General features: G+C 65.3%; 55 protein-coding genes, 1 pseudogene and 1 riboswitch. Of the genes and pseudogenes, 15 read left to right on the forward strand and 41 right to left on the reverse strand.

The window, feature by feature from the left end:
• Positions 1 to 172: 172 nt before the first annotated feature.
• The gene (locus WBQ44_RS02070; protein ID WP_495565077.1) at positions 173 to 796 is read right to left on the reverse strand and encodes a carbonic anhydrase; all 624 of its coding nucleotides are present in this window, start codon (positions 794 to 796) and stop codon (positions 173 to 175) included.
• A gap of 69 nt (positions 797 to 865) precedes the next feature.
• Between WBQ44_RS02070 and WBQ44_RS02075 the strand changes: the two genes are divergently transcribed.
• Positions 866 to 1762: an HhH-GPD family protein gene (locus WBQ44_RS02075; RefSeq protein WP_495565078.1), complete on the forward strand. Its 897-nt coding sequence runs from the start codon at positions 866 to 868 to the stop codon at positions 1760 to 1762.
• Between the two features lie 128 nt (positions 1763 to 1890).
• Here the strand turns inward: WBQ44_RS02075 and WBQ44_RS02080 are convergent, their stop codons facing one another.
• Together WBQ44_RS02080 and WBQ44_RS02085 are read right to left on the reverse strand one after the other, a co-directional pair.
• Positions 1891 to 2697 carry an alpha/beta fold hydrolase gene (locus WBQ44_RS02080; protein WP_495565079.1) on the reverse strand — a complete coding sequence of 269 codons (807 nt, stop codon included), beginning with the start codon at positions 2695 to 2697 and terminating at the stop codon, positions 1891 to 1893.
• A 5-nt stretch (positions 2698 to 2702) separates the two neighbouring features.
• Positions 2703 to 3440 (reverse strand): alpha/beta fold hydrolase, encoded by a 738-nt coding sequence (locus tag WBQ44_RS02085; protein ID WP_495565080.1) that lies wholly within the window; start codon positions 3438 to 3440, stop codon positions 2703 to 2705.
• A 36-nt stretch (positions 3441 to 3476) separates the two neighbouring features.
• On the opposite strand from WBQ44_RS02085, the gene mhuD reads away from it, so the two are divergent.
• Complete coding sequence (gene mhuD / locus WBQ44_RS02090) at positions 3477 to 3785, forward strand: mycobilin-forming heme oxygenase MhuD (RefSeq protein ID WP_495565081.1); 309 nt, start codon at positions 3477 to 3479, stop codon at positions 3783 to 3785.
• Here the strand turns inward: mhuD and WBQ44_RS02095 are convergent.
• The 23 genes from WBQ44_RS02095 to dacB form a co-directional block, all read right to left on the reverse strand.
• Entirely contained in the window at positions 3738 to 4328 is a 591-nt protein-coding gene (locus tag WBQ44_RS02095) for a diguanylate cyclase domain-containing protein (RefSeq protein WP_495565082.1), read from the reverse strand. The genes mhuD and WBQ44_RS02095 overlap by 48 nt on opposite strands.
• A 215-nt stretch (positions 4329 to 4543) precedes the next feature.
• Positions 4544 to 6874, reverse strand: coding sequence for a putative bifunctional diguanylate cyclase/phosphodiesterase (locus tag WBQ44_RS02100; RefSeq protein ID WP_495565083.1), 2331 nt, complete (start codon positions 6872 to 6874; stop codon positions 4544 to 4546).
• A 247-nt stretch (positions 6875 to 7121) separates the two neighbouring features.
• Positions 7122 to 7559, reverse strand: a complete 438-nt coding sequence (locus WBQ44_RS02105) for an OsmC family protein (protein ID WP_495565084.1) — start codon at positions 7557 to 7559, stop codon at positions 7122 to 7124.
• 58 nt (positions 7560 to 7617) lie between these two features.
• The gene (locus WBQ44_RS02110; RefSeq protein ID WP_495565085.1) at positions 7618 to 9213 is read right to left on the reverse strand and encodes an MFS transporter; all 1596 of its coding nucleotides are present in this window, start codon (positions 9211 to 9213) and stop codon (positions 7618 to 7620) included.
• A 302-nt stretch (positions 9214 to 9515) separates the two neighbouring features.
• Positions 9516 to 12053 (reverse strand): ATP-dependent Clp protease ATP-binding subunit, encoded by a 2538-nt coding sequence (locus WBQ44_RS02115; protein ID WP_495565086.1) that lies wholly within the window; start codon positions 12051 to 12053, stop codon positions 9516 to 9518.
• A 313-nt stretch (positions 12054 to 12366) separates the two neighbouring features.
• Positions 12367 to 13839, reverse strand: a complete 1473-nt coding sequence (lysS, locus tag WBQ44_RS02120) for a lysine--tRNA ligase (protein ID WP_495565125.1) — start codon at positions 13837 to 13839, stop codon at positions 12367 to 12369.
• 117 nt (positions 13840 to 13956) lie between these two features.
• The gene (locus WBQ44_RS02125) at positions 13957 to 14379 is read right to left on the reverse strand and encodes a rhodanese-like domain-containing protein (protein WP_495565087.1); all 423 of its coding nucleotides are present in this window, start codon (positions 14377 to 14379) and stop codon (positions 13957 to 13959) included.
• On the reverse strand, positions 14376 to 14936 hold the full coding sequence (locus WBQ44_RS02130) for a cupin domain-containing protein (RefSeq protein WP_495565088.1): 561 nt from the start codon (positions 14934 to 14936) through the stop codon (positions 14376 to 14378). Before WBQ44_RS02130 ends, WBQ44_RS02125 begins: the two co-directional genes overlap by 4 nt.
• A 209-nt stretch (positions 14937 to 15145) precedes the next feature.
• Positions 15146 to 15949, reverse strand: a complete 804-nt coding sequence (locus WBQ44_RS02135; RefSeq protein WP_495565089.1) for a type III pantothenate kinase — start codon at positions 15947 to 15949, stop codon at positions 15146 to 15148.
• A 2-nt stretch (positions 15950 to 15951) separates the two neighbouring features.
• Positions 15952 to 16383 (reverse strand): aspartate 1-decarboxylase, encoded by a 432-nt coding sequence (gene panD, locus WBQ44_RS02140; protein WP_495565090.1) that lies wholly within the window; start codon positions 16381 to 16383, stop codon positions 15952 to 15954.
• Positions 16384 to 16432: 49 nt separating this feature from the next.
• Positions 16433 to 17335 carry a pantoate--beta-alanine ligase gene (panC, locus tag WBQ44_RS02145; protein ID WP_495565091.1) on the reverse strand — a complete coding sequence of 301 codons (903 nt, stop codon included), beginning with the start codon at positions 17333 to 17335 and terminating at the stop codon, positions 16433 to 16435.
• On the reverse strand, positions 17332 to 18267 hold the full coding sequence (locus WBQ44_RS02150) for a Rossmann-like and DUF2520 domain-containing protein (protein WP_495565092.1): 936 nt from the start codon (positions 18265 to 18267) through the stop codon (positions 17332 to 17334). Before WBQ44_RS02150 ends, panC begins: the two co-directional genes overlap by 4 nt.
• Positions 18268 to 18451: 184 nt before the next feature.
• Positions 18452 to 19786 carry a DUF6779 domain-containing protein gene (locus tag WBQ44_RS02155; RefSeq protein ID WP_495565093.1) on the reverse strand — a complete coding sequence of 445 codons (1335 nt, stop codon included), beginning with the start codon at positions 19784 to 19786 and terminating at the stop codon, positions 18452 to 18454.
• Between the two features lie 86 nt (positions 19787 to 19872).
• Positions 19873 to 20331: a DUF3180 domain-containing protein gene (locus tag WBQ44_RS02160; RefSeq protein ID WP_495565126.1), complete on the reverse strand. Its 459-nt coding sequence runs from the start codon at positions 20329 to 20331 to the stop codon at positions 19873 to 19875.
• Positions 20332 to 20336: 5 nt separating this feature from the next.
• Entirely contained in the window at positions 20337 to 20867 is a 531-nt protein-coding gene (gene folK / locus WBQ44_RS02165) for a 2-amino-4-hydroxy-6-hydroxymethyldihydropteridine diphosphokinase (RefSeq protein WP_495565094.1), read from the reverse strand.
• Complete coding sequence (gene folB, locus WBQ44_RS02170; RefSeq protein ID WP_495565095.1) at positions 20864 to 21232, reverse strand: dihydroneopterin aldolase; 369 nt, start codon at positions 21230 to 21232, stop codon at positions 20864 to 20866. The genes folK and folB overlap by 4 nt, the downstream gene beginning before the upstream one ends.
• A complete protein-coding gene (gene folP, locus WBQ44_RS02175; RefSeq protein ID WP_495565096.1) occupies positions 21225 to 22085 on the reverse strand; it encodes a dihydropteroate synthase in 861 nt (286 codons plus the stop codon). The genes folB and folP overlap by 8 nt, the downstream gene beginning before the upstream one ends.
• Positions 22082 to 22714, reverse strand: a complete 633-nt coding sequence (gene folE, locus WBQ44_RS02180; RefSeq protein WP_495565127.1) for a GTP cyclohydrolase I FolE — start codon at positions 22712 to 22714, stop codon at positions 22082 to 22084. Before folE ends, folP begins: the two co-directional genes overlap by 4 nt.
• A gap of 91 nt (positions 22715 to 22805) precedes the next feature.
• Positions 22806 to 25673, reverse strand: a complete 2868-nt coding sequence (gene ftsH, locus WBQ44_RS02185; protein WP_495565097.1) for an ATP-dependent zinc metalloprotease FtsH — start codon at positions 25671 to 25673, stop codon at positions 22806 to 22808.
• A 294-nt stretch (positions 25674 to 25967) separates the two neighbouring features.
• Positions 25968 to 26522, reverse strand: coding sequence for a hypoxanthine phosphoribosyltransferase (hpt, locus tag WBQ44_RS02190; RefSeq protein ID WP_495565098.1), 555 nt, complete (start codon positions 26520 to 26522; stop codon positions 25968 to 25970).
• A gap of 92 nt (positions 26523 to 26614) precedes the next feature.
• Positions 26615 to 27589 (reverse strand): tRNA lysidine(34) synthetase TilS, encoded by a 975-nt coding sequence (gene tilS / locus WBQ44_RS02195; RefSeq protein WP_495565099.1) that lies wholly within the window; start codon positions 27587 to 27589, stop codon positions 26615 to 26617.
• Entirely contained in the window at positions 27589 to 28659 is a 1071-nt protein-coding gene (locus tag WBQ44_RS02200; RefSeq protein ID WP_495565100.1) for a zinc-dependent metalloprotease, read from the reverse strand. The genes tilS and WBQ44_RS02200 overlap by 1 nt, the downstream gene beginning before the upstream one ends.
• Positions 28656 to 30062, reverse strand: a complete 1407-nt coding sequence (gene dacB, locus WBQ44_RS02205; protein WP_495565101.1) for a D-alanyl-D-alanine carboxypeptidase/D-alanyl-D-alanine endopeptidase — start codon at positions 30060 to 30062, stop codon at positions 28656 to 28658. The genes WBQ44_RS02200 and dacB overlap by 4 nt, the downstream gene beginning before the upstream one ends.
• A gap of 133 nt (positions 30063 to 30195) precedes the next feature.
• On the opposite strand from dacB, the gene WBQ44_RS02210 reads away from it, so the two are divergent.
• Together WBQ44_RS02210 and WBQ44_RS02215 are read left to right on the forward strand one after the other, a co-directional pair.
• Complete coding sequence (locus tag WBQ44_RS02210) at positions 30196 to 30687, forward strand: inorganic diphosphatase (RefSeq protein ID WP_495565102.1); 492 nt, start codon at positions 30196 to 30198, stop codon at positions 30685 to 30687.
• Positions 30688 to 30797: 110 nt separating this feature from the next.
• Complete coding sequence (locus WBQ44_RS02215) at positions 30798 to 31247, forward strand: PAS domain-containing protein (protein WP_495565103.1); 450 nt, start codon at positions 30798 to 30800, stop codon at positions 31245 to 31247.
• A gap of 69 nt (positions 31248 to 31316) precedes the next feature.
• On the opposite strand, the gene WBQ44_RS02220 is transcribed toward WBQ44_RS02215, so the two are convergent.
• The 5 genes from WBQ44_RS02220 to WBQ44_RS02240 form a co-directional block, all read right to left on the reverse strand.
• A complete protein-coding gene (locus tag WBQ44_RS02220; protein WP_495565104.1) occupies positions 31317 to 32402 on the reverse strand; it encodes a GGDEF domain-containing protein in 1086 nt (361 codons plus the stop codon).
• 44 nt (positions 32403 to 32446) lie between these two features.
• Positions 32447 to 32947, reverse strand: coding sequence for a MarR family winged helix-turn-helix transcriptional regulator (locus WBQ44_RS02225; RefSeq protein WP_495565105.1), 501 nt, complete (start codon positions 32945 to 32947; stop codon positions 32447 to 32449).
• A gap of 1 nt (position 32948) precedes the next feature.
• Positions 32949 to 33776 (reverse strand): crotonase/enoyl-CoA hydratase family protein, encoded by an 828-nt coding sequence (locus WBQ44_RS02230; protein WP_495565106.1) that lies wholly within the window; start codon positions 33774 to 33776, stop codon positions 32949 to 32951.
• Between the two features lie 99 nt (positions 33777 to 33875).
• Positions 33876 to 34097: a DUF6480 family protein gene (locus tag WBQ44_RS02235; protein ID WP_495565107.1), complete on the reverse strand. Its 222-nt coding sequence runs from the start codon at positions 34095 to 34097 to the stop codon at positions 33876 to 33878.
• 28 nt (positions 34098 to 34125) lie between these two features.
• Positions 34126 to 34707 (reverse strand): TetR/AcrR family transcriptional regulator, encoded by a 582-nt coding sequence (locus WBQ44_RS02240; RefSeq protein WP_495565128.1) that lies wholly within the window; start codon positions 34705 to 34707, stop codon positions 34126 to 34128.
• Between the two features lie 148 nt (positions 34708 to 34855).
• Here WBQ44_RS02240 and WBQ44_RS02245 point away from each other — a divergent pair, with 148 nt between their 5' ends.
• From WBQ44_RS02245 to WBQ44_RS02255, 3 genes are all read left to right on the forward strand, one after another.
• Complete coding sequence (locus tag WBQ44_RS02245; RefSeq protein WP_495565108.1) at positions 34856 to 35854, forward strand: hypothetical protein; 999 nt, start codon at positions 34856 to 34858, stop codon at positions 35852 to 35854.
• A gap of 9 nt (positions 35855 to 35863) precedes the next feature.
• A complete protein-coding gene (alc, locus tag WBQ44_RS02250; RefSeq protein ID WP_495565109.1) occupies positions 35864 to 36841 on the forward strand; it encodes an allantoicase in 978 nt (325 codons plus the stop codon).
• Between the two features lie 99 nt (positions 36842 to 36940).
• Positions 36941 to 37414: a YbaK/EbsC family protein gene (locus tag WBQ44_RS02255; protein WP_495565110.1), complete on the forward strand. Its 474-nt coding sequence runs from the start codon at positions 36941 to 36943 to the stop codon at positions 37412 to 37414.
• A gap of 134 nt (positions 37415 to 37548) precedes the next feature.
• Here WBQ44_RS02255 and WBQ44_RS02260 read toward each other — a convergent pair whose 3' ends face one another.
• Positions 37549 to 38889, reverse strand: a complete 1341-nt coding sequence (locus WBQ44_RS02260; RefSeq protein ID WP_495565111.1) for an aminotransferase class V-fold PLP-dependent enzyme — start codon at positions 38887 to 38889, stop codon at positions 37549 to 37551.
• A gap of 62 nt (positions 38890 to 38951) precedes the next feature.
• Positions 38952 to 39067: riboswitch (SAM riboswitch) on the reverse strand.
• 228 nt (positions 39068 to 39295) lie between these two features.
• Here WBQ44_RS02260 and WBQ44_RS02265 point away from each other — a divergent pair.
• Entirely contained in the window at positions 39296 to 43231 is a 3936-nt protein-coding gene (locus WBQ44_RS02265; RefSeq protein WP_495565112.1) for a Pls/PosA family non-ribosomal peptide synthetase, read from the forward strand.
• Complete coding sequence (locus WBQ44_RS02270) at positions 43228 to 44574, forward strand: M1 family metallopeptidase (protein WP_495565113.1); 1347 nt, start codon at positions 43228 to 43230, stop codon at positions 44572 to 44574. The genes WBQ44_RS02265 and WBQ44_RS02270 overlap by 4 nt, the downstream gene beginning before the upstream one ends.
• A 63-nt stretch (positions 44575 to 44637) precedes the next feature.
• Here the strand turns inward: WBQ44_RS02270 and WBQ44_RS02275 are convergent, their stop codons facing one another.
• From WBQ44_RS02275 to WBQ44_RS02295, 5 genes are all read right to left on the reverse strand, one after another.
• Entirely contained in the window at positions 44638 to 45879 is a 1242-nt protein-coding gene (locus tag WBQ44_RS02275; RefSeq protein WP_495565114.1) for an MFS transporter, read from the reverse strand.
• On the reverse strand, positions 45876 to 46517 hold the full coding sequence (locus WBQ44_RS02280) for a GntR family transcriptional regulator (protein WP_495565129.1): 642 nt from the start codon (positions 46515 to 46517) through the stop codon (positions 45876 to 45878). Before WBQ44_RS02280 ends, WBQ44_RS02275 begins: the two co-directional genes overlap by 4 nt.
• A 214-nt stretch (positions 46518 to 46731) precedes the next feature.
• The gene (locus tag WBQ44_RS02285) at positions 46732 to 47130 is read right to left on the reverse strand and encodes a DUF2752 domain-containing protein (protein ID WP_495565115.1); all 399 of its coding nucleotides are present in this window, start codon (positions 47128 to 47130) and stop codon (positions 46732 to 46734) included.
• 9 nt (positions 47131 to 47139) lie between these two features.
• Positions 47140 to 48396: an MFS transporter gene (locus WBQ44_RS02290; protein WP_495565116.1), complete on the reverse strand. Its 1257-nt coding sequence runs from the start codon at positions 48394 to 48396 to the stop codon at positions 47140 to 47142.
• A 51-nt stretch (positions 48397 to 48447) separates the two neighbouring features.
• On the reverse strand, positions 48448 to 48786 hold the full coding sequence (locus WBQ44_RS02295; RefSeq protein WP_495565130.1) for a cupredoxin domain-containing protein: 339 nt from the start codon (positions 48784 to 48786) through the stop codon (positions 48448 to 48450).
• Positions 48787 to 48892: 106 nt separating this feature from the next.
• Here WBQ44_RS02295 and WBQ44_RS02300 point away from each other — a divergent pair, with 106 nt between their 5' ends.
• Positions 48893 to 49345 carry a carboxymuconolactone decarboxylase family protein gene (locus tag WBQ44_RS02300; RefSeq protein ID WP_495565117.1) on the forward strand — a complete coding sequence of 151 codons (453 nt, stop codon included), beginning with the start codon at positions 48893 to 48895 and terminating at the stop codon, positions 49343 to 49345.
• A 77-nt stretch (positions 49346 to 49422) separates the two neighbouring features.
• Positions 49423 to 49866 (forward strand): hypothetical protein, encoded by a 444-nt coding sequence (locus WBQ44_RS02305; RefSeq protein WP_495565118.1) that lies wholly within the window; start codon positions 49423 to 49425, stop codon positions 49864 to 49866.
• Between the two features lie 459 nt (positions 49867 to 50325).
• Here WBQ44_RS02305 and WBQ44_RS02310 read toward each other — a convergent pair whose 3' ends face one another.
• The 3 genes and pseudogenes from WBQ44_RS02310 to WBQ44_RS02320 form a co-directional block, all read right to left on the reverse strand.
• Positions 50326 to 50982, reverse strand: a complete 657-nt coding sequence (locus WBQ44_RS02310; protein ID WP_495565119.1) for a pyridoxamine 5'-phosphate oxidase family protein — start codon at positions 50980 to 50982, stop codon at positions 50326 to 50328.
• A 42-nt stretch (positions 50983 to 51024) separates the two neighbouring features.
• Positions 51025 to 51240: pseudogene (locus WBQ44_RS02315) on the reverse strand (ABC transporter permease); the annotation flags it as partial.
• Between the two features lie 235 nt (positions 51241 to 51475).
• Positions 51476 to 52099: a hypothetical protein gene (locus WBQ44_RS02320; RefSeq protein WP_495565120.1), complete on the reverse strand. Its 624-nt coding sequence runs from the start codon at positions 52097 to 52099 to the stop codon at positions 51476 to 51478.
• Positions 52100 to 52383: 284 nt separating this feature from the next.
• Here WBQ44_RS02320 and WBQ44_RS02325 point away from each other — a divergent pair, with 284 nt between their 5' ends.
• Positions 52384 to 53019 carry a hypothetical protein gene (locus tag WBQ44_RS02325; protein ID WP_495565121.1) on the forward strand — a complete coding sequence of 212 codons (636 nt, stop codon included), beginning with the start codon at positions 52384 to 52386 and terminating at the stop codon, positions 53017 to 53019.
• 43 nt (positions 53020 to 53062) lie between these two features.
• Here the strand turns inward: WBQ44_RS02325 and WBQ44_RS02330 are convergent, their stop codons facing one another.
• Entirely contained in the window at positions 53063 to 53929 is an 867-nt protein-coding gene (locus tag WBQ44_RS02330; RefSeq protein ID WP_495565122.1) for an alpha/beta fold hydrolase, read from the reverse strand.
• 165 nt (positions 53930 to 54094) lie between these two features.
• Here WBQ44_RS02330 and WBQ44_RS02335 point away from each other — a divergent pair, with 165 nt between their 5' ends.
• The 3 genes from WBQ44_RS02335 (at position 54095) to WBQ44_RS02345 (ending at position 56936) form a co-directional block, all read left to right on the forward strand.
• Positions 54095 to 54235, forward strand: coding sequence for an aldo/keto reductase (locus tag WBQ44_RS02335; RefSeq protein ID WP_495565123.1), 141 nt, complete (start codon positions 54095 to 54097; stop codon positions 54233 to 54235).
• Positions 54236 to 54333: 98 nt separating this feature from the next.
• The gene (locus tag WBQ44_RS02340) at positions 54334 to 55065 is read left to right on the forward strand and encodes an aldo/keto reductase (protein WP_495565124.1); all 732 of its coding nucleotides are present in this window, start codon (positions 54334 to 54336) and stop codon (positions 55063 to 55065) included.
• On the forward strand, positions 55044 to 56936 hold the full coding sequence (locus WBQ44_RS02345; RefSeq protein WP_495565131.1) for an HNH endonuclease signature motif containing protein: 1893 nt from the start codon (positions 55044 to 55046) through the stop codon (positions 56934 to 56936). Before WBQ44_RS02340 ends, WBQ44_RS02345 begins: the two co-directional genes overlap by 22 nt.
• The last annotated feature ends 266 nt before the right edge of the window (positions 56937 to 57202 follow it).

Here is a 57202-nt window from a genome sequence, read left to right on the forward strand (position 1 = left end):
CGATCAGACCGAGCACGACGACGGCCGCACCGATGGCGAGCGCACGACGACGCCAATAGATTTCGGGAGGCAAGGGCCCGGATGGTTGCAACACAGAACAACCGTATGCGTCACCAGCTCAGGCGCCGGGCAAGCGCATGCGGCGTGTCGCGGAACGCGTTGGCCTTTCGCGTCAGGGCAGCTCGCCGATATTGCCGATGACCTCGCGCAACCGCGCCGTTCCCTCGGCCAGTGCGTAGGTCAAACCCACGATTGCGACGTCGCCGGATTCGACCTTGTCGGCGATGATCCGCGAACGCTGCATCAACAGGTTGCCCGTCTCCTCGACGTGACGCGCCTCGAAATCGTCGACCGCGGTGAACCCATCGCGTCGCGCGCCCAGGACCGACGGGGTGACCCGCTCGACCACGTCGCGGATGTATCCGCCCGGAGTGTTTCCGGAGTCGAGCGCGTCGATGGTCGCTTGCACGGCACCGCACTTGTCATGTCCGAGAACGACGATCAGCGGCGCGCCGAGGATCGCGACTCCGTACTCGATCGAGCCGAGCACCGACGAGTCGATGGTGTGGCCGGCCGTGCGGACGACGAACATGTCCCCGAGACCCTGGTCGAAGATGATCTCGGCGGCGACGCGGGAGTCCGCGCACCCGAAGAGGATGGCCCCGGGGTTCTGACCCTCGGCCAGTCGCGTTCGGTCCTCGATGCCCTGGCTGGGGTGCAGGGGCTCGCCGGCGACGAAGCGCTGATTACCCTCCTTGAGAGACTTCCATGCTGAGACTGGGTTCGTAGCTGGCATGGATGTCATTGTGCACCGACCGCGGACTACCGGCGAGTCGGGTGTGTTCGAAGAAAGGCTGCAGTTCACGTGCCGATAGACACGACCGCTCTCCTCGGATGGTTCGATGCAGAGGAACGCGACCTCCCCTGGCGGCGACCGGGCGTCAGCGCGTGGCAGATCCTGATGAGCGAGATCATGCTGCAGCAGACGCCGGTGTCCCGGGTCGCGCCGATCTGGTTGGACTGGGTCGAACGGTGGCCGGTCCCGTCGAAGATGGCGGCGTCGTCGCAGGCGGAAGTTCTACGAGCCTGGGGCAAGCTCGGCTATCCGCGACGGGCGCTGCGGCTCCACGAGTGCGCGCGGGTTCTCGCCGCCGAACACGGCGATGTCGTTCCCGCGGACGTCGACACGCTGCTCGGGTTACCCGGCATCGGGGCATACACCGCGCGGGCGGTCGCGTGCTTCGCCTACGGCCGACGTGTACCCGTCGTCGACACCAATGTTCGCCGAGTCGTCGCCCGGGCCGTGCACGGACTCGCAGAGCCCGGCAACCCGTCGACGACCCGCGATCTCGCCGACGTCGAAGCCCTGCTCCCCGCCGACGAACCCCGCGCTGCCCGCTACTCGGCAGCCCTGATGGAGCTCGGCGCCCTCATCTGTACGGCCAGGAACCCGGCGTGTCTGCTGTGCCCGCTGCCGGAATGCTCGTGGATCGAGGCGGGCCGGCCACCGCACACCGGGCCGGCGAAGAAGGTACAAAAATTCGCCGGCACCGACCGTCAGGTCCGGGGCAAACTGATGGCCGTACTGCGAGACAGTCACGGCCCGGTCGAACGCGCAAGCCTCGACATCGTCTGGCTCACCGACCCGGGCCAACGCGACCGCGCACTGGACTCCCTGCTGACCGACGGTCTCGTCGAACAAACCGAGTCCGGCCTGTTCGCCCTGGCCGGCGAAGGGGATACGGCTGCGCCGCCCGTGTGAAGGCGGCTCCGCCGCCCGTGTGCAAAAGGCGGCTCCGCCGCCCGTGTGCCAAAAGTGCTGCTGGAACAGCACTTTTCGCACACCGGTGCGTCAGCGCCTTCCGGCTGCGTCAGCGCCTTCCGGGTGCGTCAGCGCAAGAAGTCCACAAGAATCTTGTTGACGACCGCGGGGCGCTCGAGGTAGCCGAAGTGCCCCGTGTCCGGAATTTCTTCGTAGCGTGCACCGGGGATGGCCTGTGCCACCTCGCGACTGAGATGTACCGGGATGAGCCGGTCGTCGGCGAATCCGACCACGAGGCACTTAGCGGCGATACCGCGGTACGCCGCCAACCGTTCCGAGCCGACGCGCATTTCGAGTCCGATCTGCGCTCGCTTTCCGGGACTCCGTCCGCTTGCGGAGAATTCGAGGACAGCAAGCCAATCGCCGATGGCCTGCTCGTCGCGAAGCGTCGCCGGGGAGAAGTTGTTCATCGCGGTGATCGCTGCGCGGTACGACGCCGGGAGCGTGACGCCCGCGTCATAGAGGTCTCGTTCACCCTGCGCCATTGCTTTCTGCATTGCCGACGACCGACCGTAGGTGGCCATCATCACCGCGTGCGAGACGAGGTCGGGCCGCGCCAACGCGAGCTCCTGTGTGACGCGGGCGCCCATCGAGGTTCCGACCACACGCGCACGCATGCCGCCGAGATGCTCGATGAGGGCCGCGGTGTCCGCGACTAGATCGTCGAGCACCATTCCGTCGGCGCATTCCGACGAGGGAGCGATACCGCGGTTGTCGAACGTCGCGACCGTGAACCCGGCTCCGACGAGCGCCGGGACCTGATGTGCCTTCCACACCCGCCCACCGCTACCGGTGCCCATGACCAGCACGACGAGTGGGCCGCTGCCGGTGACCTCGTAGTTGATTTCGATTCCGTTGATCTTTGCCGACGACATTCGCGTCATGGTAGCCGCGTCAGGAACTCCGATACTGCCGCCCGATATGCCTTGGGCTGCTCGTCGTGGACCAGGTGTGCGGCATCCGGCACGACGACATGCGTCGAGTGCGGGTTCCGGGCGTGCATCTCGCGCATCTGACCGTCGGGGGTGATTCCGGATGCACCCTGGATCAGCAGCGAAGGAACGGCGATGGCGTCCCACTCGTCCCAGAAGTGCCGCGTGCCCCACTCCGACGAGATCGCCTCGAACGTCGTCACATCGCCGTGCAGGTAGAAGCCGTCGGGACGTTCGATGAACGAATCGATGAAGTATCTGCCCGCGACGGCTCCGAAGTGGTCGAGCACGTCCTGCTCGGTGGCGAACGGCTGCGGCCACTCCCGGATCATGGCCGCCCAAGCGGCGGCGGTTCGGCCACGAAAATCGGGGGCGATGTCTTCGACGACGAGGGCCGCCACGAGGTCGGGCCGCTCGGCCGCGAGGCACCAACCGTGCAGCGAGCCCATGGAATGGCCGATGACCGTCGTGCGCCCGATCGTGTCCGCGTGCCGGGCGAGGTCCGCGACGAACTCCTCGGTACGCAGCGACGTCGGTGGTGGGCGCCGATGCCCCGGCGCGTCGTACGAGTAGACATGGCCGAACTCGCGCAGCCACGGCACCTGCCTGCGCCACGTTCGAGCGCTGCCCATCAACCCGTGCAGAAGCAGGATCGGATCACCGGATCCACCCTCGTCGTGCAACATCCCTCCGAGCGTAGTGACGCAGGTAGCCTGACCGACATGGCAGTCGTGAAGATCAACGCAATCGAGGTACCCGAGGGCGCAGGCCCCGAGTTGGAAAAGCGGTTCGCCGCGCGCGCCGGAGCCGTCGAAGGGTCACCGGGATTCCTCGGGTTCCAGCTTCTTCGGCCCGTCAAGGGTGAATCTCGGTACTTCGTCGTGACGCAGTGGGCGACGGAGGAAGCGTTTCAGCAGTGGGCGTCGGGGCCTGCGCGCGAAGCACACTCCGGCGAACGAGCGAAGCCGGTGGCGTCGGGGGCCTCACTGCTCGAATTCGAGGTCGTACTGGACGTGCCTGCCAAGGCCTGACCTGGCGAGCTCGGGCTCGCCGTACACCGCGAATCCGGTGCCGCGGTTTTTGGCGGTGTACATCGCGATGTCCGCTCGCCTCAGGAGGAGGTCGTCGGGGTCCGCGGTGAACTGCTCGTCCACGGCGACGCCGATACTCGCGGACACCGTGATGCCGTAACCGTCGATGTTGAACGGGGCGTCGAGATCGCGCAGGATCCCGCGGGCCAGCTCCTCGGGATTCGGACCCCTGTGCAGTACGACGAACTCGTTGCCGCCGAATCGGGACACGGTGTCACCCTCCGCGGCAGCGCCGGCGAGGACGTGGGCTACTGCTTGCAGTGCACGGTCGCCGACGGCATGTCCCTTCGTGTCGTTGATCATTTTGAAATTGTCGAGGTCGATCACCAGAACGGTTATTGCACAGGAGTTTCCGTGGGTTCGCACGTCCTCGCTTCGCTGCCGAGCCAGCACCCTGTTCGGCAGACCCGTCAGAGGATCGTGCATGGTTCGCCGCCGGAGTTCGTTCTCGAGCTCGTCACGCCTGATGGCAGCGGACAGCACTCCGGCGACCGTGTGAAGGAAGGAGGGCTCACCGTCCTCGAAGTGCCTGGGGTCGGCGCTGTAGACACCTGTCGGCTGTAGCGGCGAATTCGGCCACCCAGTCCTCGACGTACGGCTCCGCTTTTTCGCACTCCACTCGGCCCACGTCGACCCGCACACGGGTCGGTTACAGCTGTCATCGGGAGTTCACGCTCCCGGTCAGGGCAACACACAATTCAGGTTCGCGACGCAGCCGATGCGACAGTGCGGGTGAGCGAGGCCGGCGAGATCGTGCTCCCCCACTCCAATGCGCAGGGATCGAGCTCGGTTTCGATGCGCTCGACGAGCGCTTCCAGTTCTTCTGGTGGAACGGGCCGACCGATGTGAAAGCCCTGTGCGCCGTCGCAGCCCAAATCGCGGAGCCGCACGAGGGTCTCGGCATCCTCGACGCCTTCCGCCACCACGGTCATACCCAGGCTCCGTGCGAGTTCGATGGTGGAGCCGACGATCGAGCTGTTGGTCGGCTGCGTATTCATCGCAGTCACGAACGACTTGTCGATCTTGAGGGTCTGCACCGGGAGTGTGCGAAGGTACGCCAGGGAGCTGTATCCGGTTCCGTAGTCGTCGATGGCCACGGTCACCCCCATGTCGCGGAGGGCGACGAGCGAGTCCACCGAGCGCCTGGGGTCGGTCATCGCGGTGGTCTCGGTGATTTCGAATTCGACTGCGGTAGCGGGAACGTCGTGTCTCTGCAGCGCGCCGGACACCTGGTCCACCAGCGTCGGGTCCAGCAGGTTACGAACCGAGAGGTTGACCGAAACACCGAAGTCGGGACGACGCGCTCTCATCGTGCTGCAGCATTCGAGGGAGCCTTCGAGCACGTATGCGGTGATGGCGGGCAGCATTCCGGTGCGCTCGGCATCGGGCAGGAACAGGCAGGGAGCGATCAGCCCTTCACGCGGGTGCTGCCAGCGGAGCAGTGCCTCGACGCCGGACACCTTGCGCGTGTGCAGATTCAGGCACGGCTGAAAGAACACGCGGAGTTGACGTTCGCGCAGAGCTGTTTCGAGTTCACCGAGAAGTCTCATCTGATCGTGCCGGTCACTGTCCATGTACGGCAGGTACACGGACGCACGGGCGTGGCCGTGCTTGGCTGCGGTGAGGGCAACATGTGCGTGTTGCAGAAGGCATTCCGCGTCCACATCAACGAGGTCGGAAGATTGGACGACACCGACGGTGGCGTCGAGGGCAACGTTGATGTCACGGACGAACATCGTCCGGCTCACGGCGGTGAGAAAAAGTTCGGCGCATTCCAGCGCGGTTCCCGGCATGCGCTTACCCGTCATGGACACCACGAATTGATCCCCGCCGAGCCGCCCGACAACGGAGTCGGTCGTCGCAGCAGACCTCAGACGCTGCCCGATCCTGCGCAGCACGCGGTCACCCACCGGGTAACCGAACGTCTCGTTGATCTGAGCGAAACGGTCGATGTCGACGATGAACACGATCACGCCGTCGTCTTCGGCCTCGACGATCAACAGTTCGAGCAGTTCGCCGAGATGCCGGCGGTTGGCCAGACCCGTCACCGGATCCGACACCGCGGCGACGGTCAATGCGTCGGCTTGCTTGCGCAGCACCGACAGGAAACAAGCCATCCGGGCGGCAACGAGCACGACGGCAACGACCGACGCGCCGAAAACCACCCAGCCCCATTCGGCGACGGCAATTCCGCGGGCGAGTTGGATACCCATCACGGCGGGAGACATCAGCGCTGCGATGGACAGTCCGGTCAACCGGGCGCGATCGACGATGCGCCGAGCGCCGAGCGACCCCTCCCGCGCAGCCCACAGTTTCCGCGCTGGATACAGGGCGGCGGAGGTCAACAACACGTAGCCGACCAGCCAGCCTGCGCTCACGTACGTGAGCTCACGGAACCGGAGGGTGTCGACCGCGGTGTACATCGCCCAGCCTGAAGCGGACACCGCCAGCAACGCCATACCGGTGAACGCAAACGGGACCGTTCTAGCCCGCTTGGACAGCAGGACGACGATCATCAGCGACGCCAGAAACCCGTCGGCACTAGCGTACGCAACCACGGGCCAGTACAAGGAGAACGATTCGACGCCCAGAGCGACATACGTCTTGGTGCCGACCACGAAGATCCACGCCGTCAACCCGAGGCCCGTCGCGACGATCAATCCTTCGAGTACGTCCTGGATGTGGAAGACGCGGCCTCTCTCGTCCCTGATCGACAGCAGTCCGGCGACGACGAGACCGTGTCCCAGGAGATAGGCGGCGTCGGCCGACGACACGATGGGAACCACGTCCCCGCCGAGGAGGCGGATTCCTGTCACCAGATCACCTACCGCCCACGACGTCAGCCCGAGAAGCAGCAGTTGCCAGGAGCGCCTGTTGATCTCGTGCCGATGGTGTCCGCCGAAGCCGAATGCGAGCACACAGGCCGTCGTGACTGCGGCGTACACCGCAATACGGGGGACGCCTGCCGGCACCAACAGGTATGCGACGACACCCGTTGACCCCGCTGCGAGGAACCACGACCACCTCATACCTCGAGTGTGTCCTTTCCTGGTCCCCCAACCACCGTTGTGTCCGCTCGCTCAGAAAACAACCTGCGCGCCTGGCATTCGATACCGATTGCCTGATGGATCGGTTGATCCTCCAAACAATTGCAGACAACACAACCGGCCCGCTATGGCGGTTCCCCGGCAATGGCCGTCGAGCGGTGTTTCACTGTGCTCGATGCCGGGGAATCGAACCGGTAACGGGCCGGTCGCACGCAGTCAACAGCCGAGGTCAGGACTCCAGCGACGCATCCAGGGTGATCTCCACACCGGTCAGCGCCTTGCTCACCGGGCACGTGTCCTTGGCATCCTGGGCCGCCTTCGCGAAGCCCTCTGCATCGAGGCCGTCGACCTCCCCGCGAACCGTGAGCTTGATACCCGTCAACTTGAAGCCCGGGTTGTCGGGCCCCAACGACACGTCAGCCGTGACCTCCAGGCTCTGCGGAGTGCCACCCGCCTCGGCGATGAGTGCCGAGAGCTGCATTGCGAAGCACGACGAGTGAGCGGCGGCAATGAGCTCTTCCGGGCTGGTGGTGCCGTCGGCGTTCTCGGCGGCACGCTTGGGGAACGACACGTCGAAGGTCGCGGCACCCGAACTCGAGAGCTCGACCTGACCGGATCCTTCTTCCAAGCTGCCGTTCCAGGCCGTGCGAGAGGTACGTGTTGGCATGGTTGTGTCAGTCCTTTCGTTTCGGACTCCACCGATCGGCGGAGTCGTCCGCCCCAGGCTAACCGGCTGCCACGTCGGGCGTTCCCGATCGCACGACGTCGATCGAATGGTATTGCCTCAGAAGGGCTTTCTCGCGATCATGTTTGGGAAATGCACAGAAGACCAGTGCCGCGCCGACGAGAACCACACCGAGGGCAGCGGCATACGATCGCTGATCGCCGTCCAGAAACGCCTGCTTCGCAGCAGCGACGATCTGATCACCGTACTGCGGGTACCGTTCCGCAAGATCGACGGCGGACGAGAAAGATTTGGTCAAAGCCGCCTGGGTGTCGGCGCTGATCGACCCCGCGTTCGGCGAACTCGCAATCTGCGCCGACAGCGACGCCGCGTACCCGGCGGTGAGCAAGGCACCCAGCGTCGACTGCATGATCGCCCCGCCCAGATCGCGCTGCAGATCGGCGGTGCCCGAGGCCATTCCGGCTCGATCGACCGGAACCGAACCGGTCAACGACCGCGACGCAGGAGTACCTGCAAAGCCGACCCCCACCCCGAACAACACGTAACCGGCGGCGACGGACCCGTACGACGCGTCCTCCTTCCACGTCGCCCAGGCAACCACGAGACCAGCGACGATGAACGCATACCCAACAAGAAGGGTGAACCGAGACCCACGCGATTCGACCAATTTCGCGGACTGCGGTGCGACCACCACCATGGCCGCAGCCGCAGGGAGCGTCGACGCACCGGCTGCGAGCGTCGAGTAACCGAGGACGTTCTGCAGAAACTGCTGCCCGACGAAGATGACGCCCATCAACGACCCGAACACGATGATCCCCGCGAGTCCCGCCACCCAGAACGTGCGACGCCGCGCGATCGCGAGGTCGTAGAGCGGAAACTTCGTTCTCGACTGCCGAACGACGAACGCCGCACCGGCCGCAAGGGCAATCACTCCAACGCCCATCGCTGTCGTACCCATCCCGTCGACCGGTGCGAAATTGATGCCGAGCACCAGAGCTGCAATGAACACCACCGAGATGATGCCGCCGAGATTGTCGACTGGATCGATCGACTCGTTGACGTGGGCGGGGACGAACAGCGCCGCGAGGACGAGCGCCAGAACCGCCAGCGGCGAGGTAACCAGAAACACCGAGCCCCAATGGAACTTCTCCAGCATCGCGCCCGACAACAACGGCCCCATTGCCGACAACGCACCTCCCAACGCAGACCACAGTGCGATCGCCTTCGTTCTCGGCGGACCCGACCACAACGCGGTGATCAACGCGAGCGTCGTCGGATACGCGAGCCCCGCAGACACACCGCCGAGCAATCTCGCGCCGAACAAAACCTCGAAATTGGGCGCAAAGGCCGCAATCACACACGCCGGAATCGACAACGCCATGCCCAGAATTAGCAACAGCTTGCGCCCGTACCGATCGCCGATGGCCCCCAGATACAACACCGACGCCGCGAGACCCAGCGAATACGCCACCGCGATCAGATTGAGCTGCGTCTGACTCGCGTCGAAGTCACGACCGATCTCCGGCAACGCGACGTTCGCGACAGCGAGATTCAAGTTCGCCACAGCCGCCACCAGCACGAGCACCAACAGCACCAACGTCGCCCGCGGCGGCACCGAACCCTTGTCGACGGTCACGCAGAACAGTCAAGCCCACCTCGGCCCCAAGCGCCTCACCTTCGGCGTGCGAACTTACTTTTGGAGTCCCGACCTGCCCGCACCCACCGCTCGAATGGACCCTGGTAGCTGATAAATCGTATGGATGGACCATTCAAGCGGCGGTGGGTGGTGCGTGCGCCCCAGCCGAGCGGATCAAGGGCCGAGCGGATCAAGGGCCGAGCGCAACGTGGCCGAACGCAACGTGGCCGAACGCAACGTGGCCGAACGCAACAAGGGCCGCACCCCGGGTGGGGTGCGGCCCTTGTGTGCAGTCCGACTACTTACTCGCCATCGTCGCCCGAGGCCTTGGCCAAGTCGATCGGAACGACGTCAGGAACACTGATCGCCTTCTTCTCGCCGCGGAACGTGAACTTGGCGTCCTCGCCCGCGCCTTCGCCGTCCCAGTTCTCGACGTCGACCAGGATGATCTGACCTGCCTCGACCTCGCCGAAAAGAATCTTCTCGGACAAGGCGTCTTCGATCTCACGCTGGATGGTGCGACGCAGCGGCCGCGCACCCAGTACCGGATCGAACCCGCGCTTGGCGAGAAGCGACTTCGCCTTCTCGGTGACCTCGATGCCCATGTCCTTGTTCTTGAGCGCACCCTCGACTCGGTTGAGCATGAGATCGACCATCTGAATGATCTCGTCTTTGGTGAGCTGGTGGAACACGACGATGTCGTCGATGCGGTTGAGGAACTCGGGGCGGAAGTGCTTCTTCAGCTCATCGTTGACCTTGAGTTTCATCCGCTCGTAGTTCGATCCGGTGCCCTCGCCCGAGGAGAAACCGAGGCCGACTGCCTTCGAGATGTCCGAAGTACCGAGGTTCGAGGTGAAGATCAGCACGGTGTTCTTGAAGTCGACCGTGCGTCCCTGGCCGTCGGTGAGACGACCGTCTTCGAGCACCTGTAGGAGCGTGTTGTAGATCTCCTGGTGTGCCTTTTCGATCTCGTCGAACAGCACGACGGAGAACGGCTTGCGGCGGACCTTCTCGGTGAGCTGACCGCCCTCTTCGTAGCCGACGTATCCGGGAGGCGCACCGAACAGACGCGACGCTGTGAAGCGGTCATGGAATTCACCCATGTCGATCTGGATGAGCGCGTCGTCCTCGCCGAACAGGAAGTTCGCCAGGGCCTTCGACAGCTCGGTCTTACCGACACCGGACGGGCCGGCGAAGATAAACGAGCCCGACGGACGCTTCGGGTCCTTCAGACCTGCACGCGTACGACGAATTGCCTTGGAGACGGCCTTGACTGCTTCGACCTGGCCGATGATCCGCTTGTGCAGCTCGTCTTCCATGCGGAGCAGACGGGTGGTCTCCTCCTCGGTCAGCTTGAACACCGGGATGCCGGTCCAATTGCCCAGAACCTCGGCGATCTCGTTGTCGTCGACCTCGGCAACAACGTCGAGGTCGCCGCTGCGCCACTGCTTCTCTCGTTCAGCGCGCTGCTGGACGAGCTGCTTCTCCTTGTCGCGCAGGTTCGCAGCCTTCTCGAAGTCCTGTGCGTCGATCGCGGATTCCTTCTCCCGACGAGCGTCGGCGATCTTGTCGTCGAACTCGCGGAGGTCTGGCGGCGCAGTCATCCGACGGATGCGCATCCGTGCGCCCGCCTCGTCGATGAGGTCGATTGCCTTGTCCGGCAAGAACCGGTCGTTGATGTAACGATCGGCCAGGGTCGCAGCGGCGACGAGAGCACCGTCGGTGATCGACACGCGGTGGTGCGCCTCGTAGCGATCACGCAGACCCTTGAGGATCTCGATCGTGTGCTCGACGGTCGGCTCCCCGACCTGCACGGGCTGGAATCGACGCTCGAGCGCTGCGTCCTTCTCGATGTACTTGCGGTACTCGTCGAGGGTGGTTGCACCGATGGTCTGCAGTTCGCCACGAGCCAGCTTCGGCTTGAGGATCGACGCTGCGTCGATGGCACCTTCGGCCGCACCTGCACCCACGAGCGTGTGCAGCTCGTCGATGAACAGAATGATGTCGCCGCGGGTGTTGATTTCCTTGAGGACCTTCTTGAGGCGCTCTTCGAAGTCACCGCGGTAACGGCTGCCTGCGACCAGCGAACCGAGGTCGAGAGTGTAGAGCTGCTTGTCCTTGAGCGTCTCGGGGACCTCGCCGTTGACGATGGCCTGCGCGAGACCTTCGACGACCGCGGTCTTACCGACACCGGGTTCACCGATGAGGACGGGGTTGTTCTTGGTACGACGGCTCAGGACCTGCATGACGCGCTCGATTTCTTTCGCGCGGCCGATGACCGGATCGAGCTTGCCCTCGAGGGCGGCCTGAGTCAGGTTGCGTCCGAACTGGTCGAGGACCAGGGAGGTGGACGGGGTGCCCGCCTCGCCGCGGCTGGTGCCGGACTCGGACGGCTCCTTCCCCTGGTAGCCGGAGAGCAGCTGAATGACCTGCTGACGTACCCGGTTGAGGTCGGCTCCGAGCTTGACCAGAACCTGGGCCGCGACGCCTTCGCCTTCGCGGATCAGGCCCAGCAGAATGTGCTCGGTGCCGATGTAGTTGTGGCCGAGCTGCAGCGCCTCGCGGAGACTGAGCTCTAGGACTTTCTTGGCGCGCGGGGTGAAGGGGATATGACCGGACGGGGCCTGCTGGCCCTGGCCGATGATCTCCTCGACCTGGCTGCGGACTCCTTCAAGGGAGATACCCAGCGACTCCAGAGACTTGGCTGCAACGCCCTCACCCTCGTGGATGAGGCCGAGCAGAATGTGCTCCGTGCCGATGTAGTTGTGGTTGAGCATCCGGGCTTCTTCTTGAGCCAAGACGACAACACGCCGCGCGCGATCGGTGAACCTCTCGAACATCGCTCTCCCTCACTTCTCGGCGGGTGGTAGCACGCACCCACCAGGTCTTTCCAGCACCACGGTATCTAGCAAACGGGGTCGCTCGGCATTGAAGGTAAGTCTCACGCCGACGCGGATGCGTCTGGGCCCTGTAACTCAACTGTAGTTGGCCGATGGTTCACGTGCCGACCCTCGGTCCCCGTACCGTCACCGGCGGTGCCGACGCGGGTTCCTTGATGCCTGCTTACCGTTCATAACGCGAGCGCAAACGAAAACGTTTCCAATTTCCTGTCCGCTGGTGGCGAACAGGACGCGGAAGTGGTAACCGCGCCGGTCAGGACTGCGGCTTGACGATGGGGAAGAGGATCGTGTCGCGAATTCCCAATCCTGTCAGCGCCATCAGCAGGCGATCGATTCCCATTCCAGTTCCGGTGGTGGGCGGCATTCCCTGTTCCATCGCGGCGAGGAAGTCCTCGTCGAGCACCATCGCCTCGTCGTCACCTGCCGCCGCCTGACGTGCCTGGTCCTCGAACCGTTCACGCTGGATGACCGGGTCGACCAGCTCGGAGTATCCCGTTGCCAGTTCGAAACCGCGGACGTAGAGGTCCCACTTCTCCGTCACACCCGGCTTGCTGCGGTGCTGACGGGTGAGCGGCGACGTCTCCACCGGAAAGTCACGCACGAACGTCGGGGCGGACAGACCGTCGCCGACCTGGTTCTCCCACAGCTCCTCGATGAGCTTGCCGTGGCCGTAGATCGGCTTGCCGTCCTTGCGGGGTACCTCGAGACCGACCCGCTCTGCGAGCTCGAGCAGTTCCGTGACGGTGGTGTCCGGGGTGACGGTGACGCCGATGGCCTCGGACAGCGACGAATACATTTCCAGCGTCGTCCACTCACCGCTCAGGTCGTACGTGGTTCCGTCGGGCAGCAGCACGATCTGCGTTCCGAGTGCTGCCTGCGCAACTTCTTGGATCAGTTCGCGGGTCATTTGCGCGGAGTCGTCGTACGTGCCGTATGCCTCGTAGGTTTCGAGCATCGCGAACTCCGGCGAGTGCGACGAGTCCGAGCCCTCGTTGCGGAAGTTCCGGTTGATCTCGAACACCTTCTCGATGCCGCCCACGACGCAACGCTTGAGAAACAGTTCGGGCGCAATCCGTAGATACAGGTCTGTGTCGAGGGCATTCGAGTGTGTGACGAACGGCCGTGCCGCTGCGCCGCCGTGCAGGGTCTGCAGCATCGGGGTCTCGACTTCGAGGAAGCCGCGTCGTTCGAGAGCGCTGCGCAATTCGCGAACGACAGCGATGCGTTTACGGGCGACCTCGCGCGCCTCGGGTCGAGTGATCAGGTCGAGGTAGCGCTGCCGAATGCGCGTTTCCTCGTTGAGCTCTTTGTGCGCGACGGGCAACGGCCGCAGCGCCTTGGAGGCCATCTGCCACGAATCGGCCATGACACTGAGCTCGCCGCGGCGGCTGCTGATGACTTCACCGTGCGCGAACACGAAGTCACCGAGATCGACGTCGGACTTCCACGAGGCAAGCGCGTCTTCTCCGACGCCCGCGAGGCTGATCATCGCCTGCAGCTGAGTGCCGTCACCCTCCTGCAGTGTCGCGAAGCAGAGCTTGCCCGTGTTCCTGACGAAGATGACGCGTCCGACGACGCCGACGGGATGACCCGTCGCGGTGTCGGCTTCCAGATCGGGATACAGGTCGCGAATCTCACGCAGCGAATGCGTACGAGCGACGGACACCGGATAGGCCTCCCGCCCCTGCTCCAGCAGTCGGTCCCGCTTGGCACGACGAATCCGCATCTGTTCAGGGGAATCGGCCTGTTCCAGAGTGTCGTCGACGGTGGGGGTAGCTGCATCAGTCACAGCCGCACACTTTATCCGCCACGTGCGACAAACGAGAATCAGAGCGCGCGAGAATCAGTGCGCGGTGACGGCCTCTGCCTCGCGCACGCAGTGCCTGGCCTTGGACAGCACGCCGAGCAGACCGGCAGATTTGAGCGCCTGGTAGCCGCCTGCCAGATCGGTCGCTTTGGCCAATCCCAGTTCTTGCAACGATGCCGCCGCGAGACTCGAGGTGTAGCCCTCGGAGCAGATGACAATCCACTCCACGTCGTGATCGACGGCGGCTGCGAGGCGCGCGTCGCTCGTCGGGTCGAGACGCCACTCGAGGACGTTGCGTTCGATGGCGAGTGCGCCCGGCAGTGTTCCCTCGACGGCGCGCTGCGCCTGCGGACGGATGTCGACAACGATGGCCCCGCGGGCGACGGCGTCGCGTAGCTCGAACACGGTCAGGCGGTCGATTCGGTCACGCGCCTGCTCCAACATTTCGACGATGGTCATTTCGAACGTCCTTCGGGCTCGTCGGTCAGCTCTGTGCGGGTTCGGCGCAGACGCGAACCACCGGTCACTTCGTAGTACGACATCGCCGTCAGCGGCGGCGAGTAAGCATGAACGCTGAGAGTCGGCAACTGCGAGTGCGCGGCCGGCTCAGGAGCTCGCATCACATCGTGAACCCACCCGAGCGGGAACGAGGCCTGGTCGCCTACGTCCAACCGTCGGCGCTCCAAAGAATTGCCGGTCCAACGATATTCGACGAGTGATCCACTGAGGACCGTCAATGCGCCGAGGGAGCCGGCGTGGTCGTGCAGTTCGGTCGAGAGGTCGGCGGCCCAATTGATGATCCACACGTCGACGTCGTCGTCGGAGTGCAATCTGGTGGACCAGCGTTCGTTGCAAGGCCAGATCCCACCAGCGGGCAGCAGGTGATCGAAGCGGCCGTCGAGCACGTCGGACGCGCCCTGATCGGCAATACGCAACAGGTCGTGGGGCCGCAAGCGAGTCGGCAGAACCGAGTGGGAAACGGACGGAGATCCAGAAAATACAGGTGTGGAAAGCACGGGAAGGTACTCCAGGGTCGGTGATAGGACGAGGCAGCGGTCAGCCTCGACAACACTCCTGGGGTCCCATGCACGACATCACGGGAAAGATACTGGCACAGCACCGCGCATTTGGCCAGCGCAGCGCATTTGGCCAGCACCGCGCATGCGGCCGGCGCAGCACATGCGGCCGGCGCATCATCTTTGGCAGGGCTCGGCTACCGAGCCACCTAGGGCCTCGTCCTTCGTTTGGCCAGGTTGCGCTCGTACACCAGGCGCAGACCTTCCAGCGTGAGATCCGGCTCGTGGTGTTCGATCGCCGAACTCTCGGCCATGACGAGCGGCGCACTGTCGCCGGTTCCAATGACCGCCACGTCGCTGCCGGAGAACTCGGGCAGCTCACGACGAATCCGTCCGACAAGGCCGTCCACCAGGCCCGCGAAGCCGAACACAGCCCCTGCCTGCATGCATTCGACGGTATTCTTACCGACCACCGAGCGCGGGCGGATCAGCTCCACCTCACGCAGCGCAGCCGAACGCGAACTCATCGCGGCCGCAGAGATCTCCAGCCCCGGCGCGATGGCACCTCCGAGAAATTCACCCTTGGCAGACACCACATCCACACACGTCGTGGTCCCGAAATCGACAACGATGCAGGCAGTTCCGTACAGATCGTGCGCGGCAAGGGTGTTGACTATTCGGTCTGCGCCGACCTCCTTCGGGTTGTCGACGAGCAGCGGAACACCCGTTCGCACACCGGGTTCCACGACTACGTGGGGCACGTGCTTCCAGTAGCGGTTCAACATCGTTCGCATCTCACGCAGCACCGACGGAACCGTCGACAGAGCCGAGACCCCGGTGATCTGGTCTACATCGTTGCCCAGCAAGCCGCGCAGCATCAGCGCCAGCTCATCTGCGGTGACCCGCGGGTCCGTACGCATCCGCCAGTCCCGCAACAACTTCGCGTGATCCCCGCTCCCGGTGAACGAACCGAGCGTCATCGACGTGTTGCGGATGTCGACCGCGAGAAGCATCGCTACACCAGCACGGAGTCTGCGCGCAGCGTTCGAGGCGTGATCAGGCCCGAGCCCTCCGGCGCATGAGCCGGATCGGTGCCGAGCTCGACGGGCTTGTTGCGACTGTCGACGAACACCACGTGCGGCGCATAATCGGCCACCTCCTGCTCGTTCATCACGCCGTAGGCGATCAGGATGACCAAGTCACCAGGGTTGACGAGATGAGCTGCTGCACCGTTGATTCCGATGACACCACTGCCGCGCTCACCGGTGATGACATACGTCTCGAGGCGTGCACCGTTGTCGATGTCGACGATCGTCACCTGCTCGCCCTCCAGCAGATCCGCCGCCTCCATCAGATCCTGGTCCACCGTAACCGAACCCACGTAGTGAAGATCGGCGTGCGTGACGGTAGCCCGGTGGATCTTCGACTTCATCATCGTGCGAAACATGGTGTTACCTCTCCTGTATGAGTTCTGTGGTTCGAATACCGAACTGCCGTCATTCCGCAGGCTCCACTCCGGCTTCCAGAAAGCCCGTTCCGACGGCAACACCGACGTTGTCGATCAGCCTCGTCGTACCGATCTTGGCAGCGACCAGCAGTCGGCCGTCGCCGCGCTCCGGTGCCGGACCTAGATCGACGCCGCGGACCTCCAGGTAGTCGACCTTCGCCTCGGGGACCGCTTCCAGTACGCCTCGGGCGGTGGCAACGATGGCGTCCGCTCCCCCGGCTGCTGCGTGCGCGCCCGCCACCAGCGCGGCCGAGAGAACCATCGCAACTTGTCGCTGAGCTGGGTCGAGGTAGCGGTTGCGTGACGACAGCGCGAGACCGTCCTGCTCACGGACTGTCGGGACCCCGAAGATTTTGACGTCGAAATTCAGGTCGCGCACCATCTGCCTGATCAACGTCAACTGCTGATAGTCCTTCTCGCCGAAGTAGGCCGCGTGCGGCGCCGCGATCTGCAAGAGCTTGGCTACGACGGTGAGCATTCCCGCGAAATGCGCGGGCCGCGAGGCACCTTCGAGTTCGTTTCCCAGCGGACCGGGGTGCACGGTGGTCCGCGGACCACTCGGGTACATGTCGGACGCCGACGGAGCGAAGACCAGCTCGACGCCCTCCTCGCGCAACAACTCCACGTCGGCGTCGAGAGTCCGCGGATATGCGTCGAGGTCTTCGTTCTCGCCGAACTGCAGCGGGTTGACGAAAATCGATACGATCACCACGGCGCCCGTCAGCTTGGCTTGCCGGACGAGATGGATGTGCCCGGCGTGCAGCGCACCCATCGTCGGGACGAGAGCAACGGTCTTGCCTACGGCGCGAAGGGCTTTGGATACCGAGGTGACCACGGACGGATCATGATGAACCGTCAGCGATCCCGCGGTGAAACTCCCTGCGAGCGTCACTGTTCACCTTCCAGAAAGTCGACGAGTTCGGCTGAGGAGCCGACTCGTTGGGCCGACCGCAACGACAATGCGCGATATCCGGCTGCGATACGGGGGTCGACGTCACCGAGGACGTCGAGGTGTGTGCGGACTGCTGCGACATCGCCCCGCGCGACGGGACCCGTCAGTGCAGCCTGTCCACGTCGGAGAGCATTCTCCAGCGCCGCGGTCACCAGCGGAGCCAAAACCCGTTGCGCCACAGCACGATGCACATCACCACGAAGGCTGCGATCCAGACTCGACTCGCTGTCCGTTCCCGGAAAGCCCGGCCCGTCCAGTGCGACACCCAGCGCATCGACGGAGTCGGCGATCAGTGTCACGAGATGATTGGATCCGTGGGCCAGCGCCGCGTGGTACAGCGCGCGGTGAGCTTCGGCAACGTGCACGGGCTCGCCCCCGAGTTCGAGCACGAGTGCCTGAGCAACCGCATACCCGATGTCGTCCGCCGCGGTGATTCCGAAGCAGGCAGTGGCGAGGCGGTCGGTGTCCTCTGGATGCCCGGTGAACGTCATCGCCGGATGAATGGCCAACGGGATTGCACCGAGCGCGGCGAGCGGTTCGAGAACGGCGACGCCGTTGGCGCCTGAGGTGTGTACGACGAGTTTGCCCGGGGCGATGGCCCCCGTCGCGGCAAGTCCGGCGGCAATGGAGGCAAGTTCGGTGTCCGGAACTGCTAGCACCAGCAGCTCGGCACGCCGCACGACCTCGTCGACGGGCAGTACCTGGGAATCGGGCAGCCGGGTGCGCGCGCGGTGACGCGACTCTTCCGACACCGCGGAGCAGCCGACGACCAGGTGTCCGACGCGCTCGAGCGCCTCGCCGAGTGCCGTACCCACTCGACCAGCAGACACGATTCCCACCGTCAAACGGGCAGGAGCAGGATCCACAGTCAAGGGGGATGGTTCGCCGGCTCCACTCCTGAACTCAGGTGAGGTCACCGAAAATTTCCTCTCGTTCGTTCCAGTCCCGCTCTGCGGGTACCAGACGTCCTTGCACGAGGATAGCGGTCGCGCAGCGGTGTCGGCCATGCCGTACGAGGTGATCTACTTCACCACCAGGGCCGAGCGCGCTAAGCGGTCAGTCCGCGCGCCTACGGTGACGACGCTCGGTGGTTCCAGTGCTCCCCGACTGCAGGCCGGCCATGATCTCGGCTACCGAACGACCGTTGCTGTGGGCACCGGAGGTACCCGTTGCGTCCGGTTCGGCGCGGCGTCGGCGTCGCGGGGAGGGCTCGGGCAGATCCCACTGATTCGATTCGGGCGCGGGTTCTTGTTCGGGCGCGGCTTCCGGATCGGGCGCGGCTTCCGGCTCGGGCGCGGGGTCCGGTTCGGCCACGGGAACCGCATCGTCGACGACGACGGCATCGGTGACGGGCGTCGACTGCTCGGGCGAGCTGTCCGAAGAGGCGGGTTCGGCAACCGAAACGCTCGGCGCGACGGCTTCCTCCTCGACGGGCTCCCGCTCTGCAACATCCGGCCTCGAGTTGTCCGGTACGAAACTCGCTCGCGGCGGGGTCGGCGTACGGCGCTGCTGGCGCTGGTCGGACCCCGAAAAGGATGCGGGCACGGGACGGTGCGATGGAGCCTGGGTCGACGCTCCCTCGCTCGACACTGCCTCGCTCGACACTGCCTCGCTCGACACTGCCTCGTTCGACACTGCTTCGTTCGGTGCTGCTGCACGGGCTGTCGTCCGCGGGGTGTAGCCGGCCGGGATTTCGTCTCCGATGGGCACGTCCGGGTACAGCACCGACGTCTCGGCGGTCACCGGCTCGTCGTACGGGGTGGCGAGACCGGGAACGACGGCGTCGGAGGGCCGGTCAGCGCCCTGTCCACCGCTGTTCTGTCCACCGTTTTGTCCACCATTGTTCTGTTCCGTGCCCGGACGGCCGGGGACGTAGAGGCCCGACGGGGCGGGCTGGTAGCCGTCGTAATTGCGGCCGCCGCCGATCTCCTGCATACGAACTGCTTCTGCTCGCAGTGCGACGCGTTCGGTGGGGAGGTTGCCGTCGAAGAGCACCTGGAGGTTGTTGCGCAGGTGGGCGAGCTCGGCGCGCAGTGCCGCGACCTCGTTGGTGTCGAGTTGCACTTCGCTGCGGACGCGGGCTTCGACGCTCAACTCGTACTCACGGCGAGCCGAGATCTCACGGGCGAGCTGTAGTTCGTAGACGGTCTGAAGGTCCTTGGCTCTTGTCTGGTCGGCCACGGCTTCGCGCCGGTACTTCGTCATGGCGAAGGCGCCGACGATAGCTGCCCACAGTGCGGATACCAGGCCGACTCGGAGCCACTGAATATTTTCGCTGAACAGTAGGAGGACGCTTGCCGCGATACCGAACACGACCAAGGCTGCGATGAACAGCTGGCTCGCACTCCGCTTCGGACGGCGGCCGGCCTTCGCGCGAGTCGATTCGGTCATGCCAACCAGGGTAACCGGCGAAGGCCCGGTCATCGCTCAACCGGGGAAGGCGGTTCGTTCCGGCACCGTAGTGAGAACTCCCAGCGTCAGGCTTCGTGGTTATCTTTCGGGGCCCGGCAACACTGCTCGAGCCACACAGCCGATGCGACGAGTGCGATGCCCGCGATCAGTCCGACTACCGCACCGGCTCGGTCCTCGGACGCTGCGCGCACGGTCGACGCCATCGGCGCGATGTGCAGCAGGAATCCGATCCACACTCCCGTCACCGCGGCGCCGACGAGCGCTGAGGCTTTGGCCAGCGCCAATGCACGGGCGGCGGTGATCGGGTGGAGCTGGTGTGGGCCGTCGCCCACCCGCCTGTCGGCGATGCGTGCACGGACGTAGAACCCGAGAACAACCTCGCCCAGTGCGACGGGGTAGAGCGATGCGCCGGCAACGACCGAGATCGGTGGCAGCGACCCGTAGAACGATCGCACCAGCAACCACGCCGCGACTGCCGCGACGACGCACAGCCCGGCGAGGTCCCGGATTCTCGTCGCCTTCATGTCGTTCATCCGGACGTGTCCAGGGTCATGTCGGTCGGGCGCACACCAGACTTCTCCTTGTGGTCGAGGCCCGCGAGCCACTGCTTCACAGGCCGGCGATCCTCACCGACTGCCAACGATGCGTCCGGCTCGACGTCGAGCCACGGTGCGAGAACGAAAGCGCGCTGGTGCGCGCGCGGATGCGGCAACAACAGCTCCGGATCGGCGCTGACGACGTCATCGCCGTCATCGCCCTCGTTGCGACACACAACCAGGTCGACATCGAGACTTCGCGGGCCCCACCGCTGTACACGCACTCGTTCTGCCGCCGTCTCGCATCCGCGGGCGAACTGCAACCACTCGTACGGGCCGCGGTTCGAATCCTGCGCAACGACGACTGCGTTGAGGAAGTCATGCTGTTCGACGCCTCCCCACGGCGCCGACGAGTACACCGGCGATGCGGTCAGCAGGTGGTCGCCGAGCGCCTCGGTGACGGATCGCAGGTGTGCGAGAGAGTCGCCGACGTTGCTCCCGATGGACAGGACAACCGTCGTCATGCGGCCGTCCGGGTTCGGTGGGCCACGACGGCCACATCGCGGAATTCGAGCGGAATCGGAGCCGAGGGCTTGTGCAGCACCACCTCGACGGCGTCGACCCTCTCATCGGCCATGACCCCGTCGGCGATCTCCGCGGCGACCGTCTCGATGAGGTCGCGCGAAGGCCCGGAGATTATTGCCGCCGCTGCTTCGGCAAGTTCTCCGTAGTGCAGCGTTCGGGTCAGGTCGTCGGATGCCGCGGCCGGCCGCAGATCCATCCACACGGTGATGTCCACGACGAAGTCCTGACCATCTCGCTTCTCGAAATCGAAGACGCCGTGATTGCCGCGCACTTTCAGTCCGCAAAGTTCGATTCGGTCACTCATGTTCCGCTCCCCCTCGTTGCCATGCGCCGACGACGGCAACCGCGTCGAGCGTCGAACGGGCGTCGTGCACTCGAACGCCCCAGGCGCCGCCCGCGACAGCGAGCGCCGACACGACAGCGGTCGCTACCTCGCGTCCGTCGGGTGGACGCGGCTGATCGGCCGTCACCAGTAGTGATCCCAGAAAACGCTTGCGGGAGGCGCCGATCAGAATTGGTAATCCCAACTCGACGAATGTCGGTAATGCATTCAACAGCTGCCAATTGTGGCGCGCATTCTTGGCAAACCCGAGCCCGGGATCGAGAACGATGTTCGAGCGATCCACCCCGGCCGCGACTGCCAGCTCCACTTGCTCGAGCAGTTCGCGCCGAACGTCGTCGACCACGTTGTCGTAGTGCGACGCTGCTCCCGAATGTGCATAGGAGCCCGCCGATTCGGTATTCGAGTCCGCCGCCCGCCAGTGCATCAGGATCCACGGAATGCCTGCGTCGGCGACGACCGCGGCCATCTCCGGATCGGCTCGTCCGCCGGAAACGTCGTTGACGATGGACACGCCGGCATCGATTGCGGCGGTAGCCACGGACGCCCGCATCGTGTCCACGCTGGTGAGAATGCCCTGCTCGCTGAGAGCCGCGATGACGGGCACGACCCGTTCGGCTTCGACCTTCGGATCGATGCGCTCGGCGCCGGGGCGGGTCGATTCACCCCCAACGTCGACGATGGCCACGCCCGCTCGGTGGAGCTCGACGCCGTGGGCGATGGCCGAGTCGACGTCGAGGTATCGGCCACCGTCGGAAAACGAGTCGGCCGTGACGTTGAGGACGCCCATAACGACCGGGCCGCCGGGCAACTTCATTTGCGCAGAATCAGATCCAACGCCTCGGATCGAGACGCCGCACTCGACTGAAGGAGGCCGCGGACCGCAGACGTGGTGGTGCTCGCACCGGGCTTGCGGATACCGCGCATCGCCATGCACAGATGCTCCGCCTCGATGACGACGATCGCACCGCGCGGATCCAGCTTGCGCATGACGGCGTCGGCGACCTGACTGGTCAAACGTTCCTGCACCTGCGGACGCTTGGAATACAGGTCGACCACGCGCGCAAGCTTGGACAGACCCGTCACCTTGCCGCTCTTGCCGGGAATGTAGCCGACGTGTGCGACACCGTGGAAAGAGACGAGGTGATGCTCGCAGGTGGAGAACATCGGGATGTCGCGCACGAGCACCAGTTCCTGATGGCCCTCGTCGAACGTCGTGTTCAACACCGAATCGGGATCGACGTACAGGCCACCGAACATCTCGCGGTAAGCCCGAGCGACACGTGCCGGGGTGTCCGCCAGCCCTGCGCGATCCGGATCTTCGCCCACCGCGAGGAGCAACTCGCGGACGGCCGCCTCTGCGCGCGGTTGGTCGAACGTGTTTCCCGTCGCGACCGCGATGAGTTCGTTCTGCTCGCCTGCCACGGAAACACCCTCGTCGTCGATCTGCCTGACTGACACGTGTCTCTACCTCCGGTTACGGGGCGTCGTTGCCCCAGGAATTGCTGTCAGCCTATCGCCGAGGTTGCCCGGCGCCCTACCGATGGCCGTTAGGGCCTTCCCACCGCTGAGTGCGCGGGCCCTCATCACCACCATGCTGGGGATCGTGCTGCTCAGGATCCTGCTGCTCGTTCTGCTGGGACTCGGGCGCCTCGCTCGGTCGATCGTGACCACCGAGGGGTAGACCGCCGAGTGGATCCCACTGCGAACCAGCGGGGTCGCGGTACTGCGGTGCCGGGTCGGCACCCCGACCCGCCTGTGGATCAGCGTGAGCGTCCCCGTCGCCGACGGGCTCCCGATGCTCCGGCGGCTGATACTGCGGCGGACGGTACTGCGGGGGTTGATACGTCGGAGGTGTCTGATATGCGGGAGGCGACTGATACGTGGGCGGCGCCTGGTAGGTCGGCGGAGTCTGATCCGTCGGCGGGGTGGGCTCGCTGTATCGGTTGCCCTCGCTGTATCGGCTGCCGTTGTCGGGCCCGCCGGGGCGTCCGTTGGACCCGGCTGGATCGCGCGGGGGCCATCCAGGTGCCGACCAACCGGCCGGAGCACCGTAGTCGGGACGCGAGCCCTGTGGGCGCGGCTCGGGGTTTCGGTACGAGCCACCGGTGTGGTTGCCGCCGGCGTGCTGCCCGCTGTTCTGAGCGCCACTGTTCTGAGCGCCACCGTTCTGAGCGCCACCGTTCTGCGCGCCGCCGTTGTAGGGGGCACTGCCGCTGTACGGGGTACTGCCATACGGCTGCCCGGCGCCGCGACCGCCACCGTTGTAACCACCGCCGCCGTTGTAACCACCGCCGCCGTTCGGGCCACCGTAACCGGGCCCGGCGTTGGCGGGTGCGCCGTTGGTGGGGCCACCGTTGGTGTAGCCGTTCGGTGCGTTGCCCGCGCCGTATCCCTCAGGCGCCCCCTTGGTCAACTGCGGCGGGCCGGCGTAACTCGGTTGCGGCGCAATGGGCTTCGGAGCAATAGGCTGCGGCGGCCATGGCTCGCCGCGCTCGATGGCGAGTTCCCCCGGCGTCTTGACCGGTGGCTTGTCGGAGGGGATGCGATCACCGAAATCGTTGAACAACGTGATGCGCGGACGCTTGGCGACACCGGTGAAGATCTGTTCGAGATCCTTGCGGGTGAGGGTTTCACGCTCGAGCAATTCCGTAGCCAGCGTGTCGAGGACGTCGCGGTACTCGTTGAGGATCGCCCACGCTTCGGTGTGTGCTGCTTCGATGAGTTTGCGCACTTCTTCGTCGATCTCGCGGGCGACTTCGTGCGAGAAATCGGACTGCACGCCCATCGAACGACCGAGGAACGGATCGCCCTGTTCTTGGCCGTACCGGACGGCGCCGAGCTTGCTGCTCATGCCGTACTCGGTGACCATGGCGCGGGCAATCTTGGTGGCCTGGTCGATGTCGGAGGACGCGCCCGTGGTGGGCTCGTGGAACACGAGTTCTTCGGCGGCGCGGCCGCCCATGGCCATGACGAGACGAGCGATCATCTCCGACCGCGTCATGAGTCCCTTGTCGTCCTCGGGAACGGTCATGGCGTGACCACCTGTACGACCGCGAGCCAGAATCGTCACCTTGTAGACCGGTTCGATGTCGGGCATCGCCCAGGCAGCCAGGGTGTGGCCGCCCTCGTGGTACGCCGTGATCTTCTTCTCGTGCTCACTGATGATGCGGCTCTTGCGGCGCGGCCCACCGACGACGCGGTCGACCGACTCCTCGAGCGCTTCCTCGGTGATGACGGTTCCGTTTTCGCGCGCGGTCAACAGCGCGGCCTCGTTGATGACGTTGGCCAGATCGGCGCCCGACATTCCGACGGTGCGCTTGGCCAGACCTTCGAGATCTGCATTCTGCGCGACGGGCTTGCCTGCGGAGTGAACGGCGAGGATGGCGCGACGACCCGCGAGATCTGGGGCGCCGACGGGAATCTGCCGGTCGAAGCGGCCGGGACGAAGAAGTGCCGGGTCGAGAATGTCGGGACGGTTGGTGGCCGCGATGAGGATGACGCCGGTGCGTTCACCGAAGCCGTCCATCTCGACGAGAAGCTGGTTGAGCGTCTGCTCGCGCTCGTCGTGGCCGCCGCCCATGCCTGCGCCTCGCTGGCGGCCGACTGCGTCGATCTCGTCGACGAAGATGATGCAGGGGCTGTTCTGCTTGGCCTGCTCGAACAGGTCGCGAACACGCGACGCGCCGACACCGACGAACATCTCGACGAAGTCCGAACCGGAGATGGTGAAGAACGGTACGCCTGCCTCGCCTGCGACCGCGCGGGCGAGCAGTGTCTTACCGGTTCCGGGAGGGCCGTACAGCAGAACGCCACGTGGAATCTTGGCGCCGAGTGCCTGGTAGCGCGCCGGATTCTGCAGGAAGTCTTTGATCTCGTACAGTTCTTCGACGGCCTCGTCCGCGCCGGCGACGTCCTGGAACGTCGTCTTCGGCATGTCCTTGCTCAGCTGCTTGGCCTTCGACTTGCCGAAGCCCATGACGCCGCCGCGGCCACCGCCCTGCATCTTGCTCATGATGAAGATGAACACACCGAGCAGGATCAACATCGGGAGCACGAAGAGCAGCAGAGACGAAACCCAGCTCTCCTGGCTGACGACCGTGTTGTAACTGTCGAGACCCTCGGCACTGACCTTGTCGAAGATGGTTTCCGACGCGGAATCGGGGTACTTCGCGAGCACCTGCGTGTCGCCGTCGATGCCCTCTTTCAGGTACAGGCGGACCTGCTGTTCGCGATCGTCGATCTGGGCCTTCTCGACGTTCTGCGAATCCAGCTGGGCAATCGCCACCGACGTATCGACGGTTTTCCAGCCGCGGGTGTCGTTCCCGAAGTAGCTGAAGGCGAAGATCACCAGCAGGATGCCGAAAACGATGGCCAGGTTCCGTATTACTGTCTTCCGATTCATACAGCTTCAGCCGAGACGGCCTCGTCCTTTCCAGTCATCTCCAATGCGCGGATTCCGGCCGCACACCGGATACTCCAGGCTACCGCGAGGTACCGACGTTGCACCCCGAGGTCAGCGGACCAGACCGACGCCCGGCCCGCGACATGCGCAGCAATTCTCGCGCTCGTACCCGTCCAACGCACCCGCGGGCCCGCTGGTTCCCCGAGGCTCGACCGCGGTAAGACCGCGTCACGACCGCGGCTCGGCCGCATCACGACCCGCGAGACACTGCCTGCGAATCGACGACGAGACCGATCAGCCGCCGTACACGCGCGGCTCGAGCGTGCCGATGTACGGAAGATCGCGATACCGCTCGTTGTAATCGAGCCCGTAGCCGACGACGAACTCGTTCGGGATATCGAAGCCAACGTTGGCCACCTCGACGTCCACCTTGATCGCGTCCGGCTTACGCAGCAACGTCACCACGGACAGCGACGCCGGATTGCGCGTCGCCAGGTTGCGCTTGAGCCACGACAACGTCAGACCGGAGTCGATGATGTCCTCGACGATGAGCACATTGCGCCCGTTGATGTCGCGATCGAGATCCTTCAGAATCCGCACCACGCCCGAGGACGACGTCGACGAACCGTACGAACTGACAGCCATGAATTCGAGTTGCGCCGGAATCGGCAATGCACGCGCAAAATCCGTCATGAACATGATCGCGCCCTTGAGGACGCCGACCAGCAACAGATCACCCTCGGGCGAATCCGGCGGGTACCGCTTCGCGATCTCCTCGGCCAACTCCGCAGTACGGGCTTTGATCTGCTCCTCGGAGATGAGAATCGATTCGATGTCGCCCTCGTACACGGCGCGTCCCTTCGTAGGTTCTCGTCATTTCACACGGATTCCGCAAGCTCGGCACGCGCTCATCAGTCATTCCGCAAGCTCCACTCCAGTGCTTAACGGTCATTCCGCAAGCTCCACTCCAGTGCCATAGCAAGCCTGCCATGTCGACGCCCCACCACCAACCTCGCACCGGGAGGGCCCCCGCCCACCGCGACGCCGCCTTGCCCGCGCCAGGCGCCGATCAAGTCATCGACCAATCGTAATTGCTTGTCCGACATGCCTTTTGCGCCGCGTTGCAGTAACCACGAACGCACGGCGCGCCGTCGGAGAGCCGGGGGTTGATGCGTGAGCGTCGTCACGTCCAGTTCGTCTCCCACCGAGGCGGCCCGCAGGACGTCCATGGCGAGAGCGTCCAGCACATCGGCGTCCTCACGCACCTGCGCCGCGGTTCGGCCGAGAGCTTCGCTCACGCCGCCACCGAGGACTTCGTCGAGCAGGGGCAGCACCTCGTGTCGCAATCGCACCCTGGTGAAACGTGGGTCTGCGTTGTGCGGGTCCTCGAACGGTGCGAGCCCGAGTTCCGCGCAAGCCTGTCGCGTCACCGACCGACGAACCCCGAGCAGTGGCCGCCCCCACGGCGGATCCCAGTCGGTCATTCCGGCGATCGACCGCGGGCCCGACCCGCGACCGAGACCGAGCAGAACCGTCTCCGCCTGGTCGTCGAGGGTGTGCCCGACGAGCACCACCCGGCCGTCGCGTGCCCCGTCGAGGGCGTCGTAACGCGCTTTCCGCGCTGCCGCTTCCATGCCGCCGTCGACTCCGACGGTGACCGTCAGAATTCGCGCGTCGACCGCTCCGAGCGTGACGGCAGTGCGCGCCGCACCGGCGGCTGTTGCGCCCGATGCCGGTTGGAGATCGTGGTCGACGATCAGCGCGCGGACGTCGTCCGCCTCGGCTACGACGGCAGCGGTCAGCGCCAGAGAATCGGCGCCACCGGACAGTGCGACTGCCACCGGCCCGGGTCGTGCGCGCAGCCACGAGCGGACAGCATGCCTGACCTCGAGAATCGCCGGTCCTTCGGGGAGCATCAGTTCAGTACGCGCGCGATCCAGCGGTCGGGGTTCTCGATTTCGTCGAGCAGCGGCAACGTGGTGGCGTCGGTCCAGACCGTGTTGAACCGTTCCATGCCGACGACCCCGACGACGTGGTCGACGAATGCCTTGCCGCGCACGTACTGTGCCATCTTCGCGTCCATCCCGAGGAGCGCGCGCACGAGCCGCTGCACCGGGTTCTGCTTGCGTCGCCGACGGCTGTCGAAGGCGCTGCGGATCGCCTCGACCGATGGAACCACCGCCGGTCCGACAGCGTCCATCACGTGATCGGCGTGCCCCTCGAGCAGGGTGCCCAGCACGAGCAGCCGATCGATCGCGTCTCGCTGCGCGGGTGCCTGCGTCGCGCGAAGGAGACCGACGATGCCCGCGTCCTCGGCGCGGTCGGAGTCCTTGCGGTTCTTCAGTGCGCTCGTCAACCTGCCGGCGAACTCGCCGACCGGTTCGTCGACCCCGTCGGACAGCACGGCCACCGAATCGCGCATGTACTCGCCCAGCCAGGGGGCCGACGAGAACTGCACCCGGTGCGTCACCTCGTGCAGGCACACCCAGAGCCGAAAGTCACTGGGAGAGACACGAAGTGCTCGTTCGACGGCGATGATGTTGGGGGCGACCAGCAGAAGCGTTCCGTGTTCGCCGGTGAACGGATCGTACTGACCGAGAATGGCGCTGGAGAGAAAAGCAAGCATTGCGCCCGCTTGCAGCCCGGCGGGTTTGCCTGCCAGAAGTCCGCTCGGCGCCTCGGCGTCGGATTCGCTGGTCAGGTGCTTCATGGACGCCGCGGCTGCGTCGATCCATCCCGCTCGGTCGACGATGCGGGCCTCCGGAACGGGAAGGCCGTCGGCGAGTCCTGTCGTGTCGCGAACGGGCCCTTCGGCGCGGATCGACGCGTCCGCGAGTTCGGCGAGCACGGCATCGGCGGTGTACCGCGACGTGGACGGTTCCTTCGGTGCCAGCTTCGCGCCCGTCTTGGAGGCAAGCGACCAGTCGACGGCAGCTCCGAAATTGGACCTGCCCTCTCCCTTGTCGCTGGTTACGGTCTCGGTCATCGGCAACCACACAATCTGAGCGTCGACGCCACCGCATCCAGCGCGGGCCTCGACAATTCCGGGGGCCGGTCGTTGGACATGAGGGCGAACGTGAGTGCCCTGCCGTCGACGTCGACGACGTAGCCGGCGAGAGCGCTTGCTGTCGATAGTGTGCCAGTTTTGGCCCGCACCCATCCGGCACCGATGCGATCTGCGCTGGCGTAGCGGTCCGACAGCGTTCCCGTCGATCCGGCCACCGGCAGGTAGTCGAGCATGGGGCGTAGTTCGGGCCGTTCCGTTCCGGCGGCGGACGTAAGGATCGATTCGAGCAGTCGCGCGGGAATGCGGTTGTCGACGGAGAGGCCGCTGGCGTCGTGCAGCGTGACGTCGGCGAGGTCGTATCCGGCGGTGTACAGCGCCTGACCGATCGCGTCGATGGCGCCGGCGAACGACGCTGCGGTGTTGGTCTCGACGGCTATTTCACGCGCGACGGCTTCGGCGAGAACGTTGTCGGATCGGCCGATCATCTGGCCGAGCCGATCGCGCAGCGGCGCCGATTGCACGCTGGCCACCTGGTCGGATCCGGCGGGAGCAGTCCCGATCGTCACGCGCGCGGGGTCGAGCCCCAACGCTCGGGCGAGCGCTCTGCCTGCGTCGAGGGCGGGCTCGGGGCTGCGTGCGGACTCGTCTTCCAGGGCGATCGAGCGACCACCATCGATCATGATCGGTTCGATGGGAGTGATGTAGCCGGCCGCGACATCGGGTTCGAACCAGCCCTTGGCCATCGTCGGGCCCTCGTAGATCGAGGTGTCGACGGCAATACGGTCGACCGGCACGCTCGATTTGCGAATCTGCTCGACCATGTCGTCGATGCGCGCCGAGCCCGGATAGAAGCCGGGGCTGCCGGTCGGCTGGGCGGTGATGGTGGGATCGCCGGCTGCGATGACGACGATCTCGCCGTCGGATTGGCCCTTGACCACACGCGTCGTCAGGCGGTGCTCCGCCGGGAGTGCCAGCATCGCCGCCGCCGCCGTCAATACTTTCGTCGTCGACGCAGGGGTCATCGGCGCGTTCGAATCTTCCGACCAGAGAACGTCTCCGGTGACCGCGTCGGCGACCGAGCCGGTGAAATTGCCCAGACCGGCGGCGCCGACGACAGGGGCCAGCGCGGCTGCGAGTCCCGCCGGAGTCGGGGCGGGCGCGGTGTCGGGAAGGGGCGCAATGGCGGGACTGAGTGTTACCGGATCGGGTTCGGGAGCAGTTTCGGCTTCCGAGCTGCCCGAGTCGCGGGTGGGAACGATCGCGGCGACGGCCGTGCCTCCGGCAGCGACGAGAACGACCACCCCGAGAACGAGCAGAGATCGTGTCTTGCGCCGCTTTCGACCGGCGGTCGGACCGAGAAACCGCTTCCGCAACCCCGCCAACGTCTCCTCCATCGGTGTCCGAACTGCCCGGCGGCAGCAACGCCAACAGTATCCCCGGGTCCGGTACGCTTGCGCCGCCACCACCGTGCGTCACACGAGACGTACGCCAGTACAAGAAGAGCGAGGGCTGCACGTGCCGTTCGACGTCACCATCGAGATCCCCAAGGGTCAGCGCAACAAGTACGAGGTAGACCACGAAACCGGTCGCGTACGCCTCGACCGCTACCTGTACACGGCGATGGGATACCCGGCCGATTACGGCTTCATCGAGGGCACCCTGGGCGAGGACGGCGATCCGCTCGACGCGTTCGTTCTGCTTCCCGAGTCCGTGTTTCCCGGCGTCGTCGTCGAGGCCCGTCCCGTCGCAATGTTCAAGATGGTCGACGAAGCAGGCGGCGACGACAAGGTTCTCTGCGTCCCCGCAGGTGACCAACGTTGGGACCACATCCAGGATCTCGGCGACGTGTCGACGTTCGAGCTCGACGCCATCAAGCACTTCTTCGTTCACTACAAGGACCTCGAGCCGAACAAGCACGTCACGGCAGCCGACTGGGTGGGCCGCGCGGAGGCAGAAGCCGAAATCGCTGCGTCGTTCCAGCGTTTGAAGGACAATCCGGGGCACTGACCTACTCGGGACTGTATCTTCCGGAGAGGGGTTCGAGGAGTTCTTTTCAGGCTCCTCCAGCGGGATCGACAGGTACGGCTCGACGAGCGAAGCATCAGGTGGGGAGAACCATGACCGACAGCAATGCGACGGGTGAACGGCGAAACTCGGATTCACGCGCCATTTCCGATCCGACTCAGTTCCCCGACCTGCCGGTGACGGTAGTGCTCGACCGCATCCCCGTCCCGATCCTCGCTGTCGACCCCAATGGTGGAATCGTCTTCGCCAACGAGGCGTTCGACGAGCTGTTCGGCACCGACCGATCCGAGCGTTCGGACTTCCACCTGCACGATATCTTCCCCGACCAGGCGCCCGAAGGCGTCAACGTCGCGGACATGTTTCTCACGACGGTCGCCACCCGCGCGGATTCACTGTGGCGGATGACCGACAAGACCGGGGACGTGGTTCAAGTTCGCGCAAGTAAGTCGATTCTGCGACGCGCCGAGGACACGGTCGTGCTGGTCGCGCTGGAAGATTTCACCGATCAGCTCTGGAACGACCCGAAGAGCGCCCTGCGCTGACTCAGCCATTCGCGATGCGCGGTCTGCTTCCAAGCAGGCTGCGCATTGCCGGATGTACGTGTTGAACGGTCAGTATTCGGTTGTCATGGCCCTGTTTCCACCCGAGCGTTTCGCCTCGTACATCGCAGCGTCCGCTCGCAACAGCGCTGCGTGCACCATCTCCCCGGCTTCGGGCACCGGCAGTTCTTTCCAACGGCGTACCGACAGGGTGGCCCCACCGACGCTTCCCGTCACCGGGATGTCGTCGGTCTCCTCCTGTAGAGCGCTGGCCAGCCGGTCACCCATCGCGCTGATCGCCGATGCGTCTGCGGGTTCGAAGCTCGCCGCGACCGTAAACTCCTCACCGCCGGTGCGGGCGACGCAAGATCCCTCGGGTACCGCCGCCGCGAGCCGCCTCGCAGTCGTACGCAATACGGCATCGCCTGCGGCGTGGCCATGCGTGTCGTTGACGTATTTGAAGCGATCGAGATCGACGACGAACACCGCGACGATGCCGTCCTCCTCAGTACCCACCAGCAACCTGTCGATCTGGATCTCGAATCCGCGACGGTTGAGCAGACCGGTCAGCGAGTCGGTGTTCGCCAGATCGAGCTGAGCCTTGATGACGGTGCGGAAGACGATCACGGAGTTGACGACCACCAGCGTGATGAGCGTCTGCGCCACGATCGATGCCACGTCGTGGGTTTCTTCGAAGGCTGCGCCGACGGCGATCACCACGATGACCGTGCTGACGAAAGCGTAGTGCAGGCGTAGCACCGACCGGGTCGAGAAGTAAGCGATGTAGATGCCGATGACGGCGAAGAGCACCGATGCGTGCAGCGCCAGACCGCGATCCGACAGAGTGAACAGAACGCCGGCGACGCCGAGGTCGGCGTAGGCCACGAACCAGCCGGGCATACGAACGACTTCTCGGCCGTGAATCCACCACCATGCACCGACTGGCAATGTCGAGAGCAGCACCAGCACGCAGAACACGCGTCGCGGTGTGGAGCTGGGGCCCTCCTCGGAGAGCATGGCCACGGTTCCGATGACGGCGAACATGGGAACGAGAATGGCGATTCCCAGCCCCACTCGCCGTTCGAGTCGTTCCGCGGCACTGCTCTTCGTGCGTCCACGCACAGCACGTGCGACCCACCGACCGGCGGTTCCCGGCACCGCGCCTCCCCCACTTCTCTTCGCTGCCTCGCGCGAAGCGAGGGTCAGTTGCGTCCGTCGCGGGACGCCTGTCTGTCGGGTCTCACCCGTTCGTAGTCGGTGAGGAACCGGTCGAGCAGACCGACCAGCGCGGCTCGGTCGTCCGGTGACCAGTCTTCGATGACAAGTCCGAGGTTGGCGGTCCGTTGACGATGCATGCGGTCGGCGACGATGCGTCCGGTTTCGGTGACCGCAAGGACGTAGGCGCGGCCGTCGAGCCGATCACGGACCCGCTCGACGTGACCGTGATCGACCAGCTGCGCGACCTGACGGCTCACCGTCGAAGGATCCGAGTTGATCAGAGCGGCAAGCTCACTCGATCGCATCGGCCCGTCGCGCAGCAACCTGAACAGGCAAACGAACGCGGCGCCTTCCACCCCCTCGGACTCGGCAGACAATTGGGCAAGCTTCCGTTCGCGGATGCGCTGCAACCGCACGAGCTGGGTGCCCAGCAGTTCGGCGTGGTCGACCTGCTCGGCGGGGTAGTGCGTCAGCGCGTCGGTCATGTCAGGTTCCACTGAAGTTCGCGGGGCGCTTCTCGAACACCGCGGTGATGGCCTCGGTGAGGTCGTTGGACGCCAAAAACGCTGCGTTCCACGCCGCAACGTACCGGAGACTGCTCTCGACCGCAGCGGACCGAGAATGATCCAGAACGGTCTTGACGCCCTGTACGACCAGGGGCGGATTGTCGGCGATGGCCTCGGCCGTCGCCCGGGCCCCGTCGAGCAGAGCGTCGTGGTCCGCGAACACGTCGTTGATCAGGCCGATCTTCTCGGCTCGGGCAGCGTCGATGTCCTTGCCGGTCAGAGCCAGTTCACGCAGGTGACCGTCGCCGATGATCGCGGGGAGCCGCGCCAGAGAGCCCATGTCGGCGACGATGGCCACCTTCACCTCACGCACACTGAATTTGGCATCCGCGCTGGCGTACCGAATGTCCGCAGCGCTGATGAGATCGAGTCCCCCGCCGATGCACCACCCGTGCACCGCCGCCACGACGGGCTTGCGGCAGTCGGCGACGGCGTTCGTGGCACGCTGCATCCGCTTGATGGTGTCGTGAAAGGTGGTGCGCGGTCCTGCCAGGGCTTTGTCGGCCATGAGTGGTGCGAATTCTCCGCCCATGGCAGCGAGATCGAGACCGTAGGTGAAGTTCTTGCCCGAACCGGTCAGGAGAACAGAGCGCACGTTCGGGTCTGCGTCCAGTTCGGCGAACAGCGGGGGACACTCGTTCCAGAAGTCCGGGCCCATGGCGTTGCCTTTGCCCGGCCCGAGCAACGTCACCGTCGCGATGTGGTCGACCGTGTCGACCGAGAATGCGTTCCAGCTGCGTTCCGTCATCCCGCGAGCGTAACCAACGACGCAGGCTTCCCAGCGATGAAGGCAGTGTCGAAGGCGGCGAACGCGTGCGGCCTCGAAGTCGTATGTATAGGCGCCGCCCTAGAACAGTCCGACCATTCGGCCGACCAGGCCGATGACGAAAATCAGGACGATGACGCCGATGACGCCGAGGAAGATGATCGGTAGTTTGAGGGTGCGCTGTGGCGGTTCGTGTTGCGGACCGCTGACACCTGTCTCCGCGGGAGGTGTGTCCCCGGGTGTGACGCTACCGCCGCTTTCGAGGCCAGCAGTGTCGTTCGGTTCAGGATTCTGAGCAGTCATGGGCACCGATTACCCGGTAACCCGCGAGTCAACCTTGCTGCTGCGCGCGGGAAATCGCACCGGCGAACAATGCGGCGATCGCGTCGCCTATCGCCCGCTGGTCTATCTCTTCGGGATCGACGGAATGCTCGACGGCGAGGCCCGAGATCAACGCCAGCAGCGACGTGGCGACCCGGCGTGCGTCGAGGGACGATGCGACACCCCATTCGGCAGCGCGTTCGACGATCAGCGCCTCGAGTCGGTCGCGTAGGTGGCGACGCTCTCGCTTGTATCCGGATTTCAGCGCCGGGTCTCTCCCCGCCTGGATGCCGAACTCGGTGACGAGCAGCGGCCATCGCGGTTCGGCGACGATCCAGGAGGAGATGGCTTCGCCGCCTTTTCCTGCTGCGTCACCGGGGCCGAGGCCCGACACGGTTGCGATGACGTGTTCGGCGAGTTCGAGGGACTTCCTCGACAGCACCTCGGCGAACAGCGCTTGCTTGGATTCGAAGTTGGAGTACACGGCGCCCTTGGTGAATCCCGCTCGCCGGGCGATGTCCGCCAGCTTGGCGGCGGCGTAGCCGTTCTCGGTGAACTCGTCGGCGGCCGCGTCGAGCAGGCGTTCACGCACGTTTTCGCGGCCCGGACGCTGGATCGGGATGCGACGGTCTCGAGCCTCGTGCTGTGGTGCTTCCCACTGACCTTGACCGTCTACGTTCACGATACCTAGAGTATTCAATACCTGAGGTATCCACAATCCGTCTCGCTGGGAGATGCACATGCGCAAGGTTGTCTGGCTCGCATTCGGCGTATTGATACTGCAACTCGGCTTCATCGGAAGCTACGTCGCCGCGTTCCATCAGCCGACACCGCACGAGATCCCGATTGCCGTGGTCGCCGAGCAGGGGCTACCCGCGGGCATCGACGCCGACACCGTCGACAAGCTCAACGCCATCGACGGCACTCCGCTGGCTGCGCGTACGGCGGGCAGCACTGCCGATGCCCGTGCATTGCTCCGCGACCGCGAGGTTCTCGGCGCCTATGTCGTCAGCCCGTCCGGCACCGATACGTTGATCACCGCGAGCGCTGCGGGTAGCTCCATTTCGGCCGCACTCGAATCGATCTTCACCGAAGTCGAGCAGTCGCAGAATCGGCAGTTCGTCGTCCGCGACGACATCCCCGTCGGTATCCACGACAATCGCGGCCTGTCCGGCTTCTATCTGGCGATCGGCTGGGTCGTCGGCGGCTATCTTCTTGCCGCCGCCATCGGATTGCTCGTCGGCGCTCCGAAGTCGATGCGCGACGCCGCCGCCCAACTCGGTGTGTTCGCCGCGTACGCACTTCTCTCCGGGGCCCTTGGCGCGTTTCTTGTTACTCACGTGATGGAAACCTTCGCTGGACACTGGTTCCCGCTGTGGCTCCTGGGCACCGGGGTGGTGTTCGCGACATCGGTGTTCACTCTCGGCCTACGGGCTGCCATCGGCGTCGCAGCGGTACCCATTGCGATCATCGTGTTCGTGATCCTCGGAAACCCCAGCGCCGGTGGAGCATTCGGCCCGAATGTACTGCCCGAGTTCTACGCGGCCGTAGGCCGGAGGATCACGCCGGGAATCGGAACCGAAGGCGTGCGCAGCATCGTGTACTTCGCGGGCACGGGGCTCGGGCAGCCCGCACTCGCACTGGCCGTCTATTCCGTGATCGGCATTGCCCTGCTGTTCGGGTTCACGGCGCGACGCGCGCGTTCATCTCGGAGCGCCGAGGCGAGCACGGGCCAGTAATCTCGCCCTATGGCCGAGACGTTCCCGCTTCCCCTTCCCGATCTCGCGGTTCGTACTCTCGGCGGCGCCGTCGTGTGGGCCAACGACGAGACGTTCGCCGAGAAGGAGAATCTGATCAAGCCCGGCAAAGCCGACTATCGTCCCGCGACCTTCGGCCACAAGGGCCAGATCTACGACGGGTGGGAAACCCGACGCCGCCGCGAGTCGGGCCACGACGAGGCGGTCGTTCGGCTCGGTGCACCCGGGGTGGTCGACGCCGTCGTCGTCGACACCGCATGGTTCACCGGCAACTATCCCCCGGAAGTCTCCGTCGAGGCGGCGGTCGTAGACGGATTCCCCTCCGCGCGTGAGGTGTACGAGGACGCCCGCTGGGTCACGCTGGTGAACAGGAGTCCCGTCGGCGGCGATACCGAGAACCGCTTCGAGGTCTCCTCCGACGAGCGTTGGACGCACGTCAAACTTTCCATCTATCCCGACGGAGGCGTCGCTCGGTTGCGCGTTCTCGGGCGCGGCAGGCCCGACCCGGCGCTTGTCGGCGGGGGCCCGCTCGATCTCGCTGCGTTGGAGAACGGCGGCTACGTGTCGGCGTGCTCGAACATGTTCTACAGCTCGCCCAACAACCTGCTCTTCCCCGGACCTCCCCGATCCATGGGTGAAGGATGGGAGACTTCCCGCCGTCGACATGGCTCCAACGACTGGGTGCAGGTGACGCTCGGGATCACGGGGGTTGTGCAGCTCGCCGAGCTGGACACGACGTGCTTCCTCGGAAACGCACCGGGCGCAGCGGCGTTGACGGGTCGGGTCGGCGACGGCAACAGTGCCGGCGATGGCAAATGGATAACCCTGCTGCCGCGCACTCCCCTGCAACCCGACACCCGCCATCGTTTCGCGATCGACGTACCCGATGCGGTGTCCGAAGTGCGGATGGACATCTTCCCCGACGGCGGAATGGCAAGGCTGCGACTGTTCGGCACCCCTGCCACGTGACCCGGACCCGGGTGGCGACTGCGCTGGCGACTGCGAAAGCTGGTGACTGCGAAAGCTGGTGACTGCGAAAGCTGCGGTCAGGCAATACTCTTGTGAAGTATGACCCGGCTACTTCACCCGAACGCAGCCCACGTCGCCGACGTCCTGATCCAGCGAGGTCACCACGGAGTCGTCGTCACGTCACCGGAGCCCACTCCAACCGCGCAAGCCGCGGCCGCATCGGTCGGCGTCGACGTGGGCGCGATCGTCAAGTCGCTGGTGTTCCTGTTGGACGACGAGCCGATACTTCTGCTCGTGTCCGGTGCCCACCAGGTGAACCTGCCGAATACCGGAGCCCGGCTCGAAGGCACGTTGACACGTGCACCCCTCGATCTGGTGACTCTGGCGACGGGGCAGCCCATCGGCGGCATCGCACCGGTCGGCCACCCCACCAACCTCGCCACCTACGTCGACGAAACGCTCGCGCGCTATCCCGAATTGTGGGCTGCAGCAGGGCATCCGAACACGTTGTTCCGCACGACGTGTTCGGAGCTCCTACGCATCACAGCGGGCCTGGCCATCAGCGTGGAATGACGGTGCCCCTCAGCGTGGAATGACGGTACCCCTCAGCGTGGAATGACGGTACCCCTCAGCGTGGAAGGTCGACGAACCTGTTCTCCCACGTGCTCTTCTTCGGCATCAGAACCACCGTCACAGCGAGGAGTCTGTCACAGCGAGTTCCCTGCCGCCGACTGCCCGCACGGCGAGCCCACTCCGGCAGCACCGTCGGCGATCTCGGGGAACGGCCGCGGATCGGGAACCGGGTTCCACCAGCCGCCGTCTTCGGCGTAGGTCCACGCCGGACCGCTGGTCACGAGCTGCTCGACTGCCGCGATCAGCCGGTCCACGTCCGCGTCGGAGCTGCCCAACCCCAGGCTTGCACGGACGGCTCCGTCGGCATGGCCGAGCCGCACCAGCAGTGGGTGCGCGCAGAACTTGCCGTCACGGACGCCGATGCCATGTTCGGCGGAGAGGTAGGCGGCAACTTCGCCCGGGGTGTAGCCCTCGAGCGTGAAGGTGATGATGCCGACGGTGTCGGATGCGTCGTTCCACACCGAAAGAACGGCGACTCCGGGTACGGCGAGGAGACGCTCGCGTAAGCGGCTCGAGAGTCGGCGCTCGTGCACGGCAGACCCCGATGCCTCGCAAGCGGCGAGCGCCTCGCATGCCGCGGCGAGGGCCACCACGCCCAGCACGTTGGGCGTACCCGCCTCGTGCCGTGCGGGTACGGGCGCCCACTCGGTTCGGTCGAGGCTCACGGTGCGGACTGCGCCGCCGCCGGCCAGGTAGGGCTCGGCTGCGTCCAGCCAGTCACGCTTTCCGACGAGCACGCCGGCGCCGTGCGGCGCGTACAGCTTGTGCCCGGAGAAGGCCAGGTAGTCGACACCCAACTCGGTGACGTCGACGCGGCGATGCGGAACCAACTGCGCCCCGTCGACCAGTATGCGCGCGCCGTATCGATGCGCGAGGGCAGCGAGTTCGGCGATGGGCAGTACTTCACCGGTGACATTGGACGCGCCTGTGACAGCAAGCAGCGCAGCAGGTTTCGCAGCGAGCTCGGCTTCGATGCAGGCCACCGTCTGCGCGATCGACTCGGCAGCAACAACGACGCGGCGGTCACGCCACGGCAGCAGGTTCGCGTGGTGTTCGATGTCGAGCACCACGGTGTCACCGGGAACGCACCGTGCCAGCAAATTGAGCGAATCGGTGGTGTTCCGGGTGAAGATCACGACCGAATCGGACTCGGCAGCAACGAAATTCGCGACCGTGACCCGCGCCTTCTCATAAGCGGCCGTCGACACCCGCGAGGCGTAGCCAGCGCCGCGGTGAACGCTCGAGTAGTAGGGCAGCAACTCCGCTACGCGTTCAGTCACCGCAGCCAGAGCCGGGGCGCTGGCCGCGTAGTCGAAATTGGCGTACGAGCAGGTGGTTCCGTCGACGAGCGGCACCTGCAGGTCGGCGCCACTGACGGTAGCGAACGGCGGGCATGCTTCGAGAACAGCAGTCATGACAAATATCCCCTTGTACATCAAGGGACCCGAAGAGAACACCGAGACAAATCAAAGCTTCGAGTCCGCGCTTGCCACACCGGTTTTCCGGCGTCGGCCTGGTCGTCACCCGGAGCACCCCACCGCGGTGGAGGGTTGCCGACCAGCGAGCCGGGGCTTGATGCTGGTACTCATGACCTGCCGAAGAGAATGACAAATATCGAGCGGACTTGTCAACCGGAGCACTGTGCACATGCGGAGGAGCCGCTTGCCGACCATCCAGCAGACCCGAAACCGAGTAGAATCCGCCCAGTGCATCAGCCCCGTCGACATCGCGTCCGTTCACCTTCCGGCAATCAGAACGTGAGATAACACCCCGACGTCCCCACCCCGACGTCCGTTGCCAAACGAGAAGAAGGACACCCGGTTGTCTGTGCAATCACAATCGGAATCAGCCGAGCTGCAGCAGTCCGTTGCAGTGCCCGCCGAATTCCTGCGCTCTGGGCGCGCTCCCGAAGAGCGGACGCTCATCGACATCCTGCGCTCCACGACGTCCCAGTTTCCGGACGCACCTGCGATCGACGACGGTACCGTCTCGGTCACCTACCGTGAGCTCCTCGAAGACATCGACGAGGGCGCTCAGTGGCTGGCCAGGGCCGGTGTTCGGCGCGGTGACCGCGTCGGCATCAGAATGCCGTCGGGCTCCTTCTCCCTCTATGTCGCGATCCTGTCCATTCTGAACGCAGGCGCCGCGTACGTGCCTGTCGACGCCGACGATCCCGACGAGCGTGCCGAACTCGTCTTCGGCGAGGCCAAGGTGAGCGCGGTCGTCACGGCAGGGGGCATTGCTGCGGGCACGGCTGACAAGCAGGACATCCCGATGCCCGACACCCTCACGACGCCGGTACCCGACGACGACGCATGGGTCATCTTCACCTCGGGCTCGACGGGTACTCCCAAGGGCGTCGCAGTCAGTCACCGCAATGCCGCTGCGTTCGTCGACGCCGAAGCGCGGATGTTCATGCAGGAGGACCCGCTCGGCCCGGGCGACCGGGTGCTGGCCGGCCTGTCCGTCGCGTTCGACGCTTCCTGCGAGGAGATGTGGCTCGCGTGGCGGTACGGCGCGTGCCTGGTGCCCGCGCCTCGTTCGCTGGTCCGCAGTGGTTTCGACCTCGGCCCGTGGCTGGTCTCGCGCGACATCACCGTCGTGTCGACGGTTCCCACGCTGGCCGCGCTGTGGCCTGCCGTCGCGCTCGAAGCGGTCCGGCTGCTCATCTTCGGCGGCGAGGCATGCCCGCCGGAACTCGCGGAGCGTCTCGCCGTCGACGGCCGAGAGGTGTGGAACACCTACGGCCCGACCGAGGCGACCGTCGTGGCGTGCGCGTCGATCATGGACGGGAAAGGTCCGGTCCGGATCGGTATGCCACTCGACGGCTGGGACCTCGCGGTGGTCGACGGCTCCGGGCGGCCGGTGGCGGTCGGTGAGGTCGGGGAGCTCGTCATCGGCGGGGTCGGCCTCGCGCGGTACCTCGATCCCGCGAAGGACGCCGAGAAGTACGCGCCGATGCCCAGCCTCGGGTGGGACCGCGCCTATCGAAGTGGCGACCTTGTCAAGCTCGAGCTCGAAGGCCTGCTGTTCCAGGGGCGTGCCGACGATCAGATCAAGCTCGGCGGACGCCGCATCGAACTCGGCGAGATCGACAACGCACTGCAGTCCCTTCCCGGCGTCGCAGGCGCGGCCGCGGCCGTGCGCAAGACCGGCGCCGGCAACTCGGTGCTCGTCGGCTACCTCGCGAGTACCGACCCCGATTTCGATCTGGAAGCAGCGCGGACACTGCTCGCCGAGCAGTTGCCGTCGGCGCTGGTTCCCCGGCTGGCGCTCGTCGCCGAGATGCCGACCCGCACATCGGGCAAGGTCGACCGAAACGCACTGCCGTGGCCGCTGCCAGGCAAGAGCGACGCCTCCGAACTCGGCGGTACCGCCGGGTGGGTCGCCGAGCTGTGGACCACTATTCTCGGCGCTCAGGTGTCGGACGAGAATGCCGATTTCTTCCAGAACGGTGGCGGTTCGCTGTCCGCGGCGCAACTGGTCACGGCTCTACGCGAACGTTTTCCCGAGATCACCGTCGCGCAGCTCTACGACCATCCGCGGTTGGGGTCGCTCGCGGCGTACCTCGACGAGCTGAAGCCGCCCGTCGAGGTCGTTCCGCGCGAGGTCGAGCCCACATCACGCAAAGCCCAGTGGACACAGATCGCGGCAACGGTTCCGCTGACGACCCTCACCGGTCTGCAGTGGATCACCTGGCTGGGCATCCTGTTCAACGTGCTGTCCTGGTTCGCCGAGGTGCCGTGGGCGCCGACGGTGTCGTGGTGGTGGATTCTGCCGGCGTTCGTCCTGTTCATCACGCCCGTCGGGCGCATGGCGATCTCGGTCGTCGGCTCCCGGATGTTGTTGGCCGGTCTGCAGCCGGGCGCCTACCAGCGGGGAGGTAGCGCACATCTGCGGCTGTGGGTGGCCACCCGTCTGACCGATGCGAGCGGCGCGTCCAATCTGTCGGGCGCACCGTGGATGGTCTACTACGCGCGGGCTCTGGGCGCCAAGATCGGCAAGGGCGTCGACCTGCATACGTTGCCGCCGGTCACCGGAATGCTCGAACTCGGCGACGGTTGCTCAATCGAACCCGAGGTCGATCTCACCGGTCATTGGATCGACGGCGACATCGTCTACATCGGAGCCATCAAGATCGGCGCAGGCGCTGCCGTCGGCGCACGTTCGACGCTTCTGCCCGGCACATCCGTCGGCAAGAACGCCGTCGTGAGCGCGGGTTCGGCCGTCGTCGGAAGGGTCAAGGCGGGGCAGTTGTGGGCCGGATCGCCCGCCCGCAAGGTCGGCAAGGCCGAGCATCCTTGGCCGCAGGACGCGCCGCCGCGGGCACCGCAGTGGATTTTCGCGTACGGCGTCGCCTCCCTGTTCCTCTCGGGCATGGCGATCTTCTCCATCGGTGTCTCGCTGGTCCTGATGGGCTGGTGGTTGCACACCGCGACGACGCTGCTCGGTGCGCTGGGCCGCGCGCTGATCATGCTGCCCGTGGCCACGCTGCTGTCACTGGGAACGTTTGCCGCGATCACGCTCGCCGCTGTCCGGCTGCTCTCCATCGGACTCGCGGAGGGTTACCACCCGGTGCGCAGTCGTATCGGGTGGCAGGTGTGGGCCACCGAGCGCCTCATGGACTCCGCGCGCACGTTCCTGTTCCCGCTGTACGCATCTCTGCTGACGCCGCACTGGCTGCGGTTGCTCGGGGCGAAGATCGGCAAGGACGTCGAAGCGTCGACCGTGTTGATGATTCCCAAGTTCACCACCGTCGCCGACGGTGCCTTCCTCGCCGACGACACGATGGTGGCGAGCTACGAGCTCGGCGGCGGCTGGATGCACCTCGGCGACGCGAAGGTCGGCAAGCGTGCGTTCCTCGGCAACTCCGGCATGACCGGTCCGGGCCGTACCGTGCCGAAGAACGGTCTGGTCGCCGTGCTGTCGGCGACGCCCGACAAGGCGAAGTCCGGGTCGTCGTGGCTGGGTAGCCCACCGGTGCGGCTACGCCGTGCCGCAGGCAGATCGGACTCGTCGCGCACGTTCGATCCGCCGCGGGGGCTGAAGATCGCGCGCGCACTCGTCGAAACCTGCAGGCTCATTCCCGTCGTGGTCACGTTCGGTATCGGTCTCGGTGTGCTGTTCGGTCTCACCTCGCTGGCGGAACGGCACGGATACTGGCTCGCGGCACTGCTGAGCGGCATCGTCCTGTTGATCGCAGGCGCCGTCGCAGCCGCGATCTCCGCCGCCGCGAAGTGGGCGTGGGTCGGCCGAATCGGCAAGGTCGAACATCCGCTGTGGAGTTCGTTCGTCTGGCGCAACGAGGTTGCCGACACGTTCGTCGAAACCGTGGCGGCGCCGTGGTTCGCGCGTGCAGCAGAGGGTACTGCCGTACTCAACATGTGGCTGCGCTGGCTGGGCGCGGACATCGGACGAGGGGTGTGGTGTGAGACGTACTGGCTGCCGGAGGCAGATCTCGTGACGCTGGCCGACGGCGCGACCGTCAACCGAGGGTGCGTTGTGCAGACACACCTGTTCCATGATCGGATCATGTCCATGGACACCGTCACCCTCGGACGAGGAGCCACTCTGGGGCAGCACTGCGTCGCTCTTCCCGCCGCGGGCATCGGTGACGGAGCCACCGTCGGGCCGGCGTCACTGGTCATGCGAGGCGACACGGTACCCGCGCACACGCGCTGGCAGGGCAACCCCATCGCTCCCTGGGCCAAGGGCGACCCGTTCACCCGCATCGTGACGGCCGAGGACGGCCGGTGAAGGATCTCGGCTCGAAACTGGTGACACCGGTGTTCGACGTCGACGCCGGGGACAGCCCGATCGACGAGTACCTGCCCGAGAACGGCAACCGGGGCTATCGCGTCTCGCGGTACGAACTGGACCTCGAGTACAAGGTCGACAGCAACAGGCTTGCGGGCAAGGCACACATCACTGCGGTGACCACCGCAACGATCGCCAAGTTCAGCCTCGACCTCGGGCCGGCTCTGCGAGTGTCCAAGGTGTCGGTCAACGGTTCTCGCTCCGTCAAGTTCAGCCAAAACAACAGCAAGCTGAAGATCGTGCCCGCCAAGCCCGTTGCGTCCGGTGCGGCCCTCGACGTGACGATCCAGTACGCGGGAACTCCGCAGCCGATCAAGGGGTTCTGGGGTGAGGTCGGCTGGGACGAGCTGTCCGAGGGATCGATCGTCGCGAGCCAGCCGAACGGTGCGGCGTCGTGGTTCCCGTGCGACGACCATCCAGTTTCCAAGGCCAGCTACGGCATTACGATCACGACGGACTCGCCGTACTACGCGGTGGCCAACGGCACCCTCGTCCGCACGCAGACGAGGGCGAGTCGCACGACGTGGGTGTACGAGCAGCCCGAGCCGATGGCGACGTATCTCGCGACCGTGCAGATCGGACCGTACGTCGAGCACTCATTTCCCGGCGGCAACGTGCCGATGAAAGCGATTCTGCCGCCTCGTCTTCGACGCAATTTCGACCATGATTTCGGCCGTCAGTCCGAGATGATGGACACCTTCGTCCGGTTGTACGGCCCGTACCCGTTCGCGGCGTACACCGTCGTGGTCACCGACGACGACCTCGAGATTCCCGTCGAGGCACAGGGGTTGTCGATTTTCGGAGCCAACCACTGCTCCGGCAACCGCAGCTTCGAACGGCTTGTCGCGCACGAACTCGCGCACCAATGGTTCGGCAACAGCCTCACCCTCGGCAAGTGGAGTGACATCTGGCTGCACGAGGGCTTTGCCTGCTACTCCGAGTGGATTTGGGCCGAGAATTCCGGCGGCGCGTCCGCCGACGAGAAGGCCCGGCGCGTTCACTCGATGCAGCGCAACCTTCCGAACGACCTGATCCTGGGCGATCCGGGCCCGGACAAGCTCTTCGACGACCGCGTCTACAAGCGCGGTGCGTTGGCGCTGCATGCGCTGCGCACCACCATCGGCGACGACCGATTCTTTTCGCTCATCCAGCTGTGGACCGAGGAGTACCGCTACTCCACCGTCACGACGCAGGACTTCGTCGACCTCACCTCTCGATTCGGTTGCCCGCGATCGCAGTGGGACGCCTGGCTGGACAACACGACGCTGCCGAAGATGCCGTAGTTCGGCCCGCCTCCCACCGCTTGAATGGTCCATTCATACGATCGGCCAGCTCGTATGTCACATTCAAGCGCGGGTTTCGTCCACCAGCACCCGCGTATTCGGTAGGTGAGAACTCGACTGGGTCCGTACGAATCCCCAGCACAGTGCGGCCATCACTGCGCCGAAAACGAAGATGGTGGGGTAGGTCACCGCCCCTGGCCAACGCTCGGTGATGGCGGAGAGAATGGCCGGCACCGCGAACCCGAGGTACGTCAGCGAATAGAACACGGCGGTGAGGCCGGCCAGGTCGTTCGGCCCGGCGATGCGCTGCACTTCCTGCAGGCCGGACACCATGGCCATGCCGTAGCCGCAGCCGAGGACTGCCGCCGCGATGAGGGCCGCGGCAATGGTCAGCACCGACGCCGCCCACGCTGCGAGCAGCATGCCGACAACCAGGATCGTCAGCGCGACCAGTGCGCCGCGCGCGGCATCGGGCGTATCGATGCGGCGGCCGACGGCCTGAATGGCAAAGCCCGATCCGAGGGCGACCACGGACATCAACGCGGACAGTGCAATCGGATACCCGCCGCTGCGGTCGGCCATCAGCGACGGCAGCACCGCGTACGCGACGCTGGCTGCGCCGAAGACCCAGGGCGCCAACGGAACCACGACAAGCAAGAACCGCTTGTGTGACGCGGCGGGGATCTTGAGGTCGTCGATCAACCTGCCCCGGAGTTCCTTCGGCTCACGTGCCCGGGTTTCGGGGACCGTCAGCATGGAAAGCCCTGCGACGAGGCAGATCGTCACGTGCACGACATAGGCGAGGTGCGTCGGCCAGGGCGCCCACTGGGCGAGGACGCCTGCGACGCCCGCACCGAGTCCGAAGCCCGCGGTCAGACTCATCGCTGCTCGACGCGCGCCGACGCCGATGCCGTCGGACAGTTCCTTCAGCCAGCTGCCGCCGACGGCCATCCCGATACCAAGTGCGATTCCGCTCAGCACGCGTCCGCCGAACAGCAATGCCGCACTGTCCGATCCGAGCGCGATGAGCACCGAACCCGCTGCCGCGACCGCCGTCGCAGGCAGCATGACGGGCCGTCTCCCGAGCCGGTCCGACAGGGGCCCGCAGATCAGCAGGGCCGGGACGATTCCGACGACATAGGCGAACAGGAACGTGTCGACGGTGACAGCCGAGAAGCCGTGCTCGAGTCGGTACATCACCAGCAGCGGCGTGAACTCGTTGCCGCCCCAAGCCGCCGCGAACATGCCCGCGGCAACCAGAATCCACTTACCCGTTCTCGTATGCGTCTCCTGCGTGAGCGTCATCTCGTGCCCCCTTCGTTCAGACCGTGCGTGCGACGCATGTGCTTGTCGACTGCACTGGCGAATCCACCGACATCCGCGGCTTCGACAAGATCTGCCAGCTCGCGGTGGTCGTCGACGATTCGCAGGATCTGTTCGGGCTCGCGCGCGAGCGAGTGCGTCGTCATCCGCCGTTGCCGTTCGCGGAGTCCGGCGTAGAAGCCGTCGAGCAGTGGGTTGCCGCCGGCCCGCACGATGAGGCGGTGGAAGTCTGCATCGGCGGCGCTGAATTCTGCGTTCGTCCCGGTGGCGGCGATCTCGCGCTGTCGGGCGAGGCTGCGGCGGAGGGCAGCCACCAGCTCGGTGCGCACGCGGTCGTCGGTTGCGATCGTGCGCATGCTCCCGGTTTCGACGAGCCAGCGCGCGGACACCACATGCTCGGCCTCGCCGGGTGCGATGGGGACGACGAGTGCGCCGCGTTTGGGGTACAGCCGCATCCAGCCCTCGACCTGGAGGCGCAGGAAGGCTTCGCGCACGGGGGTGCGGCTGATGTCCATGCGTCCGGCGATGTCGCCTTCGCTGACCAGCTCACCGCCCGGCAGTTCACCGGTGACGATCAGTTCCTTGACCGTGGCATAGGCCTGCTCGGAGGCGGAAGGCATCTTGGACACAACATAGATACTAGATGCTGGTGCGCTCCGCGCCCGTGTGCGTTGAAGCACACTGGGACGACACTAAAGAGACACGGGGTAAGTCAGTGCCCGTCGTCGTCACCCTTCTTGAACACCCGGCGAGCGGTGGGAATGAGCGCCACGAGCACGCCGACCAGGACGACCACCGAGAAAATTTCCAGCAGCATGAAAGCTGCTCCTTTCGTTACGGTGCGAGCCAGCTGCCCGCGGGAATGTTCCTGACCACCGTGAACGCGGCGACAGCCACGACAGCGGAGGCAATGACCCACACCGGCGGAGTAGCCAGTGCTGTGCCCCGGATACGCGAACGGACCCACAGCCCCCACGTGAGAACTCCGACGCCGAGCAACACGACCGCCACGACGTTCGACGACATCGCCGACGGGAGGTCCCCGCGGACGAGGTCACCGAATGCCCGCGTCGCTCCACACCCCGGGCACCACATGCCGGTCACCGCGTGGAGAGGACACGGAAGGTACGCCGACGTCCGGGGATCGCGAACAGACAGCGTGGTTGCGCCGATCACTACGCCGGCTGCGACCGCCATCGGCCCCGCGAGGGTGCGAGAAGTCGACGGAGCCATACGCCCAGACTAAGCGAGTGGACTCGTCCGAAGCACTGTCGGACCGACGGCGCGGCTCAGGGCGACGACGAGCACCGCGCATCCGATGCCAGACAGGATCATGGCTGATCCGAACATGGCCGTGTAGCCGAAGAGGTCCCCCACGATCCCGGCGACGATCCCGGCCGCGCCCTGCGCGAAGACGACCGCACAGGCCATGAGTGTGTACTCGCTTCCTGCGAAACGCTTTTCCGACGCATCCATCATCAGCGCGAACACCGCGACGGTTGCTGCGCCGCCCAACACATGTTCGGTGACGTTGGCGGTGATCAGCAACGGGAATCCGCCAACACCGAACGACGCGACGAGGTACAGGCCCAATGCGAGTGTTTGTCCGACGCCGCCCAACAGCAGAGCGTGTCGGCGTCCGAAGCGGAAGGCCAGCCAGGCGCCGAGCGCGGCGCCGACGAGTGCGGCGACCGAGGACACCCCTCCCTCCACCAACGCGATCTGGCCAAGTGTGAGACCGCTGTCCGACAAAAACGGTCCGACCAGCGCCGAGCCCATGGAGTTACCGAATTTGAAGGCGACGATCAGCGCGATGAAGGCGAGCATCCCCGGCCGACGGAGTCGACGCCACCACGCGACGGCGAGCGTGGCCGGCGCCTCACGGACGGTGTCTTGGTCGCCCGCTGCGTCGGCTTCGCTCAGTTGCGTGCGCATGCACCACACGGGGATGGTCGCGACGACAAGCAGCGCGGCCATAGCGACGAACAGTGCCCGCCACCCTGCGAAGCTGAACAGCCACAGCAGCAATCCCCCACCGCACACCATGCCGATGCGGTAGGCGCCGACCTGCAGTCCGTTGCCCAGCCCTCGCTGCCGAACGGTCAGCGTGCGCACGGCAATTCCGTCGGTGGCCACGTCCTGCGTCGCCGAGAGTGCGTTCACCACGAAGATGCCGACGAACAACCACTGCAGAGTCGACGACAGGTCCAGGAACGACAGCGCCAACGCAACGGCGGCCGAGGCGCACTGTAGCGCCAGGAGCCACCGTCGACGACTTCCGTAGCGATCGACGTACGGCGCCCACAGAAACTTCAATGCCCACGGAAGAAAGAGCACACCCGCCGCACTGATCTGAACAAGCGAGTATCCCGATTCGCGCAGCACCACCGGCAACGCCTGGGTGAAGAAGCCGAACGGCAGACCCTGCGCGAAGTACAGCGACCCGAGCAGCGTGAAAGTGCCTGCCGTGAAGACAGCCGGACGCACCGCGTTGGTCATGCCGGTCATCGTGTCAGAGCGGAGCCCTCTCCGCCTCACCGCGACCGTGCGTCAGGGTTGAACAGTCACGGTTCCGACCATGTCGGGATGCGGAGTGCAGTGGTACGTGAACGTGCCGGGCTCGGTGAAAGTGAAGGAGTAGCTACCGGACTTTGCCAGAGGACTACGAAAGGCCTTGTCGTCGGCGACCACGTCGTGCGCCATGCCGCCGTCGTCGAACACCCAGGTGACGGTGTCGCCGACGCCGACGGTGATGTCCGCCGGCGAGTACGACATGTCTGCGACGGTCACCTGATTCGGCACCGGGGCCGCAGCCTGTTCGGGCGCGGGCGACGAACACCCGGCAACGGCTCCAGCAACGAGTAGTGCGACGGCGCCGACAGTAGAAATTCTCACCCGACCAAAGCTACCGGGCACCGCCGTCACGTTTCGACGAGCTACCTCGTCCTATCGATTGACGGCCTCACCCAGGGCCCCCGAAGAAGAGGACAGTCGAATGCTTCCGCACGTCAACATCAGCAAGCAGTTTCCCGACGCCTACCGGGCATACGTCGAGGTGGACAAGAAGGCGTCCGACGCCGCCGACGCCGCGGGAGTCCCCAAGATCCTTACCGAGTTGGTGAAAATACGCGTCTCGCAGCTCAACGGGTGCGCGCACTGCCTGCGCATGCACGTGCGCGACGCCGTGGCAGCTGGCGAAACCGCAGATCGGCTCGCAGTGCTCCCCGCCTGGTGGGAGACGCAGTACTTCACCGAGTCGGAGCAGGCCGCACTCATCCTCGCCGAGCGCATCACCCGAATCGGCGACGAACACACGGCACCCGAACCTGTCGTCGACGTCGCGGCCGCGTTGTCCGAACAACAAATCGCCGCCGTGACATGGCTCGCAGTAGTGATCAACGGATGGAACCGCATCGCCATCGCAAGCCACTACCCCGTGGGCCCGTAGTTTTTCTCGGGCCGTCCGCGACGGTTCGCTCGGGTAACATTTCCGCCGACGAAGTCCGACCCGGAGAGGCTCCACCTATGACACGAACGCTGACGACGCGAGCCTTTCGAATGGGCGCAGCGCTCGCAACCCTTGCGTTCGTTCTCGCGTCGGCCATCCTCGGCTCGGCAACGGCGCAGGCCCGACCGGCGCAGTTCGTGCCCGCCGGCGCCATCAGCCCGACTATCGGATTCGATCCCGCCGCCGTCGTCGAGTGGCGCCTGGACCAAGCCTTCGTCAACCAGCCGATTTTTGTCCGCGTCGACCCGTACCTCCCCGGTCTGACGGACTTCACGCTCAACAACTGGTGCAACTGCGCCATCAACTGGTTCAACCACACCTCACAGACCGGCGGCGTCGCATTCCCCGGTCCGCTCGATACCGGCCCCATCCGCACCGGATCCGGCGACGTGTCGGCCTGGATCGATATCCCCGGCGGATTTACTCTCGTTCGCGGACAGGGTAATTGGTGGGTTCCGTAGCGTCGGACGATCTAGCGAGCACCACTTTTGTAAGCCGAGCACCCCTGCTGATCATCGAGCAGGGGTGCTCGGTTCGTTGTAGGGGTGCTCGGTTCCCGATCGCTCGGGCTCTCGGCAGTTGCGTAGCCCCGCCATATGCCTGCCGCACTTAGGCTGTTGCAGTGCATTTCATCGGTAGCCAGGGTCAGTACGGTATGCGGTTCGAGTGGGTCTCGCAAAACACGGGCTCGACACCGGGAACTACTCGCCGGAATCCGACAGTGCTCGCGGGGCATGGCTCGACGCGAGAAACGACATCTCGACCCTACTGAATATGTCTGCAGGCGGAAGGGAACTCATCGACGCCGGGTTTCCTCGCGATGTCTCCATTGCAGCGGAAGTCGATGCCAGCCGCGTCGTTCCAGTACTTCGGGATGACCGCTTCGTGAACACACGTATGTAACGGAGCACGCCTGCCCTTTACCCAGATCCTTTGCCGAGCTTCGCTTCCAGTTCCGCGATTCGCCCGAGCAACTCTTCCTCACGTTTCGCTGCGTCGCGCTGATACAGCGCGGACAGTCGGCGGACGTACTCGTCGTCGTATCGCGGGATGATGCTGCGGGTGCAGTTCCAATCGAACGCCTCGATATCGATCACGATGCTTCGCTCGCATTGCGATGCAACGGTCTTCTCGCCCAGTCGCTTCAGCTGTTCGATCAATTCCGAATCTTCGACAGCCTCCACGACCCGAGCGCGGCCATACAGCTTCAATCTCTGTCGAAGCGGGTAGTTCACCAGGATTATGGCAATTCTGCTGTTGTGGTCGAGATTTGCCGCGGTGACATACTGGCTGTTGCCGCTGAAATCTGCGAAACCAACAGTGCGCTCGTCGATCACCTTCAGGAATCCTTTGGGGCCACTTCGATACTGCACGTACGGCCAGCCGGTTTCGGCGACGGTCGACACGTAGAACTGGTCGGCGTCTCGAATGATCGCCGTCTCTCGGGTGTCGAGACGCATCGGGCCGGTGTCGGGACGTTCGGTGTGTGACCCGTAGGCCTGGTAGCTCCCCTTGGAGCGTTGGCGCGCGAGCGCCGCCGGGCCGAACATCAGATGGTGGTAGTGATTACTGCTCACGCCCGCGTCCTCCCCTTCGGCTGCGCTTCCAACCTACTGCAGCTATGCGATCCTCCGCTTGTAGGCAGCCGTAGCAGCGAAGTAGGCCACTACCAGGTTCCCAACGCACCAGGCCAGTGTCATCCAAATTTCTCGACCTACCGGTTGCTGCGCGAACAATGCGCGGATCGTGTCGACGATCGACGTCACGGGCTGGCTTTCGGCGAACCACTGCACCGGGCCGGGCATCGTGCCGGTGGGAACGAAGGCTGAACTGAGTTGTGTGTTCGGACGGTACGACTGGGGTCCGACAGTCCGTGCGATTCGTCGAAGTCTTCGCTGTTGTCGAAGTCGCGCTGACCGCTCGTCAGCGCAGTTTGCCGAGCTCGTCCGTTCGATCACCTGGACGAACCTGAAGATCACTCCTCGACGGTCGGCGCCATTCGAATACAGGCCGGTCTCGACCACACGAGTCGGCGCTGCCCAACTCGCGGCATCTTGCGACCGGCAGATATCAGTTGTACCAACGCCATTCGGTCCGCATCGGTAGATTCGGTAATTTCTTTCGTCCCGTCGCCCACAACAAAAGGTCGAAGGGGTGCTCCTCCGGTGGGACATCGACGTCGGGAAGCAGCCGTGTAAGGACTCGACGACACAGCGGGCCGTCCGGCTTCCATTCGACGCCGGTCCCGTCGAACAGGTCATGACCATGCACGGCCAGTTCGACTGTGGCCATCGCGGCGAAACCTTCGCCGTTGGCCCTGCCGAACACGTGGGCGACGGCGACGTTCGGCGAACTCACCGTTACTGTCGCGATCAAAATATTCGACGCAGCCTCGATCACCGCCGCGAGGCCGTGGGGACCTGCGTCACGATTGCAGTGCGTCAATTCGTCGGGCGCACCGGTGCGACGCCGGGTCGTCGCGAATGGGATGTCGTCGGGGTAGGTCGGCGCGGCCACGGTCGCGGCGTAGACCATCAAATCGTCGGCGACATGCTCCGCTGTCTCCCACCGTGTCCACGACAACGAACCCGCGGGCTGATCCCACAACTCCAAATGCAAGGCGATCACGCCGTCGAGCAACTTCGTCGTCAACGCTCGAACGTCACGGACGAACGAAGACACCGGTGCGTTCATGCTGGCAATTCTGCCGCCCGCGGCGCCTGGTGTCGACGACGCCTACTCGCGTCCGGTTGACACTCTCGAACTGGCCTCGTCGCGGCGACCTAAGAATGGGTTCGCCCCGGCGCAAGACAGTCGTCAGATGAAATTGGCGCGCGTCAGGTGGTCCAGCGCTGGCAGGATTACTCGACGTGATCGAGAACCCGACCGTCGAACAGTTCCGCCGGCTGGCTCAGTCGTCCCCGTGGCGCTGGAGGACAGCCGAGTTCGAATTTGTTGACGATAGCAATACTGCCCCGGTGCACGCCTGGATTCGACGGCCCGGTTCGCTGCGCGTGGAAACCGCGGACGGCGCGATCATCGAAATCATTAGGGATGCGGTGCCGTTCGCAGGAACGATGATGACGTATTCGGACGGAGTATCCCGGCAGCCGCAGGCGCGGTGGGCTTCGGACACGATCCCTGAGTTCGACGCCGACGGGCTGGTGTCGGCGCTGCCTTCCGACACAGAGTCCCGACTCGTCGACTGGGATGATCCGTTCTACGAGAACTACCGATGGATTGCGATGCTCAACCCCATCGAAATCGTCCGCTCTCCCCACGACCATTCGATTACGGAGACGGTCACCGTACTCTCCGACGTACGAGCGGTCGAGCATCACGGCCGTCCGGCTTGGCAGGTGATCGCCCGCACCACGGACAAGTACGACGCGCGGTGCGAATGTTGCCCGCTGCTGAGCGGACACTGGGATTACGCCCACAAGCGTTGGGTTCCAGGACCACCGGTAATCGTGCGCCTCGACGTACAGACCGGTATCTGCGTCTACGTCGGGTCTGCCCCCGGCGGGTCCGCGAACGGGAGCGACATGGACGTGAGGATCCTGGGTGTCGACCTTTCGATGCCGGACAGCCTGTTCGTACGCGCTGACCGGTAAGGAAAGAATCACCTGTCGACACTGCATCTACAAGTCCCGATGGTCACCCGAGCACCGTGCGCAATGTTGCTGCAAACTCGGTGGGCTTTCCTGTTTGGCCGAATTCGCCACCGGCGAACCCTGCGTGGCCGCCGGGGAACACGGTGGGGTCGATCCCCAGCAGCGCTGCTACGGCATAACCTGCGCGACCGGCCATTTCGCCGTCGACCGGCCCGCCGGATTCTTCGCCGACGCCAATGACAACGCGGGTGGACGACGCATGGACCGCGTCGGCGTCGGGCGCATAGTTCGCGCCGCCGCCGCGCATGTTTGCCATCAACGGATCCGTCCGCGATCCGTCGTCGCTGTCGGACATTCCGAACGCGGCCGGCTCCGGCGCGGGCTGCGCGAGGTAGGCGTCGTCGATCGGGCCACGGTGCATCACCAGGGCGATGAATGCGGCCATCGCCGGTCCGAGTCCCTTCGCGTCGTAGGTCGCGACCATGTTCGAACACACCTGGTGTAGGTGCTCGCAGTCGGGCAGCGTGCCGCCGGCCGGTGGTTCGTGGGCGACGAGCGTGCGCACATCGTCCGGATGATGCGTGACCAGTTCCAGTCCGTTGACTGCGCCGCCGCTCGAGGCGAAGATGTCGACCGGGCCGCAAGCGAGGGATTCGATCAGCGCATGTAGATCGTCGGCATGTTGCCGAGGAGTGACGGCGGCTGTGGCGTCAGCAGGGAGGCTACGACCGGTGTTGCGGGGGTCGTAGGTGATCACCACTCGGTCGGCGAAGTGGGACGCCAGCGTCGTGAATCCGGTGGCGTCCATGGGCGATCCGATGAGCATGAGGGGAGTCACCCCCGGCGCGAGTTCACCGCGGACGTCAAAGGTCAGCGTTGCGTCTGGAAGGGCCAGTGTTCGTATGTCCATGAAGGGGTCGACTCGCTCCGCGCGCGAAACTCATCGGCCACCCCGGGCGGGTATGGACACCCCCCCCCCGAAGAAGTGGTCGTCCGCGCTATCGCTGCCAACCGCGACAACATCACGCTATGCAGCAAGTTGGTATCTACCTAGGTACGTCGCGACGATGGCTCGTTGAAACGCCTCGACGTCGACCACATCGACCTGTATTACCTCCACCATCGCAGTGAAGACACACCCATCGAAGAAAGCGTCACCGCGATGGCCACACTGCGCGAGGCCGGGAAATCCGGGCGCTGGGACTGTCCAACGTGACTTTGGACGACGTCCGACGCGCTCATGCCGTTCATCCCATCGCTGCCGGCAAGAGCAATGGTCCTTGACGCATCGAACGACGGAATCGTTCTTGCATCTTGGCCGAACTCGAGATCATACTCGTCGCGCACTCACCCCTCGGGCACGGGAATCTCCATCAAACCAGCTGTAACCCGGTTGCCCGCTCACTCGCCGGCATCGCCTCGCGCACGGGAGCGACAGCCGGTCAGATCGCACTTGTGTGGATCCATCACCGTGGTCGACAAGCCGCGGCGACGGTCATTCCTTTACATGGGACCACCAGCATCGCTCACTTGCACGCCAACATCGCCTCCGCGCGAATCATGCTCAACAAGAACGACATAGCGGAACTCGACGCGGCATCCAACGTGCCGACCCCGTCGAGCCCATGGCCTAGCCGTCGACCGATGGGTCGACGTTCCCCAGCACGACTGCGAGGTCCTTCTCTCAGCCATGCGCCTCGCTTTTTCCTCGGTTGGAGTTCGCCAACGGGCTCGGTGCCATTCTGCGTGAGCGAACGAGTCCTGGGAATGTGTCGGAGGGATGCGGTAGATTCGAAAGTATGTTCGATACGGGGGTTTCGGCGGGGGACGCCACCGGTCTGTCCGACGGTGGCGGTGTCCTCGGTAGCGACGGTGCGCTCGGTGGTGACGGTGCGCTCGGTGGTGACGGTGCGCTCGGTGGTGACGGTGCGCTCGGGAGTGCCGCCGCGAATGCGTGTGTTGCGGGTTTGTCCGGGTTTGCGGCCAGGTGCCGTGTGCAAGAAAACCGTGCGCGCGCACGGACCGTGGAGACGGTCTGCGAGATAGCCGACATCCGCTTGGCCGACGCGGCGCGAAACGACGGTGATGCGTTGGAGACCATGCACGAGGTGGCGTGCGAAGTCGCTGTCGCGTTGAGAGTGTCTCGGCAGGTCGCCCGTCCGCTTGTCGAGGTGGGGTGCACCCTCGGCCGACTACCGCTGACCGCCGTCAGGTTCGTGTGCGGCGCACTCGACTGGGCGCGCGTGCACGTGTTGACATCGGTGCTCGGCAAAGCAAGTGACCGGACGATCGCTGCGCTCGAATTCGGGGCAGTGGCAGCGGCGGAGAGGCTCAACCCGCGGGCTTTGCGATCTTCGCTGTGGCGCATGTGGTGTGCGTACGACCGTGACGAGGCGGCCATCGCGCACGCCGAGGCCCGAGAGCAGGGCCGGGGAGTGCATGTGCGCTCCGATCCGAACGGCGGGTCGGTGCTCGAGGCCACCCTCACCGATCTCGAGGGCGCCGAGGCCGAAGCCCTCGTGCAGGAAATAGTGTCGACCGTCTGCGCTAAGGACCCGAGGTCGTCGAAGGCCGTGCGCGTCGACGGTTTGATGGCGTTGCTGCACGGCGAACACGCCCTCGAATGCCAGTGCGGGCAAGGCGATCTGTGCCCGCAGTTCGGTGTGGCGGACTCACCGGATAGGCGGCGCGGTGCGCTGATTCAGATCGTGATCGATGTGCAGACACTGTTGGGGCTGAACCAGGACCCAGCGATGCTGCCCGACGGTACTCCGCTCGATGCCGAGACCGCCCGCCTCGTTGCAGAGGACGCCCAGTGGCAGGGCCTGCTCACCGAACTGCTCGAGGTCGTAGAAGCCCGCCGCAGCGGTGTGCCCGACGAATCTAGTGGCAGAATGGCCGACGGCAGTGGTCCGGATGGCGGCGGCCCGGGCAGTGGTGGTCTGGACGGTGCTGGTCCGGACGCTGATGGTCCGGACGAATGCGATCCCTTGGGCTGGAATCCCGACGATGGCTGTCCAGGAGGCAGGGGCCCCGACGACGGTGGCCCGGGCGGTGGTCCGGGCGGTGGTCCGGGCGGTGATTCTGGGGGCGGTGGTTCCCAGAACGGGGATGGTCGGGGCGATGCCGCGCCGAGGGGTGATGTGCTCCAGCTGCCTCGGTTGTTGTCCCGCGGCAGGATTCGACGGGGCGGCACGGTACCCGCGTTTCGTGAACGGACACCCAGCCACGGAGTGCTCGGCGCTTCGGGGTCTGCGGCCGAGGAGGCGGTTCGCGCCCGCGTCGTTGCTGCGCTCTTGACTGCGATCGAGTCCGACCCGGCGTTGGCTGCGGGACTGCATCCGGACGGCCACGGCGGTCGCACAACACCGGACGAGGCTGCGCTGACATACCGCCCAGGATCCGAGCTTGCTGCACGCGTGCGCATGACCTACCGGATGTGCACACATCCCGGATGTGACGTCCCGTCGACGCGCTGCGAACTCGACCACATTGTTCCCTTCGACCACGACGATCCTGCTCGTGGAGGATGGACCATCGAGACGAACCTGCACCCGGTGTGCACGGGGCACCACCTGCTCAAGACCAATAGGTCCGCCGCGGTCGCCTATCTGGCGGGCGGAGTCATTCTGTGGACCACCCGAGCCGGCATCCGGTCGCTGACATTGCCCGAGCTGGGCTGTCCCACCCTTCCGCGGAAGCGAAAACGGGGCCGAAAGCACGCAGAACCCGATGTCGGGCAGGAAACCTGGTGGGAGAAACACATGGCTCCCGACGCCCCATCTCCTACCGCAGCCGACTACCGTGCCGCGGCGACCGACGCCGCCCGTACCCGAGTCCGCTTGCTGCGGCGACGGTTTCGCGAACACAAGTCGATCCGCCGCCTACGTGAGAGGAACGCACCACCACCGTTTTAGTCCACATCGACTCATGGCATCAGAGGTGTCGACCTACAAGTCGGTAGCAAGACCGACCCGTCGGTCGTCCTCGTTCGACGACTGGAAGGTTGCTACCGCTCCGACCATTCCGTCGGATCAGAACCACCTCAATGGTCGTCAGAACCGAGGTGTGGGCCTTGTGGCGCCCGCCTCATACCTGCTGGACACGGAGTCGATCGTCCAACTAGAGCAAAACGACCACCGAATCGCGTTTCAACCGACCCACAGCCCCATCTCAACCCGGC

Source organism: Rhodococcus sp. (in: high G+C Gram-positive bacteria), from assembly GCF_049591685.1.
Lineage (GTDB): Bacteria > Actinomycetota > Actinomycetes > Mycobacteriales > Mycobacteriaceae > Rhodococcoides.

Bases quoted from the DNA above. Each gene is read 5' to 3' on its own strand.
- WBQ44_RS02080 (WP_495565079.1), bottom strand. From the start codon at position 2,697: ATGTCGTCGGCAAAGATCAACGGAATCGAAATCAACTACGAGGTCACC.
- WBQ44_RS02070 (WP_495565077.1), bottom strand. From the start codon at position 796: ATGCCAGCTACGAACCCAGTCTCAGCATGGAAGTCTCTCAAGGAGGGT.
- WBQ44_RS02285 (WP_495565115.1), bottom strand. From the start codon at position 47,130: ATGGCTCCGTCGACTTCTCGCACCCTCGCGGGGCCGATGGCGGTCGCA.
- WBQ44_RS02330 (WP_495565122.1), bottom strand. From the start codon at position 53,929: ATGGACATACGAACACTGGCCCTTCCAGACGCAACGCTGACCTTTGAC.
- mhuD (WP_495565081.1), top strand. From the start codon at position 3,477: ATGGCAGTCGTGAAGATCAACGCAATCGAGGTACCCGAGGGCGCAGGC.
- ftsH (WP_495565097.1), bottom strand. From the start codon at position 25,673: ATGAATCGGAAGACAGTAATACGGAACCTGGCCATCGTTTTCGGCATC.
- folK (WP_495565094.1), bottom strand. From the start codon at position 20,867: ATGACGACGGTTGTCCTGTCCATCGGGAGCAACGTCGGCGACTCTCTC.
- WBQ44_RS02225 (WP_495565105.1), bottom strand. From the start codon at position 32,947: ATGACCGACGCGCTGACGCACTACCCCGCCGAGCAGGTCGACCACGCC.
- WBQ44_RS02200 (WP_495565100.1), bottom strand. From the start codon at position 28,659: ATGACCGAGACCGTAACCAGCGACAAGGGAGAGGGCAGGTCCAATTTC.
- alc (WP_495565109.1), top strand. From the start codon at position 35,864: ATGGCCGAGACGTTCCCGCTTCCCCTTCCCGATCTCGCGGTTCGTACT.
- WBQ44_RS02245 (WP_495565108.1), top strand. From the start codon at position 34,856: ATGCGCAAGGTTGTCTGGCTCGCATTCGGCGTATTGATACTGCAACTC.
- folB (WP_495565095.1), bottom strand. From the start codon at position 21,232: ATGAGTGACCGAATCGAACTTTGCGGACTGAAAGTGCGCGGCAATCAC.
- panD (WP_495565090.1), bottom strand. From the start codon at position 16,383: ATGTTTCGCACGATGATGAAGTCGAAGATCCACCGGGCTACCGTCACG.
- WBQ44_RS02105 (WP_495565084.1), bottom strand. From the start codon at position 7,559: ATGCCAACACGTACCTCTCGCACGGCCTGGAACGGCAGCTTGGAAGAA.
- WBQ44_RS02215 (WP_495565103.1), top strand. From the start codon at position 30,798: ATGACCGACAGCAATGCGACGGGTGAACGGCGAAACTCGGATTCACGC.
- WBQ44_RS02300 (WP_495565117.1), top strand. From the start codon at position 48,893: ATGCTTCCGCACGTCAACATCAGCAAGCAGTTTCCCGACGCCTACCGG.
- WBQ44_RS02290 (WP_495565116.1), bottom strand. From the start codon at position 48,396: ATGACCAACGCGGTGCGTCCGGCTGTCTTCACGGCAGGCACTTTCACG.
- WBQ44_RS02280 (WP_495565129.1), bottom strand. From the start codon at position 46,517: ATGCCTTCCGCCTCCGAGCAGGCCTATGCCACGGTCAAGGAACTGATC.
- WBQ44_RS02260 (WP_495565111.1), bottom strand. From the start codon at position 38,889: ATGACTGCTGTTCTCGAAGCATGCCCGCCGTTCGCTACCGTCAGTGGC.
- lysS (WP_495565125.1), bottom strand. From the start codon at position 13,839: ATGCGGATTCGTCGTGCCAAGCGGGACCGACTGCTGGAGCAGGGGCGG.
- WBQ44_RS02275 (WP_495565114.1), bottom strand. From the start codon at position 45,879: ATGACGCTCACGCAGGAGACGCATACGAGAACGGGTAAGTGGATTCTG.
- WBQ44_RS02115 (WP_495565086.1), bottom strand. From the start codon at position 12,053: ATGTTCGAGAGGTTCACCGATCGCGCGCGGCGTGTTGTCGTCTTGGCT.
- WBQ44_RS02125 (WP_495565087.1), bottom strand. From the start codon at position 14,379: ATGACCATCGTCGAAATGTTGGAGCAGGCGCGTGACCGAATCGACCGC.
- WBQ44_RS02085 (WP_495565080.1), bottom strand. From the start codon at position 3,440: ATGTTGCACGACGAGGGTGGATCCGGTGATCCGATCCTGCTTCTGCAC.
- WBQ44_RS02305 (WP_495565118.1), top strand. From the start codon at position 49,423: ATGACACGAACGCTGACGACGCGAGCCTTTCGAATGGGCGCAGCGCTC.
- folP (WP_495565096.1), bottom strand. From the start codon at position 22,085: ATGAAGTTGCCCGGCGGCCCGGTCGTTATGGGCGTCCTCAACGTCACG.
- WBQ44_RS02160 (WP_495565126.1), bottom strand. From the start codon at position 20,331: ATGAAGGCGACGAGAATCCGGGACCTCGCCGGGCTGTGCGTCGTCGCG.
- WBQ44_RS02230 (WP_495565106.1), bottom strand. From the start codon at position 33,776: ATGACGGAACGCAGCTGGAACGCATTCTCGGTCGACACGGTCGACCAC.
- WBQ44_RS02235 (WP_495565107.1), bottom strand. From the start codon at position 34,097: ATGACTGCTCAGAATCCTGAACCGAACGACACTGCTGGCCTCGAAAGC.
- WBQ44_RS02155 (WP_495565093.1), bottom strand. From the start codon at position 19,786: ATGACCGAATCGACTCGCGCGAAGGCCGGCCGCCGTCCGAAGCGGAGT.
- tilS (WP_495565099.1), bottom strand. From the start codon at position 27,589: ATGCTCCCCGAAGGACCGGCGATTCTCGAGGTCAGGCATGCTGTCCGC.
- WBQ44_RS02100 (WP_495565083.1), bottom strand. From the start codon at position 6,874: ATGAGGTGGTCGTGGTTCCTCGCAGCGGGGTCAACGGGTGTCGTCGCA.
- WBQ44_RS02135 (WP_495565089.1), bottom strand. From the start codon at position 15,949: ATGCTTCTCGCGGTCGACATCCGCAACACGTCGATGACGCTCGGTTCG.
- WBQ44_RS02320 (WP_495565120.1), bottom strand. From the start codon at position 52,099: ATGAACGCACCGGTGTCTTCGTTCGTCCGTGACGTTCGAGCGTTGACG.
- WBQ44_RS02255 (WP_495565110.1), top strand. From the start codon at position 36,941: ATGACCCGGCTACTTCACCCGAACGCAGCCCACGTCGCCGACGTCCTG.